The organism is Streptomyces sp. NRRL WC-3618 (assembly GCF_001280005.1).
GTDB lineage: Bacteria > Actinomycetota > Actinomycetes > Streptomycetales > Streptomycetaceae > Streptomyces.
In genome coordinates, this window is the sequence record NZ_LGDW01000437.1 from 1 (window position 1) to 55,441 (window position 55,441).

The window sequence follows — 55,441 nt, forward strand, 5'->3', positions numbered from 1 at the left end:
ACCGGGTGGTGCTTGCGGCTACGCGCCGGGGGCTGGCGGAGCTGCTGGGGAGGCGACGGGGGGAGCGGGCGGGGGTGTAGTTTTTCGCCCCCGCCGCCCCTACCCGTCCCTACCCGTCCCGTCCTTCTGGGGCTCCGCCCCAGACCCCGCTCCTCAAACTCCCCCAGAGGGGGGACCCCCAAGGGGCTGGAAGGCCCGGGCCCTACGCGCCCAAATGCCGCTCCACGAACTCCATTTCCAGACGTACCTGCTTGATGCGCTCGTCCACGACCAGTGACCCGTGTCCCGCGTCGTAGCGGTACACCTCGTGGACCGCGCCCCGCTTCTCCAGGCGCTTCACGTAGTTGTCGATCTGCCGGATCGGGCACCGTGGGTCGTTCACGCCCGCCGAGATGTACACCGGCGCCTTCACCGCGTCGACGTACGTCAGCGGTGACGACGCCTCGAACCGTTCCGGAACCTCCTCCGGTGTGCCGCCCAGCAGCGTCCGGTCCATCGCCTTCAGCGCTTCCATCTCGTCGTGGTACGCCGTGACGTAGTCCGCGACGGGCACCGCCGCGAGACCCAGCGCCCACGCGTCGGGCTGGACGCCGAGGCCGAGAAGCGTGAGGTAGCCGCCCCAGGAGCCGCCGGTCAGGATCAGCCGGTCGGGGTCCGCGAGGCCCGAGGCCACCGCCCATTCCCGTACCGCCGCGATGTCCTCCAGCTCGATCAGACCGACCCGGTGCTTGAGGGCGTCCGTCCACTCACGCCCGTACCCGGTGGACCCCCGGTAGTTGACCCGTACCACCGCGTACCCGTGGTCGACCCACGCCGCCGGTCCCGCCGCGAACGAGTCGCTGTCGTGCCAGGTGGGACCGCCGTGGATGTCGAACACCGTGGGCAAGGGCCCCGCCGTCCCCGCCGGCTTCTGCACCAGGGCGTGGATACGGCCCCCCGGTCCTGCCACCCACACGTCCTCCACCGGCACCGAACCCGGCGACTTCAGTCCGGGCGGGTCCAGGACCACCGCTCCCGTCGTCGAACGCACCGACGACGGCTGCGCGGCCGACGACCACAGGTACTCCACGCTGCCGTCGGGCCGGGCCGTCGCCCCCGAGACGCAACCGGCGGGCGTCGGCACCTTCACCAGTTGCCGCGACCCCAGGTCGTAGCGGAACAGTTCGCTGCGCGCCTCGAAGCCGTGCGCGACGAGCAGTCCCGAACCGTCCGGATACCACTCGGCGCTCACGTCACCCGGCAGGTCGAGGGCGAGGTCCGTCTCCTCCCCGCTCGCCACGTCCCACACCAGCGGCTCCCAGCGGCCCCGGCGCTGATGCCCGACGAGCAGCCGGGTGTCCCCCTCGACGGGCGCGAAGCCCAGCACCTCCAGGCCCAGTTCCTCCGCGCCCCCCTTGGTGTCGTCGAGCTCGGCGACCGTCGTACCGTCCGGGCGCAGCACGCGCAGCGCCGAGTGCATCGCGTCGCCGTGCTCCGTGTGCTCGATCGCGATCAGCGAGCCGTCGTGCGAGAGGTCGCCGACGCCCGCCGACTCGCGGTGCCGGTAGATCACCGTCGGGGGCGTGCCCGCCACCGCCAGGTGGATCGTCGTACCGTCCTCGTCGGTCGAGCGGCCCACCACCGCCGTACGGCCGTCCCGGCCCAGCGCCAGCCCCGCCGGGTACGAGGCCTCCAGACCGGGGGTCGCGAACTCGTCCTCGGCGCCCGCCGCTCCTCCCCCGAACGGCTGCCTGCGCCATACGCCGAACTCGTCGCCGTCCTTGTCGTCGAACCACCAGATCCACTCGCCGTCGGGTGACAGCACGCCGTCCGTCGTGCCGTTCGGCCGGTCGGTCACCTGGCGCTGCTCGCCCGTGGCCCGGTCCCAGGCGTACAGCTCGTACGTCCCCGTCGCGTTGGACACGAACAGGGACCGGTCCGGCGCGTCCTCCGCCCAGTCGGGCAGCGACACCCGCGGCGCCCGGAACCGCTTCTCCCAGTCCGGCAATGCGGTGTCCGGCGTAGTGGTGGTCGGCGTGGACCCGTTGCTCTCAGTCATGACCCCATACTGCCCGCCCGCCACGACATTCCGCCGCCGAGGTCCCCAGCCTGTGGAAAACCTCGCGGACGATCAGACATATCCACAGGCCGACCCGATTGTCAGTGCCCGGGTGCAGACTCTGCCCCATGACCGACACCACCGAACTGCGCGAGACAGTCGAGAGGTTCTGGGCGACCGCCGAGGCCCGGGACTGGGACGCGTTCGCCGACACCCTGGCCGACGACGTCGTCTACACCCTGCCCCAGACGCGGGAGCGGATCAACGGCAAGGAGCGGTTCGTCCGGTTCAACCGGGAGTATCCGGGCGACTGGCACCTGCGGACGGAGCGCGTGGTCGCCGAGCCGGGGCAGGTCGTCACCTGGCTGCGCTTCACGGTGGGGCAGGAGGAGACGCACGCCCTGACCTTCTTCACCGGGGACGAGAAGGGGAACATAGCCACCATCACCGACTTCTGGCCCGAGCCCTACGAGCCCCCGGCGAGCCGGGACCACCTGACGGCGCTGACGGAACGGTGCTGACGGAACAGTACTGACCTCGGGCCCGGTCCGAGTCGGCCCACCCCGCGGGCCCGGCACCGAACCCCGGCCCGTACCGTGGACGGCGTGTACCGGTTTCTGCTGACGCCCCGTTGGTGGGGGATCAACGTCTTCGTGCTGCTCGCCATCCCCTTCTGCGTGTTCATGGGGTCGTGGCAGCTGAGCCGGTTCGAGGACCGGGTGCAGGACCACCGGACCGCCACCGAGGAGGTCTCCGCCGAGAAGCAGGAGGCCGCCAGGCCGCTCGCCCAGCTGCTGCCCGTCGACAAGAAGACGTCCGGGGACCGCGTCACCGTCAGCGGACGGTACGGCAAGCAGCTGCTCGTCCCCGGCCGGCAACTGGACGACCGGAGCGGCTTCTACGTACTGACCCTGCTGCGCACCGACGAGGGCAAGGCGCTGCCCGTCGTACGCGGCTGGCTGCCCGGTACCGCCGACGCCGCGAAGGCCCCCGCCGCGCCCGCCGGAGAGGTCACCGTCACCGGTGCGCTCCAGGCGTCCGAGACGCCGGGGTCCAACGGGGTGAGCGCGGCCGGTGGCCTCCCGGCCGGGCAGACCGGTGCGATCAGCGCGGCCTCGCTGGTGAACCTCGTGCCGTACGACCTGTACGACGCCTGGGTGACCCTCGACAAGGGGGACTCGGGGATGCGGGCCGTACCGGCGACCGCGCCCGCCGACACCGGGCTCGACCTGAAGGCGTTCCAGAACCTCGGCTACACCGGTGAGTGGTTCGTCTTCGCGGGGTTCGTCGTCTTCATGTGGTTCCGGCTGGTGCGCCGCGAGGCGGAGTTCGCACGGGACGCGGAACTGGGGCTCACGCCTGCCGAAACGCCCTCCGAACCGCCCTCCGGAACGCACTCCGCCGAATCGGCGCGGGAAGGCGCCACCGCCTGACCCGGGCCGTGACGGCATCGGCGGAACCACGTCCGCCGCGCCCGCCACGCCCGCCGCGTCCTCATTCTCCAGGGCCCGGCGGATCGTGCGGTGCTGATTCATCCGCATCCACGTCCAGCGCGACGCCGCCCAGTTTGTCCGGGTTGGTGACGATGTAGACGCCGGACACCTGGTCGCTTTCCGGGGTGAGGTCCATGACCATCACCGCGTAGGGGGAGTCGCCCGCGAACACCACGGCCGAGGGGTCTCCGTTGACGTGCCGGTAGCGGACGTCGAAGCCCTCCGGGCGCCGGGACGCGTAGCCGGCCAGCAGGCGGGCGGCCTTCTCCCTGCCCTGGACCGGCCGCAGGCCCGCCCCTTGGCGCTTGCCTCCGCCGTCGATCCACACGGTCACGTCCGGTGCGAGGATCTCCATGAGGGCGCCGACATCGCCGCCGAGCGCGGCGGCGACGAACCGTTCGGTCGCCTCCCGCTGGACCCGGGGGTGGGTCTGATAGCGGGGACGGCGGGCATGGACGTGCTGACGGGCTCGGTGCGCGAGCTGGCGTACGGCCGAAGGGCTGCGGTCGAGGACGTCCGCGATCTCGGAGTGGACGTAGCCGAACACCTCGTGGAGCACGAACACGGCTCGTTCCAGCGGGGTGAGAGTCTCCAGGACCACCAGCATCGCCATCGACACCGATTCCGTGCGCAGCGCCCGGTCTGCCCCATCGACCCCGTCGGCGACGACCGTCGCGCCCTCGACACCGGTCACCAGGGGCTCGGGCAGCCACGGCCCGACGTAGGCCTCGCGCCGTCGGCGGATACTGGCCTGCCGGGCGAGCGCGTGGTTCACCGCGATCCGCACCAGGTAGGCGCGCGGGTTGGCGACCTCCTTCAGCGGCGACCGGCGGGCTCTGCCCGTCCACGACAGCCAGGTCTCCTGGAGGACGTCCTCGGTGTCGGCGACACTGCCGAGCATGTTGTAGACGATGGAGAACAACAGCTCGCGGTGGCCGATGAACACCTGCGTGACGGCGTCGCCGGCCAGGTTGTCGGCCGTACTCTCCCCCGCTGTCTCCTTCGCTCCCTCTGCCGGGCTGTCTGCCGGGCTCTCTGACATGTCCTGCCTCCTGTGTCGTGGCTCCCCTGTGAGATGCACGGCACTGGTCGGAGTGTGACATCCCGGGATCCCTGGGCCCCGGCATCCCGGGATGTCACACCCTGCGGTGCCCGACTCTCTTTGACAGCGACAGGGGCTCGAACCACGGGCCGGGGCTGCTCCGGCGCTCGCCGTGGTGGGCCGTGGGAGTTGTACGAGAGGTGAAAGCCCGTGAACATCGTCATTTTCGGGGCCAACGGCCCTACCGGACGGCAAGCCACCGCGCAGGCCATGGCCGAGGGACACACCGTCACCGCCGTGACCCGTCGGCCCGATGCCTTCCCGGTCGGCGGCCCTCTGCTGCGCGTCGTCGACGGGGACGTACACGATGCCGGTGCGGTCGAGGGCGCCGTGGCGGGCCAGGACGCGGTGATCTCGACCCTGGGAGTTCCCTTCGGCCGAACCCCCGTCACCGTCTACAGCGTGGGGATCTCCCACATCACCCAGGCCATGGCCCGGCACGACGTCACCCGCCTCGCCTGCGTGACCTCCACCTCCATCAGCGGGCAGGAGTCGCCGGACGACGGATTCCTCTTCCGTAAGGTGCTGGAGCCCGCCATCGTGCGCTTCGTGGGACGCACCGTGTACGAGGACATGCGGCGCTCGGAGGAGATGGTGCGGGGCAGTGACTGCGACTGGACGATCGTCCGCCCCGCCGGCCTCTTCGACGCTGCTGCCGTCAGCGACTACCAGCTGGCCGCGGGACCGCGGCTGCCCGGTCGGTTCACCTCCCGCGCGGACCTGGCCGACGCGCTGCTGCGCCAGGTGGTCGACGGCCGTCATCCGCGCGCCGTGGTCGAGGTGCGCACCACGGAGGGGGCTCCGACCATCCTCGACGTCATCCGGAAGGAGGCGTTCGGCGGCAAGAAGGCCAAGGCGCAGTAGGGGAACAAGCAGTGCCGGTGCTGTGTCGGCTATGCCGTCTCCGCTATGACTCCGGTCCTGTACACCACGCCCGCGCACGCGTTCGGGACCGTGGCCGTCACCGTGGGCGAGCCGGTGGCCGGTGTGTAGGACACCGCCACCTTGCCGTCGGCCGGGGTGCCGTCCTCCGTGTGCAGCTGCGTCGAGGTGCCGCTGTCGCCGCCGGTCGAGGTGGTCGCGGCCGCGTCGGGGGTCTCGCTCGGTGTGGGACTCGGCGACTCGGTGGGGCCGCCCGTGGTGCCGCCGTCGGTGGTCGCGCCGGTCGTGGGGCAGGTCTCCGAGGGCACCCAGGCGAACCGCACCGTGTAGGCGGCGCCGGGCCGCAGCACCAGTCCGCTGACCGCGAGGGACGGGTCGGGCAGGCCGCCGGCCGCGTCACCCGACGTGTGGTCGGCGGTGGTCACCTCCGCCGAGTCGGCGGCGCCCAGCGCCTGCGTCGCCACGGTGCCGACATCGCTGACCGTGCACGGGGTGGTGGAGACGTTGACGACGCGGAACGTGCCGTAGACCGCTCCGGTGGCGTCGGGCTCGCCGACGGAGCCGGTGGCCGAGCCCAGCTGGACCGGGTCGCAGGAGGCCGGGGGCAGGGGGGTGCTCATCGGATCGGCGGCCCCGGTCGCGCTGCCTCCGGTGCCGCCCTTGGGCGGGGTCTGCGCACTGCCGGGGGGGCTGCTCACCGGCGGGATCGAGACCGTGCCGGAGGTGCCCCCCGAGGTGCTCTCGCCGCCGTCCGGGTCCGCGCCCGTGCCCTTGTCCTCCTTGGTGTGCGAGCCGTGGCCCGCGGTGAGGGAGGGGTCGGCGGCGGCGCCGGTGACGTTCGAGACGTGCAGCAGGGCCGGGACGGCCGTGCCGATGAAGAGCGCGGCGGCGGCCATACCGATGGCGGCGTGACGCTTGCGGGCCCGGCGGGCGGGCACGGCGCGTCGAAGATGCTCCAGCACGGCGTCGGTCGGCTGGATCTGGCCCACCGCCTGGTGCAGCATCGTCCGCAGTGCCAGCTCGTCCGAGTCGAGCCCGTCCAGGCTCTGGCCGTCGGGGCCGTGGTTCACAGTTCCGTTCCCAGCGTGCGATTGCTTGTGCTCTTGCTCGTGGCGGCGGCCTGGTCCGTGGGCTCCGGTCGGCCAACTCCCGTTGGCTCGGGACCCGTTGGATGAAACCTTACCGGCCGGGAATTCCGCGGACCGGAAACCGCCGGTCCCCGAGCCGGCACCTCGGGGCCACTCGTACCCCTGACCCTGACCCTGACCCTGACCTTGCCCCTGACCTTGCCCCTGGTCCTGACCTTGCCCCTGGTCCTGGTCCTGACCTTGCCCCTGATACTGGCCTGATCCCTGCTCCTGCGACGGATCCCGTTCCTGACCGTGCCCCTGACCCTGACCCTGGTCGCTCATGCCGGTTCCTCCATGGCGATACGCAGCGCGGCGATCCCCCGCGAGCCGTACGCCTTCACCGAGCCGAGCGATACGCCCAGCGTCTCGGCGACCTGGGCCTCGGTCATGTCGGCGAAGTAGCGCAGGACGAGAACCTCGCGCTGGCGGCGCTGGAGGCCCTTCATCGCCTTGATGAGGGAGTCACGCTCGAGCAGGTCGTACGCCCCCTCCTCCGCGCTCGCCATGTCCGGCATCGGCTTGGACAGGAGCTTCAGGCCGAGGATGCGGCGGCGCAGCGCGGAGCGGGAGAGGTTCACCACCGTCTGGCGGAGATAGGCGAGCGTCTTCTCCGGGTCACGTACGCGCTTGCGCGCCGAGTGGACCCGTATGAAGGCCTCCTGGACGACGTCCTCGCAGGACGCGGTGTCGTCGAGGAGGAGCGCGGCGAGGCCGAGGAGGGAGCGGTAGTGGGCGCGGTACGTCTCGGTCAGGTGATCGACCGTGGTCCCCGCTGCCGCCGCGCTCTCGTCGACGCCTTCACGCTGGTTGGGTATGCGGGCCGGCCGCGCCGCGGGCATCGGCGCGATCACCGGCATGCCGCCGGGCACCCCGGGCATACGGAGTCGGCTCGGTGGACGCAGGGCCGTGCCGCGCGTCGCCGCTCTGAAGTCGAGTACCTCTGCCACGCATGTTGGACACGCCTCCCCCCATCAGGGTTGTACGCATCCGGCATCCTTCTTGCGCCATCCGACACAGCCACCCTCATGCGTCCCGCTCTTCCCCTAAATTCCAAGGTGACCACGCGTCCCCACGCATGGTCACGGTGTCCTCACACCCCGGAAAGGACGACCGCAAAGACGCTCCCCGCCCTCCGCGTGGTTGCGGGGAGCGGGGAGCAAAATTCTCGGGACCAACGGGCCCGGATCCCGGATGCGGACATTTACCGACCGACCGCACCACAGTACTCACGTGGATCCTACAAACGTTTTTTGCCACCACCAGCGTGATTTTAAGACAAGATCACCACATCGCGACCTACCGCGACAGAGGGTGAGCGGGGTGCGGTCAGGCCCGCTCGGCCGCGACAAGCTCAGCGATCTGGACCGTGTTGAGCGCGGCTCCCTTGCGCAGGTTGTCCCCGCACACGAACAGTTCCAGCGCGGTCGGGTCGTCCAGGGCCCGCCGGACCCTGCCGACCCAGGTGGGATCCGTGCCGACGACGTCCACGGGGGTGGGGAACTCGCCCGCCTCCGGGTTGTCGAACAGGACGACTCCGGGGGCGGTCGCGATGATCTCCCGCGCTCCGGCGACGGTGACCTCGCCCTGGAAGCGGGCATGGACGGTCAGCGCGTGCACGGTGACGACGGGCACTCGTACGCAGGTCACGGCCATGGGAAGGGCCGACAGCCCGAGGATCTTGCGGGACTCGTCCCGCAACTGCATCTCGTCCGACGACCAGCCGTCCGCCCTCGCCGACCCGGCCCACGGTACGACGTTCAGCGCGACCGGCTCCGAGAACGGCCCTGTCCCCTCGCCCACGGCCCGCCGTACGTCTCCGGGGCTGGTCCCCAGTTCCGTACCGGCGACCAGGGACAGTTGCCGGCGCAGGGTGTCGACGCCGGCCCGGCCCGCACCGCTCACCGCCTGATAGGTGGAGACCACCAGCTCACGCAGGCCGTACTCGGCGTGCAGCGCGCCCAGGGCGACGATCATGGAGAGGGTCGTGCAGTGCGGGTTGGCGATGATGCCGCGAGGGCGCTGCCGTATCGCGTGCGGATTGACCTCCGGTACGACGAGCGGCACGTCGCGGTCCATCCGGAAGACGCCCGAGTTGTCGATCACGACCGCGCCCTTGGCGGCGGCAATCGGCGCCCACCGCTCGGCGATCTCGTCCGGCACGTCGAACATCGCGACGTCGACGCCGTCGAAGACCTCCTCCGACAACGCCACCACCTCGACCTCCTCACCGCGCACGGTCAGCTTGCGCCCGACCGAACGCGGGGAGGCAACGAGACGGATCTCGCCCCAGATGTCCGCATGCTGGGACAAAATCTGAAGCATGACGGCACCGACGACACCGGTCGCTCCCACGACAGCGAGCGTGGGGCGCACGGCGGATCCGGGCACGGCCACAGATCCGGTCGCGGCCGAACGGCGCCCGGGGGCCAACCCGGTCGCGGCCGACCGAGAAGCGACCGGCCCGGCCCCGACAGCCGCCGAAGAACCGCCCGACCCCATCACGGCGGCCGATCGGGACACGGCCGCCGATCCGGTCGCCGTGGGTCCGGACACGGCCGCCGATCCGGTCGCCGTCACTCCGGGCACGGACACCGATCCGGCCGCCGTCCACCCGGGCACCGCCACCGCCCCAGGCGCCGTAGCTCGAGGCACGGCCATCAGCGGCCGGTGCCTCCGTAGACCACCGCTTCGTCGCTGTCGGAGTCGAGGCCGAAGGCCGAGTGGACGGCGCGGACTGCCTCGGGGACGTCGTCCTGGCGGGTGACGACCGAGATGCGGATCTCGGAGGTCGAGATGAGCTCGATGTTCACGCCCGCGTCGGACAGCGCCTGGAAGAAGGACGCGGTGACGCCCGGGTTGGTCTTCATCCCCGCGCCGACCAGCGAGATCTTGCCGATCTGGTCGTCGTAACGCAGCGATTCGAAGCCGATGCCGACCTTCGACTTCTCCAGGGCGTCGATGGCCTTGCGGCCCTCGGCCTTGGGGAGGGTGAAGGAGATGTCCGTCAGACCGGTCGACGCCGCCGACACGTTCTGCACGATCATGTCGATGTTGATCTCCGCGTCCGCGATCGCGCGGAAGATCACCGCGGCCTCACCCGGCTTGTCCGGGACGCCGACGACCGTGATCTTGGCTTCGGAGACGTCGTGGGCGACTCCGGAGATGATGGCGTGCTCCACCTGCTGGTCCCCTTGCCACTCGGGCTTCTCGTTGCTGACCCAGGTGCCCGGCAGTCCGGAGAAGGACGAGCGGACGTGGATCGGGATGTCGTAACGGCGGGCGTACTCCACACACCGGTGGAGCAGCACCTTGGAGCCGGACGCGGCCAGCTCCAGCATGTCCTCGGAGGAGATCCAGTCGATCTTCCGGGCCTTCTTCACCACGCGCGGGTCGGCGGTGAACACACCGTCGACGTCGGTGTAGATCTCGCACACCTCGGCGTCGAGGGCGGCGGCCAGCGCGACGGCGGTGGTGTCGGACCCGCCGCGCCCCAGCGTGGTGATGTCCTTCTTGTCCTGGCTGACGCCCTGGAACCCGGCGACGATGGCGATGTTGCCCTCGTCCAGCGCGGTCCGGATACGGCCCGGCGTGACATCGATGATCCGGGCTTTGTTGTGGACCGAGTCGGTGATGACGCCTGCCTGACTGCCGGTGAACGACTGGGCCTCGTGGCCCAGGTTCTTGATCGCCATGGCCAGCAGGGCCATGGAGATCCGCTCTCCGGCGGTCAGCAGCATGTCGAACTCACGCCCGGCAGGCATCGGAGACACCTGCTCGGCGAGATCGATCAGCTCGTCCGTCGTGTCGCCCATCGCGGAAACGACGACGACCACTTGGTGGCCGTTCTTCTTCGCTTCCACGATTCGCTTGGCGACACGCTTGATGCCCTCGGCATCGGCTACGGATGAGCCTCCGTACTTCTGCACGACAAGGCCCACGTGCGCTCCTCGCTCAGTCCGTCTGCGGTCGGCTCAGTCTAACGAGCGGCCGAATTCCCCCTTCGGGGTATCGCATGGTGAGATGTCCCGCTCACCGCAGCGATCTTCGGCCGCTCAGCGGGGCTCCTGCCCATCCGCCCGTGGGATACGCGTTGCCGCTGTGATTTTAGTTTCAAGGACTAAGGTTCGCCTGTGCGTGTACTCCTGGTGGAAGACGATGAACCGGTGGCCCAGTCGCTGCGGCGCGGCCTGCTGCGCTACGGCTTCGAGGTGGCCTGGGTGTCCACGGGAGGCGCGGCGCTCAGCCACACCGATCCGTACGACGTCGTCCTCCTCGACCTCGGCCTGCCCGACACCGACGGTCTGGACGTCTGCCGGGCGCTGCGCGAACGCGGCGACGTCCCGATCATCGTCATCAGCGCGCGCAGCGACGAGACGGACCGCGTCGTCGGCCTGGAGCTCGGCGCGGACGACTACGTCTCCAAGCCCTTCGGCGTACGAGAGGTCATCGCGCGCATACGAGCGGTGATGAGGCGTGTCCAGCCGCGCGCCCAGACCGACGCCGGCCCCGACCGCTACGGCAGTCGCCTGACGATCGACCGCAAGGCCGCCCGCGTCCGCCTGGACGGCGACGAGGTCGCCCTCGCCCCCAAGGAGTACGACCTGCTGGCGTTCCTCACCGAGGAGCCGGGCGCGCTGATGTCGCGCGAGCAGATCATGGAGGCGGTCTGGGACGCGAACTGGTTCGGGCCGACGAAGACCCTCGACGTTCATGTGGCGGCGCTGCGGCGGAAGCTGGAGGGCGCGATCGCGATCGAGGCGGTACGGGGGGTCGGCTTCCGGCTGGAGATCGTCAAGGACGCTGAGCCCTCGTGAACCGTCAGCTCATCCGCAGTTACATCCTGCTCGTCGCGGTGGCCATCCTGCTGTTCACGGTGCCGGTGGCCTTCACGCTCACCGACCAACTGCGGGACGACACCCGGCAGTCCGTCCTGCGCGAGGCCAAAACCATGGCGTTGCTGCTGGGCACCGGAGACCGCATCTCGTGCGGGGCCCTGACCGAGGTGGCCAGGGCCTACGGCGCGGCGACACCCGGCGACGTCCAGGTCACCCCCACCAGCAACTGCGCTCCGGACCTGCCGAGGCCCACCGCGGACGCGGCCCTGACCCGGGCCCTGGACGGGAACCGCTCCACGACCGACTGGGGTTCCGACTTCATCTGGGGCAAGAGCCTTACGATCACCGTCCCCGCGCGGGGCGAGTCGGCCGTACGGATCGTGTACTCGACGTCGGACATGACCAACCGGCTGTGGAGCATCTGGGGTTTCCGCGCCGGGCTCGCCGTGCTCGTCCTGGCCGCCGCCGCCGCGATCGGGGCGTACGCCGCCCGCCGGATCACCGCTCCCCTCCGCGAACTCAACGGTATGGCAAGCAAGTTCAGCGACGGCGACCTGACCGCGCGCTCGCGGGTGACGGGCCCGCCCGAGACCCAGACGCTGGCCCGCACCCTCAACCAGGGTGCCGAGCGCCTCGACACCCTGGTCGCCTCACAGCGGATCTTCGTGGCGGACGCCTCGCACCAACTCCGTACCCCGCTCACGGCGTTGCGCCTGTCGCTGGACAACATCGCGGACGGCACCGACGACGAGTTCGTACGGGAGGACGTGGAGCAGGCGACCGCGGAAGTGGTCCGGATGAGCCGCCTGGTCAACGGGCTGCTGGTGCTGGCCCGCGCCGAGGCGAAGGTCACGGCGACGGAACCGCTGTCCCTCGGGGACATCGTGGACGAACGCCTGTCGGTGTGGAGGCCGGCCGCCGACGAGCGCGGAGTCACCATCGCGCTCAAGGGGAGTGGGGGTGTCGACGGCCGGCTGCTTGTGCTGGCCAGCCCCGGTCATCTGGACCAGGTACTGGACAACGTTCTGTCGAACGCCCTGGAGGTCTCACCGGACGGCGGGACGATCACCGTACGGGCGCAACCTCGGGGCGACGTAGTGGAGTTGACGGTGTCGGACGAGGGTCCCGGCATGTCGGACGCCGAGAAGTCCCGCGCCTTCGACCGCTTCTGGCGCGGCCAGGGCCTCACCGGGCGCTCCGGCTCGGGTCTCGGCCTCGCCGTCGTCAAACAGTTGGTGACGGACGACGGCGGCACGGTGACCCTGGCGGACGCGCCCGGGGGCGGGTTGTGCGTGGTGATCAGCTTGCGGGCGGCGGCTCAGAAGAGCGCCGGCTGACCTTCGGTGGTACGGCCGATCAGCCCTCGGGCATCGCCGACGAGTGGTGGCTGACGATCTTCCAGTTGCCGTTCCGCTTCTCGTACTCGTACGAGTAGCGCGCCTCGACGACCTTCTTCTTGCCGGTGGCCTTGTCCGTGAGCGTGAACTGGTACACGCCGGAGTCGAGCGCGGAGTCGCTGTCGAGGATGTCGATGTGCGTCTCGATCTTCTTGCCGACCGGCTTGTTCTGGAGGAAGTGCTCCATGTAGTCGACGATCTCGGCGCGGTCGGAGCGGACCTCGTTGGAGAGGGTGGGCAGCAGGACCGCGTCCGGGGCGTAACGGTCGGCGACAACCTGCGGGTTGCCGGTCTGCAGGGCGGCGTTCCAGCCGTCGAAGAGGGCGGCTATCTGCTTCTCGGAGGGCTTCTCGGGCTGGTCGCCACCCGCCGCACTGATCCCGACCGTCACCGTGGCGGCGGCGGCAAGGGCGGTGGCGGTGACGAGGGCGGCGCGGATGCGGGTCTTGCGGGTCATCGCAACTCCTGTACGGGTGAGGTGGTTTACCCCCTCCGCAGCTCCTGCGGTGGAAGTGACTCCAGCCTCTCTTTCTGCGGGTTAGCGCCCGTGCAAGAGACGTACAGGGCCCGGGAAGGGCCACCCCAATTCACGCAGGGCGACAGCCCGCTCACGCCTCGCGCCCACGGGCTCCACCATCGGTCCGCCGGTCCTGCCCAGGACGCTCACACTCGCCCCAGTACGGTGAGGCCGGTCCCCAACTCCCGCCTCTCAAGAGGAGAAGCCCCCGTATGACCTCCCGGCAGAAGCTGTTCACGCTCGGCACGACGGCGGTGGCCGTCGCACTGACGCTCACCGGATGCGGCGCCGGTCCGACGGACAGTGCCGACGGCGCTGCCGCGAGCCCCGCGGCGAAGGGTGCCGTCACCGAGGCGCAGGCGGCGAAGATCCTCGACACCTACGAGTCGGTCAACAACAAGGCCAACGCCCAGCAGGACTCCGCCCTGTTGGACACCGTGGAGGGCGGGCAGCTGTACGAGCAGAGCAAGGCCGACTACCGAGTGTTCGGGACCAAGTCGAAGAAGGAGCAGGCCGAATACCGCACGCCCTTCCACTACACCGGCCGGAAGTACTGGATCCCGGCCGGCAAGGACTGGTTCGCGGTGACGACCAGGGACAGTGGCTCCAAGAGCGAGGCGCTGCTGGTCTTCGGCAAGCAGTACGGCGACTGGAAGATGATGTCGGCCGTCCACTCGGAGGTACCGCTCCCCGCGATCGCCACCGACGACTCGGGCCTCGCCACCGCCGTCGACCCCGGCACCCGCGTCGGCACGCTCGCCCCGAACCAGATCTCGGCGGCGTACGAGGACCTGTACGCGACCGGCGGCACCAAGGCCGGCGCGGGCATCTCGCACACCACCGAGGCGGCGAAGGACGCGATCGAGACCCACGCCAAGCGCGACAACGGCAAGAACGCGAAGTACGCGACCGTCACGTACGTCGCCACACCCGCCGAGTTCGACACGGTCTACGCCCTGCGCCTCAAGGACGGCGGCGTCCTGGCGGCGCTGCCGACCGCGCACGCCTCCCAGTACGTGCTGAAGGCCGCCTACCGCGAGAACTACAGCATCACCCCGACCGAGGTGGAGTCGGCCTTCAACGGCCGCGAGCGGGACACCGTGGTGAACACCTACCAGGGCATGGCCCTGGCCGTCCTCCCGAAGACGGGGAAGCCGTCGGTGACGGCCCGCGAGTACCGGATCGTGGACTCGCAGTAACGTCCCCCTGGGCACGCGGGGCGGCCCCGCCCCGGCAGGTCGGCCAGGGGGCCGGCTACCTCACCGTCCGCAGCCCCAGCGGCTCCGCGATCTCCTCCACCATCACCTTGCCGGCCTCCTCCGCCAGGGTCTCGTCGCCGAGATCCTGGTCGGTGTCCAGGCCGTCCAGCTCCTGCAAGGGCTGGTTCAGGCGGACGTGGGCGACCAGGGACTGCAGGGCGCGCAGGGTCGCGGACGCCGTCGAGCCCCAGTTGGAGAAGTAGGAGAACTGCCACCACCACAGGGCCTCCGTGGTGCGGCCGGCGCGGTAGTGGGCCATGCCGTGGCGGAGGTCGGCGATGACGTCGGCCAGGTCGTCGGAGATACGCGCCGGGACCGGGGCCTTGCGGGGCTCGTAGGGGTCGAAGACCTCCGAGTAGACGTCCACCGGGTCCAGCATCAGCGCCAGCCGTTCGCGGATGTCGTCCACGTCCGGTTCCGGGCCCATGTCGGGCTCGTAGCGCTCGTCCGGGAGGATGTCCTCGTGGGCGCCGAGGCGGCCGCCGGCCAGCAGGAGCTGGGAGACCTCCAGGAGGAGGAAGGGCACCGCCGAGTCCGGCTCGTCGCCCTTCGCCACCTCGGTGACGGCCACCAGGAAGCTCTCCACCTGGTCGGCGATCTGGACCGCGAAGTCGTCGGGGTCCTGCCTCGTGTTGTACAGCGTGGCGTCAGACATCTAGGAGTCGTCTCCCCTCGAAGGCGCGGCCAAGGGTCACCTCGTCCGCGTATTCCAGGTCGCCGCCCACAGGGAGGCCGCTGGCCAGGCGGGTGACCTTGAGGCCCATGGGCTTGATCAGGCGGGCGAGGTACGTCGCTGTGGCCTCGCCCTCCAGGTTCGGGTCCGTGGCCAGGATCAGTTCCGTGATCGAGCCGTCGGCGAGACGGGCCAGGAGCTCCCTGATCCGCAGGTCGTCCGGGCCCACGCCCTCGATGGGGCTGATCGCGCCGCCCAGGACGTGGTACTTGCCCCGGAACTCACGGGTCCGCTCGATCGCCACGACGTCCTTGGGCTCCTCGACGACGCAGATGACCGTCGTGTCCCGGCGCGGGTCGCGGCAGATGTTGCACAGCTCCTCCTGCGCGACGTTCCCGCAGGTCGCGCAGAAACGGACCTTCGCCTTCACTTCCAGGAGCGCGTGCGCGAGCCGCCGTACGTCCGTGGGCTCCGCCTGAAGGATGTGGAAAGCGATCCGTTGCGCGCTCTTGGGACCGACGCCGGGGAGTCGCCCCAGTTCGTCGATGAGGTCCTGGACCACGCCTTCGTACAACGGACTGCCTTTCCTGGTGCTTCAGCACAACGGTTCACGGTTCCCGGTGCACGGTTCGCCGGTTCTTGGTTCCGTCCGGCCTGCTGTACGTACCGTAGTTGGCCTCTGCCCGCCTGAGGAAGGCGGGACGGGGGGCGCGGCGAGGCGAACGTCAGAACGGCAGGCCCGGGATGCCACTTCCGCCGCCGCCCAGACCCTGGGCCAGCGGGCCCAGCTTCTGCTGCTGAAGCTGCTGCGCGTTCTCGTTCGCCGCCTGTACGGCCGCCACGACCAGGTCGGCGAGCGTCTCGACGGTCTCTTCAACAGATGCAGCCTCCGGGTCGACCGCCTTCGGGTCGATCTTGAGGGCCCGCAGTTCGCCGGCGCCCGTCACGGTCGCCCTGACCAGACCGCCGCCCGCCTGCCCGTCGACCTCGGTCCGCGCCAGCTCCTCCTGCGCGTTCGCCAGGTCCTGCTGCATCTTCTGGGCCTGCTGGAGCAGCTGCTGCATGTTGGGCTGGCCACTACCGGGGATCACGATCAGCTCCTCGTCGTCTGTAGTCGTCGTTGCCTGTAGTCGTCGTTGCCTGTAGTCGTCGTTGCCTGTAGTCGTCCACAGATATCCGCAGTTGTCCGCAGATATCTGTGGTCGTCCGTACCGAAATCCGCGTTCAGCACGAGCCTACGTGGTCAAGTCGGCCGTCGCTCCAGCACTCTTTCGAGTGAGCCGGTCCCCTGGCCTACACCTGACCAAGAGCCCCTTCCGAGCGGAAAAGATCCGAAAGCCCGGTTACCGCCACCCATTGGGCGGTAGGAATGGGGCCGCGCGACAGCTTTACAACAGCACCAGCACGTCACGCGGGCACCCCTACGGTGTCACGCACTGTGACGGATTGTGGTCAGTCTGCTCAGGTGAGGGAGTGCCGGGTGAGCCAGCCGGAGATGCAGCCCGAGGGGCCGTCTCAGAGACCGCCCCACGACGGGCGGAGCGAAGGTCCCACCGGACTGGGCTTCGCCGGGCTGCGGCCCGGAGACCTCACCGGACGGCCCTTCCCGCTCGGAGACTGGGGTGAGCCGGCGCCTCGCCTCGACGAGCTGTACCGGTGGGTGGAGCAGGGGGCCCTGGAGACGTCGGCCTGGTACCTCGCCGACCGGGTCTGGAAGCGCCGGGGCGCCCGGGTGCTGCGTACGGGCGCCGCGCTCGGGGCGGTCGCCGGGGCCGCGCTGCCGCTGTTCGACCTCACCGGGGTGATGGGCGGGGTCGCCCCCTGGGGGTATCTGGCGCTGCTGATCGCCGTGGCGTGCGTGGGCGTCGACCGGTTCTTCGGGGTCACCTCGGGCTGGATAAGGGACGTCGCCACCGCGCAGGCCGTGCAGCGACGGCTTCAGGTACTGCAGTTCGACTGGGCTTCGGAGAGCGTACGAGAGGTACTGGGCCCCACGGAGGGAACGGCGGGCGAGGCCGCCGACCGGTGCCTCGGGGTACTGCGACGCTTCTCGGAGGACGTGACGGAGCTGGTGCGGGCGGAGACGGCGGACTGGATGGTGGAGTTCGGGACGGGCTCCGCGCCGCTGGGCATCCAGTCGGCGGGCATGGGAACGCCCCGCCAGGACGCGACGGTGCACCAGGGCCGCTTCGGGGTCGCCCCGGGGGCCCGCCCGAACATGCCCCGGCAGAGGCCGCCTGAGGCGCGCTGACGTGAGGTGACGTGACGTGACGTGAGGAAACCCGGCGGGGATTACCCGGCGGGGTTTCCTCACGTCAGCGCGGCCCCTTGCACAGCCCCCTCAGCCCCCTCAACCCCCGGAGGAGTCGTCGCACAACCGCTCCCCCTCAGTAGACGTGCACGGGATGTGCCCGTTGTTTCTGATGGCCGTCTGGCCGTGGTTTCTCACGTAGTTGAGGAAGCTGCCGGCGAGTGAGGCGGCGGGCAGGTCGCCGTAGGTGTAGGCGTATTCGACGCCCCGGTACGGGTAGGGGCTCTCGGCGTACTCGATCGCGTTGACGTCGGCGCCGTCGCCGTCGAGCGGCACCCGGGTCACGGTCCGGCGGAGGATCGCCTGACCGAGTTCGCTGTAGCCGATCGCGCCCCGCGTCGCCGCGACCTTCTGCAACACGTCCTCCGTGTTGTCGAGTTCGCAGCGCACCGGCGCGGAATCGTCCTCCTTGAGGTCGCAGCCCAGCGAGGTGCTGGGTACGCCCTCCCACTTCCCGTCGAGAACCCGGTCCTGGAAGACCTGCCGGGTGCCGGAGTCGGCGTCCCTGCTGACCAGCACCACGCGCCAGTGCGGCAGCGCCCGGTCGAGCTCGTCCCAGTATCCGACCGTCCCGGAGTAGACGCGCCGCACCTGCGCCAGGGTCAGGCCCCGCTGGAGGCGGAGCCCCTTGTCGGCGACCAGGGTGAAGACGGACAGGGCGACCGGCTCGGCCCGCAGTGCGGGGCCCGCGCTCTTGTTGCGGCCGTCGGAGAACGCGATCGTCGACGCCCGGCTGCTCCTCGACTCGCCCTCCATGTCGGCCAGTTCACCCACACCGGAGGTACTGCCACGCGCCTCGACCTTGATGTCGGAGCCCTCGCAGTCCTTGTCGTACTCCCGGGCCAGTTCCTTCGCCACGAGTGCGAAGGCGGTCGAGCCGACGACCGTCAGCGTGCCCTTCTCGCAGCCGAGCGGCGCCGGAGTGTCGTCACGGACGATGACGATGCTCGCGAGGGTGACGACGGAGGCCGTGAGGATGACGGCGATCAGCCGGGCCGCCCGGCTGAACACGGGCGGCTTGTCGTCCGGCGTCGCACTGCGGTTGGGGTGCACCTCGCCTTCGCGGATACCGCCGACGAGCCTGATGTCGCACCCCACGTCACCGCCGGACAGCAGCACGAGCAGCTTGAAGTGCTCGCCCCGGTTGAGCGGGACGCGCGGGATGCGCAGGGTGTTGCCGCCGACGTCGTAGCCGAAGCCCGCGTGCGGGGTGAAGTGGCTCATGAGGTGGTCGATGCCGGACGGCTGGGTGACCGACACACCGTGGATGGCGCGATCGGTGAACTCCACGGTGAGACCGTGCAGTTCACGGCTGGTGTAGTCCTCGTGGGCGATGGCCTGCGAGCCGTCGTTCTCGATGCGCAGCAGCACGAGGGTGGCCCGGTGCATGCCGGGCGCCTCGTCGAACAGCCCGAGCCGGACGTTCGCCCGGCCGGTCTGGACGCCGTCGCCTATCGGGTTGTCCATCTGCACGCGGTACCCGACGCGTTTACGGCGCGGTACCCGGCGCTCGTACCAGATCATGACCGCCGAGGCGGCGATACCGACGGCCGCCGTCCCCACGGCAACGATGTTCTCTGCGCTCAGCCACTCCATGTGGGTGCCCCCGCAAGCCCCAGAGCCGGACGGTAACCGGACGACAGCCGGACCGACAGTGCGGTCACTCTACGATCGTCGACACCCCAAGTCCCTTACCGGGAAAGGAAGTTCGCCTGACGTTCAGCTGTCCTTCCCATACGTCAGCTGAGCCTCGCCGCCCGTCGTCGCCCGCCGCAGCTTGCCGTCCCCGAGCAGGGTGAGCGTCGAGGCGGCGCCCGGGGTGCAGGCGGAGGCCGGTTCGCCGGAGGTGACCTGGGTCGGGCCGATCCTCAACTGGGCGCCCTTGGCGGGACGTTCGGTCAGGGAGGCGACGAACTCGCAGTGGTAGACACCCGTGTCCGTGAGCCCGTCGGCGACCAGGGTCAGGATCTGGTCGCCCACCTTGCCCCGGGTGATGGTCAGTTGGCGCGTGTTGTGGCCCGAGGCGTTGTCGATCGAGGCGGTCCAGCTGCCGACGAAGCCGGACGGTACGCGGGCCGGTGGCGGCGAGACCGACCGGCTGGGCGAGGTCGGTGTGGTGCCGCTCGGCGAGGGGGCCGGGGTGTCGTCGCCGTTGTCGTTCAGCAGGGCGTAGATGGACGCGCCCGCGCTGAGGACGACGACCAGCGCGGTGGCGCCGAGGGCCATCGACAGCCGGGACCTCTTGCTCCGCCGCACAGGTTCCGCGTACCGCCCCGAATAGGGCACTCGCGTGCCCGGGGGCGTCGTGCTCCACGCGGGCGGTATGGCGGGCTCTTCGAGCGTCGGGTCCCCCGGCCAGACAGGAATCCGTTGGCTGTCGCCTGGCGTGGCGGCGAAGGGCTGCGCATGGTGCGGGGGATGGCCGTGGGCGGATTGCAGCGGCGGGGCGGTGGGCGGGGCGTGCTGGGTCGGGACGTCATCCGGCGCATCCACGCTGCCCCTCTCCTCCAGCACCGCCGTATGCCCCTTCCCGGGCACCCCCTCGGCCGCCTCCGCCTCGAGTAACTCCACCGCGTGCCGCCCCAGTTGGGCGACCAGTGGGCCCGGCAGCCAGGTGTCGCGCTCGTAGCCCGCCGCGACGGCGTCCGCCGACACCCCCGTACGTTCCAGGATCTGTTGCGGGGTGGGGCGCTGGGCCGGGTCCTTGTGGAGGCAGGCGCGGACGAGCTCGGCCATGCCGTCCGGGACGCCCGTCAGATCGGGTTCCTCCTGGGCTATGCGGAACATCATGGCGTGGGCCCCGCTGCCGCCCCCGGCGAAGGGCAGCTCGCCCGTGGCGGCGTACGCGAGGACGGAACCGAGGCAGAAGACGTCGGCGGCGGCGGTGATCCGGTCGCCCCGCACCTGTTCGGGCGCCATGAATCCGGGTGAGCCGATGAGCGCGCCCGCGCGGGTGAGGCCGCCCTCCGCGACGGTCTCCAGGGCGCGGGCGATCCCGAAGTCGATGACGCGGGGCCCGTCGATGGTGACCAGCACGTTGGACGGCTTGAGGTCCCGGTGGACGATCCCGGCGGCGTGGATGTCCTGGAGGGCGTGCGCGAGCCCGGCGGCAAGGATGCGCACCGAGCGCTCGGGCAGCGGCCCGTGGTCGTGCCCGACGACCTGCCGCAGGCTCGGCCCGGCGACGTACCCGGTGGCCAGCCACGGCACGTCGGCCTCCGTGTCGGCGTCGAGGACGGGCGCCGTCCAGCGCCCCCCGACGCGCCGCGCGGCGGCGACCTCCCGGCGGAACCGGTCCCGGAACTCGTCCTGCTCGGCCAGCTCCCGCCGGACCAGTTTGACGGCGACCGTGCGCCCCCGTTCGGAGCGCGCGACGTACACGTGCCCCATACCGCCCGCACCGAGCCGCGCCACCAGCCGGTACGCCCCTATCCACACCGGATCCCCGTCCCGGAGCTTGTCCATACGCGTGCCGCCTCCCCCGTCTCCCCTCCCCCGCACCCCCCTACTTCCCTCTCGGGACACGCGACAACCTGTCGCGTAAAGCGCCCTCCCGCAGACAGCACGCCGATTTCCAGCCGTCACCCGGGACCTCTACGCTCGCGGCATGACCCCTCAGCCCGATCCGCAGACCGGCGCGGCCGTGAAGGCCGCCGACCGTGCGCACGTGTTCCACTCCTGGTCCGCGCAGGAGCTCATCGACCCGCTCGCCGTCGCCGGTGCCGAGGGGGCGTACTTCTGGGACTACGACGGCAGACGGTATCTGGACTTCACCAGTGGGCTGGTCTTCACGAACATCGGCTACCAGCACCCGAAGGTCGTCGCGGCCATTCAGGAGCAGGCCGGGAAGATGACGACGTTCGCGCCCGCCTTCGCCGTCGAGGCGCGCTCGGAGGCGGCCCGGCTGATCGCTCAGCGCACCCCGGGCGACCTGGACAAGATCTTCTTCACCAACGGTGGCGCCGACGCCGTCGAGCACGCCGTGCGCATGGCCCGGCTGCACACCGGCCGGCCCAAGGTGCTGTCCGCCTACCGCTCCTACCACGGCGGCACCCAGCAGGCCGTGAACCTCACCGGCGACCCCCGCCGCTGGCCCTCCGACAACGGCAGCGCCGGGGTCGTGCACTTCTGGGCGCCCTATCTCTACCGGTCGAAGTTCTACGCGGAGACCGAGGAGCAGGAGTGCGCACGTGCACTCCAGCACCTCGAGGACACCATCACCTTCGAGGGCCCGTCCACGATCGCCGCGATCATCCTGGAGACCATCCCGGGCACCGCCGGCATCATGATCCCGCCGCCCGGCTATCTCGCCGGGGTGCGCGCGCTGTGCGACCAGTACGGGATCGTCTTCGTCCTGGACGAGGTCATGGCCGGGTTCGGGCGGACCGGCGAGTGGTTCGCCGCCGACCTGTTCGACGTCGTGCCCGACCTGATGACCTTCGCCAAGGGCGTCAACTCCGGCTACGTCCCCCTCGGCGGGGTGGCGATCTCCGGCGCCATCGCCGAGACGTTCGCCACTCGCCCCTACCCCGGCGGCCTCACCTACTCCGGGCACCCCCTCGCCTGCGCCGCCGCCGTCGCCACACTGACCGTGATGGCGGAGGAGGACATCGTCGGGCAGGCCGCCCGCACCGGCGAGAACATCCTCGGACCGGGACTCAGGGAGCTGGCCGCGCGTCACCCGAGCGTCGGCGAAGTGCGCGGTACGGGCGTCTTCTGGGCCCTGGACCTCGTACGGAACAAGGAGACCCGGGAGCCGCTGGTGCCGTACAACGCCGCTGGTGAGGCCAACGCGCCCATGGCCGCGTTCGGCGCCGCCGCGAAGGCGAACGGGCTGTGGCCGTTCATCAACATGAACCGCACCCATGTCGTCCCGGCGTGCAACGTCTCCGCGGCCGAGGCCAAGGAGGGACTGGCCGCGCTGGACGCCGCGCTTTCGGTCGCCGACGAGTACACCGAGTAGTCGACCGAGTGGTCCGCAGTAGTCGTCGGGAAGGGCAACGGCGAGTGCACCGGGGAGTCCGCCGAGGAGTCCCCCGGGGAAGAATCTCGCCGGAACCCGAACGCGTAAGGTGACGTGCTCGTAGACATAAGCGAGTAGTCATCCGCACGCGTGAAGGGGGAGGGCCCCGACCATGCCCGCCAGCAGTGGCAACGGAGCCGTGACCCGCAGCACCCTGCGGCAGCAGATCGCGGACGCGCTCCGCGACGAGGTGCTGGCGGGCCGTCTCCAGCCTGGTCAGGAGTTCACGGTCAAGGAGATCGCCGAGCAGTACGGCGTCTCCGCCACCCCCGTCCGCGAGGCCCTGGTCGATCTGTCGGCCCAGGGCCTGCTGGAGGCCGACCAGCACCGCGGCTTCCGGGTGCCCGAGTACTCGCTCGCCGACTTCCGGGGCATGGTCGAGGCCCGTGGACTGGTCACGGACGGTATGTTCCACGGCCTGGCGAAGGGGCTGGCGGCGGCGGGATCCTCGGGTGTCGGGTCCGGCGGCCGGGTGGGCGGCTTCGCCAGTGACAGTCCGGGGCCGCGCGGTTTCTTCGTCCGCGTCGGCGACCCCCGTGCCGCCGCCGCCCTCGCCGGTGTCCGCCGCCGGGGCGAGGAGGCGCGGCGCGCCGCGACCGCCGGTGAGCTGAACATCCTCATCGGCTACGACCTGCGCTTCTGGCGCGAACTGGGCGCCCTGTTCGGCAACCAGTACCTCACCGACTTCCTGCATCGGCTGCGCGTCCAGTCCTGGGTGTGCGCGGTGCAGCACCTGCGGCGCCACGACGACCTGCGCGGCCGTCTGTGGTCCGGGCACACCGAGGTCGTCGACGCGCTGACCCGCCGCGACCTCGCCGAGGCGCACCGGATAGTGGACGAGTACGACGCGCACTCCCTCGCCCTCATCGAGGGCCTGGCCACTGACGTCGGCGCGACCGGCGGGAGCGACAGCCCGGCCCCGGAGCGGGACGACGACATCACCGCGCCCGGAGGCAACGGGGGCACGCACGGATGAGCGCTCCCACCCGTACCACCGGCACCCTCGACCTGACCGTCGTCGTTCCCGCGTACAACGAGGAAGAGCGGCTCGGCCCCACCCTCTCCGCCATCACCGGCCACCTCCGGGAGAACGAGGCCCGGTGGGGCGCCTGGGAGGTGGTGGTCGTCGACGACGGTTCCACCGACGGCACCCGCGACCTCGTCACCGGCCTCGCCGACCCCCGCGTCCAGCTCGTCACCAGCCCCCGCAACCGGGGCAAGGGCCACGCCCTGCGCCTGGGCGTGGCCGCCTCGCGCGGCGCCCGCGTCCTGGTCACGGACGCCGATCTCGCGGCGCCGATCGAGGAGCTGGCGGTCCTGGACGAGGCGCTGACCGAGGGGCACGCGGCGGCCATCGGCTCCCGTTCCGTCCCCGGCGCGACGATCGAGCACCACCAGCACCGGGTGCGGGAGTTCCTCGGCCGGGCCGGCAACTTCCTGATACGCCGGGTCGCGGTCCCCGGCATACGGGACACCCAGTGCGGTTTCAAACTGTTCGACGGCGACCGTGCCCGTACGGCGTTCGCCGCGTCCCGGCTCAACGGCTGGGGCATCGACGTCGAGGTCCTCCAGCACTTCCGCCGCGCGGACTGGCCGGTCGCCGAGATACCGGTCCGCTGGGCCCACCAGTCCGGCTCGAAGGTACGCCCGCTCGACTACGCCCGCGTCCTCGCCGAGCTGGCCACCCTCAAGGCGCGCGCGCTGCGCCCGGCGGACGTCCTCGCCGTCACCCTCTTCCTCCTCATGGCGGTCGCCCTGTACGCGGGCCGCTGGCTCGACCCGGCGCACCGCTACCTCCCCGACTCCCTCCAGGACCAGAACCAGTGGGAGTGGTTCTTCGCGGTCACCGCCGACAGCGTCAGCCACTTCGCGAACCCCCTCTTCACCGACCTCCAGGGCTTCCCCGACGGCGTGAACCTCATGGCCAACACGGTCATGCTCGGCCTCTCCGTCCCCTTCACACCGGTCACGCTCATCGCCGGCCCGGCGGTCTCGCTGGCCCTGGTGATGACCCTGGGCCTCGCGGTGACGGCCGCGGCCTGGTACTGGCTGATCGTGAAGAGGGTCGTACGGCAACGGGGAGCGGCCTTCGCCGGCGCGGCCCTCGCCACCTTCGCGCCCCCGATGGTCAGTCACGCCAACGCGCACCCGAACTTCGTCATCCTGTTCATGATGCCGCTGATCATCGACCGCGCCCTGCGGCTGTGCGAGAGCGAGCGGGTCACCCGTAACGGCGTGATTCTGGGCCTGATGGCGGCGTACCAGATCTTCCTGGGCGAGGAGCCGCTGCTGCTGGCGGCGATGGGAATGGTGTTGTTCGCCCTCGCCCACGCGGCCCTGCGCCCGGACCTGGCGAAGGCCGCCTGGCGCCCGCTGCTGCGCGGCCTGCTGATCGGCGGCGCGGTCTGCCTCCCGATCGTCGCCTTCCCCCTGACCTGGCAGTTCTTCGGTCCGCAGAGCTACAAGAGCGTCCTGCACGGCGACAACGCGGGCAACAGCCCGCTCGCGCTGCTCTCCTTCGCCGAACGGTCCCTCGTCGCGGGCAACAGCGACCGCGCGAACGCGCTCTCCCTCAACCCCACCGAACAGAACGCCTTCTACGGCTGGCCCCTCGTCCTCCTGGCCTTCGCGATCGTCGTACGGATGTGGGAGCGCACGGCGGTGAAGGCGCTCGCCTTCACCGCGGTCGCCGCCGCGTTCCTCTCCCTCGGCCCCGAGTTCCGGATCCCGCTGACCGACACCGTGCTGCCGGGGCCCTGGGCGCTGCTCGCGAAGAAGCCACTGTTCGAGTCGGTGATCGAGGGCCGGGTCGCGATGATCTGCGCCCCCGCACTGGGCATGTTGCTGGCCCTCGCGATCGAACGACTGGCGGCCACCCGCCACCTTCCGACGCAGTACGTCGGCACGCTGGCCGTCCTCCTCGCCGTGCTGCCGATCGTCCCGGCGCCGCTGAAGTCGGCGGAGCGCGCCGAGGTGCCCGCCTTCATCACGGACGGCACCTGGAAGTCGTACGTCCGCAAGGGCGAGTCGCTGGTGCCGGTGCCGTTGCCCGATCCCGGCAACGCGGAGGCGCTGCACTGGCAGACAGCGGCCGGCCTCGGTTTCAAGCTGCCCGGCGGGTACTTCAACGGGCCGTACGGCGCGGAGCGCGTCGGTATCTACGGCGCGTCGCCGCGCTTCACCTCCAACATGCTGCGGGACGTGCGCTACACGGGCGTCGCGCCGACGATCGGCCCCAACTGGCGGGCGCAGGCCAAGAGGGACTTCGCGTACTGGAAGGCGGGCGCGCTGGTGCTGGCCCCGCAGGGCAACGACGGGTTGCTGCGCGAGACGCTGGAAAAGCTGACGGGCGAGCGGGGTAGGTGGACGGGCGGCGTGTGGGTATGGGATCTGCACGACGGGTCACGACCGGTGGCCCGGTGACGTGTGGCCCGGTGACGACCTGGTGATGGCACAGCGATCGCCGTGACCTGTTCCTGTCGGTGTCTGGCCCGCAAGAGGGAAGCCCGACCGGCGTACGACCTACTACGCTGCCCTGACTACGCTGACGTCTGAGATGCGAGGAGTGCTCCTTTGGCCTGTGACCTGTGGCTGGTCCCACTCGTCGACGTGCTGTGCCACACCCCCGACAACCCCTTCGCCGAGGAACTCGCCCTCTACGACAAGGTGCTGGGCGAGGCAGGACTGCCACCGGTGCCGGTGTACTCGTACATGCCGGGGCTGTCCGGCGACGTGGGCCCCATCGCGGGCTTCGACTACGACGCGCTGCACTTCCTGCGCCGCGTGTACCTCCTCCAGGTGTGCGGGCTGCCGGTGACGCCGGTGGGCGAACTGGGCAGCGACTACGAGCAGTTGCTGGAGATGTTCGAGGCGACCGCCCAGCAGTCCCACCTGGTCTGGCACTACGACCACGCGGGCGCGTACGTCCCGGTGGACTTCCCGCACCCGCTCTCCAGCGACGAACTCCTGGCGGGGGGCGGCCCGTTGGGCTCGTCGCAAACCCTCCTGAGGGAGCTGGAGTTCGTGGCCCCCTCGATCGGCATCAACCCGTCGAACCCCCCGCTGGCCCCGGCCCCGCCGCTGACACCCACGTCACTGGAGGAACCGGCGGCACCGGCCCCGTACGACGACAGCCCGTTCGCCCGGGAACGGCACGTGTGGCTGGGACTCAACGCGGCGGCGACGCGGAGTCTTGCGCAGGGGTCGATGATCGTCTTCAGCTGAGCGACGGGTGGCCGGGGCACGCTCGCTCTCGCTACCGCCCGCTCAGCGGATCTGGGAGAGACCCTTCTGCAGGTCGTCCGCGTTCATGATGGGCGTGTACGTGAGCTTGGCGTTGAACTGGGTGAAGAACGGTTCGGCGCTGGGCGGGATCTCGGAGCTGTCCTTCATGTCGAGGATCAGCCAGCAGGTCCGGTACCCGTCCTCGGGACCGAAGTACGCCGCCTCCGGCTTGAGGTGGTCGAGGGTCTCCTTCATCAGCTCCGGCAGCTTGCCGGTGCGTACCGACTCGTTGGCCTTCTCCGTGTCGAACTGCGCCTTGAGCATGACTCGCATCGCATTCACCTTCCCTGACAGACAGGACACACCTGGGACGGTACGGACTCGTGCGATATCAGGATATGCCCGGCATCTCGGCTTGGCGCATCCGCCGAACAAGCACCCGGGGGCCCACGGTCTTTGAGGGCGCGGGCCCCTCCCTACGGGGGATGGCTACCGCTGGCGCGGCAGCCTGAGGGTGCGTACGAGGGGCATGTCCGCGTACAGATCGGGTTCGACGGTCAGTACGCGCCGGCCGTTCGGCCAGTCCACCGTCGGCCGGGACAGATGGACCGCGTGACCGAGACGCCACTCCACCCCGTCACGCAGCAGCGCGCCCACGGTCGACGCGCCCGCGAAGTCCAGCTCGACGATCTCGACGGCGGGCAGGGCGCCGATGTGCTCGGCCAGCCCCTTGCGCATGCCGTCGGCGGCGGCGAGGCAGAGCGCGGGCACGTACACGTGGCGGGTGGGCCCGTGCTCGGTGTTCGACACGAACTGCGAGGCGAGCGAGTTGCCCGACCCGAGCGCCAGCAGCGCCGACTCGTCGAAGACGACACCGGTCGATCCCGACGGACCGGGCGATCCGGGCCTCCCGGCCCTCTTGGCGGCGCTCACAGGCTCTCCACCTCCTGTCCGGCCTCCAGGTCCTGCCACACCTTCTCGACCCGGTCGTGGTCCTCGTCGGTGAGGGTCACGCCGAAGTGCGTCTCGCAGTACGCCTTGGTCTCCTCGTACCGCTTCCGCAGCTCCTCCTGCGTGGGCGTGGCCCCCGCGAGCTCGGCGATCAGGTCGCGCATGGTCATCCCTCGCTCGCGGGCGAGCATCATGAGGCGGTCACGGACTGCGGGGTCGACCTTGACGGTGGTGTCAGTCATGACCAAAGTATACCGTCGGTATACCGTCTCGGGCCGCTCTAGCAATGCGGTCATCCTGTTCCCTTCCGGGTGGTAGGCCTGGCCGCACGGACGTACGACCAGGAGTCTGCGGGCCTACGCGGGCAGCGCCCGCCCCTGCAGCAGCGCGCGGGCCAGCGCACCGCCGCGCCGCGCGGCCTCGCGGTAGCCGGGCGCGAAGCCGCCCCCACGGGCACAAGGAAGTAGACGGCGCGACTCCCGTTCGCCTCCCGCACGACCGGCCCCGGCACCCCGCCGGTCATCCGCGCCTTGTATCGAGCATTTGACACAAGATCCCGACCGGGGCATCTTGTATCCACCACTTGATACAAGACGATCTGGGGGGATCTCCAAAATGCTCGACATGCTCGACACCGTCCCGCTCCGGTCCCGGATCCTCGACCACGCCGAGTACTACGCCCGCTGGTCCGGTCTGGCCATCGGCCTCGTGGTCGCGCAGGGGTTGTCCACGCTGGGGGACGTCGAGTTCGAGCAGCGCGTCGTGTTCTGCATCACCGCCTTCGGCCTGTGCGCCGTGGCCGGTGTCCTGCTCGCCGACGCCCTGACCCTGCGCCCCCAGGAGGCGGTGCGCACCGCGAGTCTCGCCCCGCGCCTGGTCAGGAACCATGTGCCGCCACGCATGGGCCCCCTGATCGCCCTCCAGGGCGTCTCCCTCGTCGCCCTGCTGGCGATCACGGCCGCGACGGCCTCCGTCGACCCCGACCGCATATTCAGCACGGGCAAGGTCCTCCACGTCACCTGCAACGGAATGCGCGCGCCCCTCGGCCCCTGGCCCGGCCTGTACTACAGCCTCCCGATGTTCGGCGCGCTCGCCGTCGCCACCCCCACCTGTGTCTGGGCCCTGCGCCGCATCGCCGACGGCCCGGGCGAGGAACAGCAGCGCCGTGACCGCGCGTGGGCGGTCACCGGGGCCTGGGGCCTGCTGGTGTCGAGCCAGCAGCTGTACGCCGTACTGATGGTCACCGTCTCACTGACGGAGACGGGCTGCGCAGGCGCGCTGGGCGCCCTCACCTTCTGGGTGTTCTACCCCCTGGCCCTGCTGAACCTCTTCACCGTCGGCTGGTCCCTGGTCACCGTGGTCGCCCCCCGCGCGGTCGAGAACGAGACGGCCGAGGACGGGACCGGCAGCGATGAGTGACCCCGCCGTCCGGGTCGACACCACCAGCCAGGTACCGCCGTACGAGCAGATCCGCGCCCAGCTGGCCGCGCTGATCCGCACCGGCCGACTGGTCGCCGGAGAGCGCCTGCCGACCGTGCGCCAGCTCGCCACCGACCTCGGTCTGGCACCGGGCACCGTGGCCCGCGCCTACCGGGCGCTGGAAGCCGCCGAGTTGATCCGTACCCGCCGTGGCGCGGGCACCCGGGTCGCGGCGCTCCCGTCCGAACCGTACGCGCACGATGCGGACCAACTCACCACCCTGGCCCGGGACTTCACCTCCGCCGCCCGAGCACTCGGCGCCGACACCGAGGACATCCTGACCGCCGTCCGGGACGCTCTGGACCCGGGTCCGACGTCCCCGTCGGCCACCGCCGCCGGCCGAACAGGCGGTGACCCCAAGACGGCCGGCGTCGGCGCGAGTCGCCGCACTTCGTAGGGCTGTAGGGCTGTAGCCGGTCGGCAGAGATCCGCCCGTTCAGACGCTCCGCGCGCTGATGTCACCGTGGCTGGTGGTCGCCCGGATGGTGAGCGGGGATTCGGCGCCCTCGGTGTTCTGGAGCCCGTTGTCGATGCGGCCGTACGAGGTGCCCGCGTCCAGGGACGCGGAGACCCCGCGCGCGGCGCCCACCGAGATGTCGCCGGACTCGGTGCGCAGGGTGACCGTGCCGCGTACCGCCTCGGTGATGCGGAGGTCGCCCTTCTGGGTGCGGAGTTCACCGGGGCCACCCATGCGGCCGACCGTGATGTCGCCGGCCTGGAGGGTGAGGCGGGCACCCTCGGTCTCGTCGAGCTTGACCGTGCCCTGGGCGCACTCGTAGGTGACGTCGCCGAGCCGTCCCACGCCCCGGAGTTCCGCGCTGGCCGCCTTCGCCTCGACGCGGGAACCGGCGGGCAGTTGGACGGTCACCTCGACCGACCCGGAGTTGCCGAGGATGCGGTTCTTCGCCGGTGCGGCCTCGATCCGCAGGACGCCGTCGCCGTCGTAGGCGACCGTGATCTGCTCCGCCGCCTTCACGTCGCGGCTCGACGAGGCGCTGGCCGGCCGGACCTCGACGGTGGTGTCCGCGCGGTCGGCGGCGATGAACTGGATGCGTCCCGCAGGGATGTCGAGGCGGGCGAGGATCGGGGCGGTGGTGTCGAACTTCTGCATTGCGATCTCCTTGACCGGGCTTCGCGTTGTCGTTTCGAACAATGGAAAAGCTACGTTGCGTTCCAATATTCAGCAACTAACTCGTTGCACGAGATCAGCATCATCACAGGTTGAAGGCGAGTTTTCATTGCAATGATTTCCGATGTAACGCAACACGGGACACCCTTGCGTTGCAATGCAATGGACGTGAACGCTATGGTCGGGGCGCCCCGCACCCAGTACCAGCACCAGTCCACCAAGGAGACCCCCGATGCCGGGAGGCAGGCTCACCCAGTCCGAACGTCAGCAGATCGCGCTGGGGCTGGCCGACGGCCTGGCCTACGCCGAGATCGCCCGGCGTCTCGACCGCCCGACCTCCACCGTCACGCGCGAGGTGATGCGCAACGGCGGCCCCACCGCCTACCGCGCCGACGTCGCCCACCGCGCCACCGAACGCCGCGCCCACCGGCGCAGGACCACCGCGCCCCGGGGGCCGCAGGCGCCGGCCCCTGCCTACGGACGTGACCCCGAGGCCGTACGCGAGTACGAGGAGGTGTTCACGGCCGTCCTCACCGCGTCGGGCATGCCCACGATGATGTCCCGGGTGATGGCCTGCCTCACCCTCACCGACTCCGGCAGCCTCACCGCGGCCGAGCTCGTCCAGCGCCTCGACATCAGCCCGGCGTCCGTGTCCAAGGCGATCACGTTCCTGGAGAGCCAGGGCATGGTCCGCCGGGAACCGGGCGAACGCCGCCGCGAGCGTTACGTCGTCGACGACGACATCTGGTACGAGTCGATGATGGCCAGCGCCCGGTCGACCGCCCAGATCGTCGGCATCGCGCGACAGGGCGTCGGCGTCCTCGGCTCCGGCACCCCGGCCGCCGCCCGCCTGGAGAACATCGCCCGCTTCCTCGACTTCGTCTCCGAGAGCATCGCCCGCGCCGCGGAACAGGCCCGCGAAATCCTGCACACGAAACCCGCGCCGCCGGACAGAGACAACGACGCGACCAGGTGACGCCCGACAGGTCCTGGGAATGCGTCACCTTCCGGCAGACCGCGCCCCTCCCCCGGGGACGCGTCCGCATAATGACACAGGCCACTGACGGTGAAGCCGGCCCCTCAGGCCGGGAACACCGCCGTCCCGCCCTGCGTCAGCTTCCAGTTGGTGACCGCGAAGTCGGCGGGGTTCAGGGTGCCCTTCGTCGTCACGTAGTCGATCATCAGCTGGCGGATCTCGTTCGTCGAGCTGTACGCGATGGCCGCGCCGGCGATGTGCGGGTAGCCGCTGCCGCCGTTGGCGCGGTAGTTGTTCACCGCGACCACGAAGACCTGGTCGGCGGCGACCGGCGCGCCCTTGTAGGAGAGGTTCTTGATCCGGGACCCCTCCGGCGCGGCGATGTCGATCTCGTAGTCGACGCCGGCGGCCGTGTCGTACATGTAGTCCCAGAAGTTGTTGGCGTTCGTCACCGTCGCGGTGTCGACGGCGGTGCCCACCGGGACCTGGTGGTAGTACCGCGCCGCGAACTCCAGGTAGTCCTTGAGCTGGGCGCCCGTCAGCTTCTTGCCGTACAGGGTGTTGTCGTAGATGTAGAGCCCGGCGACGTCACGGATGGTGACATCCCCCTTGGGAATGTCCGCGCTGCGGCTGAAGGGCGCGGCGACGGAGATCAGCGGGAGGGCGGCGTCCGCCGTGGAGAGGCCGGTGGCGACGGCGGCCATCTGGACCTGGTGGATGAAGTCCATGACGGGGACGTCCTTCCAGCACGCCTCCGCCGCCGACAGGTCCGCCGTACACGTGCCGACAGCCGTGTTGACGTACTTCACGACGAGATCGTGGTCGGCCTTGAGCAGCTTGGTGATCTGCTCGTCCTCGGGGACCGCGTTGCTGTTGAGGGTCTTCGACTTGGTGCTGGTCACCTTCCACTGGCCGCGCTCGAGTTCGAGCTCGAAGTCGAAGACGGTCAGGCGCATGCCGTAGCAGTACGGCTCGGAGAGGACCACGTCCTTGCCGGTCTCCTTGTTCGTCACCGTGTAGGACGACACCTCGGTGTGCGTGTGCCCGACGAGGATCGCGTCGATCCCGGGCACCTGCTCCGCCACCAGGTTCGACGCGTTCTCGACGTACGGCAGCTCGTTCCCGTACGACGAACTGCCGTCCAGGCCCGAGTGATCCGTGAGGAAGACGACGTCACAGCCGAGGGCGCGCATGCGCGGGACGTACTTCTTCGCCTGCTCGACAAGCCCCGTGAACGACATCTTCCCGGCGACGTTGTCCTTGTCCCACAGGGCGATTCCGGGGTTCGTGAGGCCGAGGATGCCGACCTTGATGTCCGGCGCGCCGGGGACCCGGATGCGCTTGACGGTGTACGGCTGAAAGGCGGGCCGGAGCGTCTTCGCGTCGAGCGCGTTCGCGGCGAGGAGCGGGAAACGGCACTGGCTCTCGAACTTGCGGAGGGTGTCGATGCCGTAGTTGAACTCGTGGTTGCCGAGGGCGGCGGCGTCGTACTGCATGGCGTTCATGGCGACGGCCATGGGGTGCTCAGGGGCCCGCTTGCCCTTGGTGCCTGCTCCCGTGATCGGGTCCACGCGCGCGTAGTAGTACGCCAGTGACGTGCCCTGGATGATGTCGCCGGCGTCGACGAGCAGGACGCGGTCCGCGCCCTTCTCCGCGCGCTGCTGCTTGATGAGCGTGGCCACGCGGGCGACGCCGACCGAGTTGCCGGCCTTGTCCTTGTAGGGGGCGTCCGTGTAGTAGTCCCAGTCGAAGACGTGGCTGTGCAGGTCGGTGGTGCCCAGGATGGAGAAGGACCAGGTGCGGGGCGGCTTGCAGTGGCGTTCGGCGGCCTGCGCGGGCGCGGCCCCGACGGTCCCGGCAGCGGCCACGGCGGCACCGGCGACCGCCGACGTGTGCATGAACTGACGGCGGTCCATGGGTGAAACGGGCATGGGGGAACTCCTGAGCAGTCGGGGGCTACACGCGTAGATCGTGCTGGCACGCCGACCTTTCGAGAACCAAGAACAGGCCATGACACGCCATGTCCGGGTCAATTCAAGGGAGACGGGAGGACCCATGCGGTCCCGTTCATCTCGCGGAAACCTTCTGGCTGTGAGGGCCTGGGAGATCCAGAGGAACGGCCGACACACCGTGCGCGCTTGACTACGCTGTGTGGCAGCTGGCCAGTCTCAGGGGAAGGGCGCATCATGACGTTGATGACAGAGCGACCGATCACGATAAGCGGCACGGAGCCCCCCAGCTTCGAGGGCTTGCTCGACGCCCTCGACCAGCTCGACCTGCCGGACGGCTACAAGGCCGAGATCATCAAGGGGAACATCGTCGTGTCGCCGTGGTCGAAGGCGTACTACGCCGACGTAATGGATCTGGTCTGCGACCAGTTGCGCCCTTATTTGCCCGAAGAACACCGCATCAGCTGGGGACCCTTGTTGTATGTGTTCCCGGGCGCCGAACGCGCCTACGGCCCCGACATCCACGCCGCCCACCGGCGTACTCGTCGGACCACCAGCAACCGTCTGGACGGGGAAGGTCTCTCCTTCGTCGCCGAGCTGACCTCCCCCTCCACCAGGATCGACGACCTGACCGACAAGGTGCGGGTCTACGCGAAGGCAGGCGTCCCCGTCTACCTGGTCCTCGACATGCAGCAGGAAGAGGCCAGCCTGTTCCTGGAGCCGTACGAGCACGGCTACAAGTCCCGTCTGACCAAGCCGTTCGGGGAGAAGCTCTACATCCCCGACCCCTTCGGCTGCGAACTCGACACCGCCGGTTTCCAGGCCCCTCCGGACGAGAGCTGATCCCGGAACGCAAGGTGGGGCACCCCGTCGGACGGGGTGCCCCACCTCTGTTTTCGGCTGTCCGCGTCAGATGAACGAGTTGATCTCGATCGTCTCCGTGCGCCCCGGGCCGACGCCGATCGCCGAGATCGGTGCGCCGGACATCTCCTCCAGGGCCTTCACGTACGCCTGGGCGTTCTTCGGGAGGTCCGAGAACGACTTGGCCTTCGTGATGTCCTCGGACCAGCCGGGGAGGGTCTCGTAGATCGGCTTCGCGTGGTGGAAGTCGGTCTGGGAGTACGGGAGTTCCTCGACGCGCTTGCCGTCGATCTCGTACGCCACGCAGACCGGGATCTCCTCCCAGCCGGTGAGGACGTCGAGCTTGGTGAGGAAGAAGTCGGTCAGGCCGTTCACTCGGGTCGCGTACCGTGCGATGACCGCGTCGAACCAGCCGCAGCGCCGGTCGCGGCCGGTGGTGACGCCCCGTTCGCCGCCGATACGGCGCAGCGCGGCGCCGTCCTCGTCGAAGAGCTCGGTCGGGAAGGGGCCGGCGCCGACACGGGTCGTGTACGCCTTCAGGATGCCGATGACCCGGCTGATCTTCGTCGGGCCGACACCCGCACCCGTGCAGGCGCCGCCCGCGGTCGGGTTGGACGACGTGACGAAGGGGTACGTGCCGTGGTCGATGTCCAGGAGCGTGCCCTGGCCGCCCTCGAAGAGGACCACCTTGTTGTCGTCGAGCGCCTTGTTGAGCACCAGGACGGTGTCGGCGACGTACGGCTTGAGCCGGTCCGCGTAGGTGAGGAGTTCCTCGACGATCTGCTCGGCCTCGATCGCCCGGCGGTTGAAGACCTTGGTCAGGAGCTGGTTCTTGCCGTCCAGCGCCGCCTCGACCTTCTGCGTCAGGATCGACTCGTCGTACAGGTCCTGGACGCGGATACCGACCCGGTTGATCTTGTCGGCGTACGTCGGGCCGATACCGCGCCCCGTCGTACCGATCTTCCGCTTCCCGAGGAAGCGTTCCGTCACCTTGTCGACGGTGACGTTGTACGGGGTGATGATGTGAGCGTTACCGCTGATCAGGAGCTTGGACGTGTCGACGCCTCGCTCGTTCAGCCCGTTCAGCTCGGAGAACAGGACCGACGGGTCGACGACGACGCCGTTGCCGATGACGGGTGTGCATTCAGGTGTGAGGATTCCGGAAGGGAGGAGGTGCAGGGCGTACTTCTGATCGCCCACGACTACCGTGTGGCCGGCGTTGTTGCCGCCCTGGTAGCGCACCACATAGTCCACAGACCCGCCAAGCAGGTCCGTGGCCTTCCCCTTACCTTCGTCACCCCACTGAGCACCGAGCAGCACAAGTGCGGGCACGCGCGTACACCCCTTCCGGGCGGGGCATGTCCAAGGCCAGGGGCGTACGCGTCTGAGCTCACGGCTCATGCCTCGTACACCGGCGACCCTCGTCGGCCGCAACCCGTCGGACCCGGATGCCCCGGAATAGACCAAGCCCCTGGCGCAATAGCGCAAGGGGCTCTTGCACAAAGATGCTACCCGAGGAAGCGAGGCATGACCGAGGTGGCGACTTCCGACCAGCTTTTCGTGGTCATCGACCCGGTCGCCCGGCGGACGGACGGCGAGTCTGTACGAATCGCGAAAGACGTGCTCAGCGCGGGTGCGAGGACAAAAGTGTGCCTTCCGGAAGGGCCCGAGGAATTCGCTCGGGCACTCGCCAGAAGGGGCTCCCGCAGGCCGGTCGTCATCGGCGACGACCGGGCCCTTCTGCGTACGGTGGCCCTGCTGCACCGGCAGCGGGAACTGGCCGGATGCGCACTGTCCGTCGTCCCGGTGGGGGCGACCGCTGTCCTGTCCCTCGCCCGTTCGCTGGGGGTGCCCATGGGCACGGTGGCGGCGGCGCGGGCCGTCCTCGAGGGCGCCGAACGCCGCCTGGACCTTCTCGTCGACGACAGCGACGGCGTGGTGGTCGGCGCGGTCCGGATCCCGGCGGTACGGGGGTGGGCCGACTTCGGCGCCGACGGCTCCGGTGAGGCGGGGACGGACACCGGGGGTCCGGGTCGTCCCTGGCTCAGGACCTGCCAGTCCCTTGTACGGACCCTGGCGGCACGGCCGGTCCGAGGGGCGCGGGGAGCCCGGGTGGCCCCACCGACGGGCAGCCCCGGGCCCTCGCGGCTGCGCATCGAGGTGGACGGGGTGACTCTCGTGGACCTCGACCAGCCGGTGGAGGCGGTGACCCTGACGGCGGGGGTGCCGGGGGGCGCCCGGGTGGAGGTGCGCCCGGTGTCGGTCGGGGCGGAGGCGACGCCGCTGGACGCGGTGGGGGTACGGGTGACGGTGTCGGGGACGGATTTCCGGTACCGGGCGGACACGGGGGCGGTGAGTGGGCCTGTGCGGCGGCGGACCTGGGTGGTGCGCGAGGGTGCGTGGGGGCTGACGTTGCCGGGGTGAGCCCCCGCTGCCCCTGGGGGCTGCCGCCCCCAGACCCCCGCTTCGGCCCTGAAGGGGCCTCGTCCTCAAACGCCGGACGGGCTGAAGATGCGTGGGCGGCGCTGGAAATGTTCGGCCTGTACGGCCTCGTCCTCAAACGCCGGACGGGCTGGAGGTGCCGGCCGGCGCTGCTATTTCAGCCCCTCCGGCGTTTGAGGAGCGGGGGTTCGGGGGCAGCGCCCCCGAGGACGGGACGGGAAGGGGCGGCGGGGGCGAATCCGACTCGTCCTTCAGCCCCACCCCCGTCAGCCCCAGCTCAGCCGCCCTCCCCATCAGCCCCGCCAGTTTCGCCGCCGCCGTCTCGTACCGCAGACCCAACGGGGGCCGGATGTTGGACAGGCAGTTGCGGTCCGCGTCCGTGGTCGTACCGGGGCGCGGGGCGTACGTCAGATACGCCCCCAGCGAGTCCGCCGCCGACATACCGGGCCGTTCGCCGATCAGGACGACCACCATCGCGGCACCCATGGCGTGGGCCACGTCATCGCCGAGGGCAACCCGCGCCTGCTCGGCCAGGATCACCGGCGCCACCCGCCACCCCGGGGGCAGCAGTGTCGTCGTCGCCCGCACCACCGGCGCCGCGTGCTCGTGCACGGCCCGGCTGGACAGCCCGTCGGCCACGACGAACACCAGATCCCAGTCGCCGCCGGGCAGGTGCGCGCGGTCGACGGCGTCGAGGCGGCGCCCCAGGTCGGGGCGCTGAAGGTAGGTGAGCCGGTCGCCGGCGGCGCTGCGTACCCGTACCGTCGGGATGCCCGGCAGCGCGGCGGCGACCAGTTCCGGGGCGAACGGCGAGTGCACCGCGTCCCGCGCGGCGGCATGCGCGGCCTGCAACTCCAGGCGGTGGCGGGTCGGGAGGGCCGAGCCCGCGCGGCCCAGACCGATCCGGGCCTGGGTGTGCCGCCGCAGCGCCGCCCACATGGTCAAGTCATCAGACACCGTCAGGTCATCCGACACCGTCAAATCATCCGACACCGTCAAATCATCGGACACAGTCAAATCGTCGGATACAGAGGCCAGTTGACGATCCGTCATGCCGCCAGTTCCTTTCCGATCGCCGTCAGCGGATGTGCCGTACCGGAGACGTCCCGGATCGATCCCCGCTCGTCCAGCAGGCCGATACCGTCCAGCCAGGCCTCGAACTCCGGTGCCGGGCGCAGCCCGAGGACCTCGCGGAGGTACAACGCGTCGTGGTACGAGGCGGATTGGTAGTTGAGCATGATGTCGTCGCCGCCCGGCGTGCAGATCACGAAGGACGCGCCCGCGACCCCGAGCATGGTGAGCATCGTCGCCACGTCGTCGTCATCGGCGTCCGCGTGGTTCGTGTAGCAGATGTCCAGGCCCATGGGCAGGCCGAGCAGCTTGCCGCAGAAGTGGTCCTCCAGGGCGGCGCGGAGGATCTGGCGGCCGTCGTAGAGGTACTCGGGGCCGATGAAGCCGACCACCGTGTTCACGAGCAGGGGGTCGTAGCGCCGGGCCACCGCGTAGGCCCGCGCCTCCACCGTCTGCTGGTCGACCCCGTGATGCGCGTCGGCGGACAGCGCGCTGCCCTGCCCGGTCTCGAAGTACAGCGCGTTCTGCCCGACCGTCCCCCGGTTCAGCTCCCCCGCCGCCGCGTACGCCTCGTCCAGCAGCCCCAGGGTCACTCCGAAGGAGGCGTTCGCGGCCTGCGTACCCGCGATGGACTGGAAGACCAGGTCGACCGGTGCCCCGCGTTCCATCAGGTCCACGCTCGTCGTGACATGGCAGAGCACGCAGGACTGCGTGGGGATCCGGTACCGCTGGATGACCCCGTCCAGCAGTTCCAGCAGGTCACGTACGGCCTTGGGGCTGTCCGTCGCCGGGTTGATGCCGATGACCGCGTCGCCCGAGCCCAGCAGCAGACCGTCCAGCAGCGCCGCCGCGACGCCCGCCGGGTCGTCGGTCGGGTGGTTGGGCTGGAGGCGGGTGGCCAGCCGCCCCGGGAGCCCGATCGTCGACCGGAAGGCGGTCACGACCCGCACCTTCCGCGCCACGGCGACCAGATCGGCGTTCCCCATCAGCTTGGACACCGCGGCCACCATCTCGGGCGTGAGCCCGGCCGACACGGCGGCCAGGGTCTCGGCATCCGCCGCCTCCGACAACAGCCACTCCCGGAAGCCGCCCACCGTCAGCGCGGCCACCGGCGCGAAGGCGACCGGGTCGTGGGTGTCCACGATCAGCCGCGTCACGTCGTCGTCCTCGTACGGGATCACCGGCTCGGCGAGGAACCGGGTCAGCGGCACCTCCGCCAGCGCCCAGCGGGCCGCGACCCGCTGCTGGGCGGAGTCCGCGGCGAGGCCGGCGAGCCGGTCGCCGGAGCGCTCGGGGCTCGCGGCGGCGAGCAGGCGCGCGAGGGAGTCGAAGCGGTAGCGGTGGCCGCCGAGGGTCGAGGAGTACGTGCTCATGGCGACGACCGTACGAGGCACGTGTTGCCGTCAGATTTCTAAAGGTCTGGTTGACAAACATTTAACGCCCCGACACCCTTGACCGACTCATTCGGGCGACAGAGTTCCACCCCACCGGCAGCACAACCAGGAAGGGGCCACCCGATGGCAGTGGACGAGGGCGTAGCCTCGGCGGACAGTACGGACAGTGTGGGCAGCACCGACGCGGAGACGGTTCACCGGCTGAAGCCGAACGCGATCGGGTTGCTCGGCGTCGTCTTCATGGCTGTCGCCACCGCCGCGCCGATCACCGCGATGACGGGCAACGTGCCCTTCATGGTGTCGTCGGGCAACGGCATCGGCGCTCCGGCGAGCTATCTCGTCGCAATGGTCGTCCTGGCAATCTTTGCCGTCGGGTTCACCTCGATGGCGAAGCACATCACGTCCACCGGCGCCTTCTACGGCTTCATCTCCTACGGCCTCGGCCGCACGGTCGGCCTCGCCTCCGGGCTGCTCGCCACCTTCGCGTACGTCGTCTTCGAGCCCGCCCTGATCGGCATCTTCTCGACGTTCGCGACCACGACCGTGAAGGACCAGACGGGCGTCCACGTGCCCTGGTGGGTGTTCGCGATCGTCATGCTCGCGATCAACGCCACGGGTACCTGGTTCGGGGTGTCGGTGGCCGAGAAGCTGCTGGTCGTCCTGCTCGGCACCGAGGTGACGATCCTCGCCGCGATGGCGATCTCGGTCGCCCTGCACGGCGGCGGCCCGAACGGCTTCACCTTCGGCCCGGTCAACCCGGTCAACGCCTTCCAGGGCACCAGCGCCGGCCTCGGCCTCTTCTTCGCCTTCTGGTCATGGGTCGGCTTCGAGTCGACGGCGATGTACGGCGAGGAGTCCCGCGACCCGAAGAAGATCATCCCCAAGGCGACGATGATCAGCGTCCTGGGCGTCGGCGTCTTCTACGTCTTCGTGTCCTGGATGGCCATCACGGGCAACGGCGAGAAGGAAGCCGTCGCGGCGGCCTCGTCCGCGAACCCCCTCGCCCTGTTCTTCAACCCCACCGAGCACTACGTCGGCCACTGGGCCGTCGTCGTCATGCAGTGGCTGATGATCACCGGCTCGCTGGCCTGCGGCATGGCCTTCCACAACTGCGCCGCCCGCTACATGTACGCCCTGGGCCGCGAGGGCGTACTCCCCTCCCTCAAGCGCACCATCGGCCGCACCCACGCCTCCCACGGCTCCCCGCACATCGCCGGCCTGGTCCAGACGATCATCAGCGCCGTCCTGCTGCTCGCCTTCTGGGCCGCGCACAAGGACCCGTACACGGGTACGTACGTCCTGCTGGCCATCCTCGGCACGATGGCGATCCTCGTCGTCCAGGCCGTCTGCTCCTTCGCGGTCCTGGCCTACTTCCGCAAGAACCACCCGGAGAGCCGCCACTGGTTCAGGACGTTCACGGCCCCGCTCATCGGCGGCGTGGCGATGCTCGCGGTGGTGGTGCTCCTGGTGTCCAACATGGGCGTGGCGGCGGGCCCGGAGTCGGACTCACTGGTCCTCAGGTCGACCCCGTGGCTGGTCGCGCTGATCGCGGCGGCGGGCATCGGCTACGCCACCTACCTGAAGCACCGGGCCCCCGAACGGTACGCGCTGCTGGGGCGGACGGTGCTGGAGGAGACGAAGGAGCGGTAGCGACAGCTCGTCATCGAGTTCTCAGGCCCCGGGCGCGAAGCGATCGGGGCCTGAGACGAATAGCTTGATCTACAGCGAGAACCCCCGTGCCACGTGAAGAAACCCACCCGGCGCGCACGGCCCGCGCAGGGGCGGCGTTGACGGTGAGAGTGCCCGCGGCGGCCGGCGCGACAACGGCCGGTGTCGTCGTCAGGGGACGTCACGCGAGACGTGTTCGGGGGCTCATGGTGCCACCGTGATGGTGGAGTTGCCGCTGCTCCGGTATCCCTCGGTCGCGAGGATCATGTAGTGGCTGAAGCTGCCGAGGGGCATTCCCGCTCGCGCCCAGGCGTCGAAGTGGTTGCCGGTGGTGATGGTGCCGCCCGTCCGCTTCGATCGCCGCACACTCCAGTACTGGTTGAAGGTCTTGTTGCCTTCGACGGACGGGGCGTTGTAGCGCGTGGTCTGGTAGATGTCGTATGTGCCGCCGTCGCTGGTGACCGTGCCCTTGTACGTTCCCGTGGGCCGGTAGGTGCCCCAATTGTCGACGATGTAGTACTCGACGAGCGGGTCGGACGTCCACCCGTAGAGAGCCAGGTAGGCGTTGCCGGACGGGTTGAAGGTCCCCGAGTAGGTCACGCTCCTGCGTCCACCGTTGCTCCAGCCCTTGCCGGCGACGAAGTTCCCGGTGTTGCTCCATGAGGTCCTGTAGTTGCCGCCGGAGCCCAGGTTCATGGAGACCGTGCCCGGTGTGTCGGTCCAGAACGAGTGGTAGTAGCCGTTGTCGGTGCCGGTCTGGTTCGTGGTGACGGCCGTACCGGCTTGCGCGGTGCCGGTCCCGGCCGGCTGGGTCGCGGCCGATTTCACCAGCTTCCACTGCTGGTTGGCGCCGCCCGTGCCGGAGTACTGGATGACGGCCCCGCCGTCGGCCTTGGAGCCTCTGCGGACGTCCAGGAGCTGGCCGCTCCTGCGGGAGGTGAGGGTGACGGCCGTGGAACCGCTCACATCCTTGATCCGCCACTCCTGGGCGGTGGACGAACTGTCGTTCTGCTGCTCGGCGGCGGCCCCCTTGGCGGTCGAACCGCCCGCTATGCCGAGCACCTTGCTGCTGTTGCGGTTCACCAGCTCGTAGTAGCCGTCCCGGGTGGGCTTCAGCTTCCACTGCTGGTTGGGGGTGTGCTGGTCGGTCCACTGCTGGATGCGGGTGCCGGCGGCGGTGGAGTAGCCGTTGACATCCAACACCTTGCCGCTGTTCACCGACACCAGCCGGTAGTAGGCGTTGGCGTCGACCGTCGCGGCCTGCGAGTCCTCCTGCGAGAACAGGAGATACGGCACGACGAGCGCGGGCGCGCCGAGCAGTAGACCGGTCGCTGTCCAGCGACGGCGGTGCCGCCCGCGGCGTCCGCCGTTCGTGGGGTTCTTCATGGGGAGGTGCTCTCCTTGCATGCCGTTCACACCAGAGGAAAGGTGGATGCAGCTACCGGAATCGCCGGATCCGACTCCTTGTGGTAACAGGCCCCGCAAAGGGTTGCCTTGAGCCGGAAACTTTTTCCAGGTCACCTCGTGGTGCGGCAGGCGTTGATCAGCGGCCGGGTGACCCTGGTGCCCTTGGTGTCCACGGCCTTGGCCCGGAAGGACACCGAGCCGGGCGTCCTGGGCTGGTCCAGCGTCACCGGTGGCATGTCGGTCGGAGAGGGTCGCTCCCCCGGCGGATCGCTTGTCTCCTGTTGTTGATGTCTGAGGCAGGGGGCTCCAACGGGCAGCGCGCACCAGGAGTGTTCCGGTCCTTCGGTTTCCCTCCGGGGCCGGGATCACTTCCGCGGTCACGTCTCTACGTACTTCAGGCCGAGCAGACCAAGGCAGCCAAGAGCCCACACCACCAAGGGAGTTCGTGACCGGGACCGTCGGGAGTACGGGACCGCCGGGAGTACGGGACCGCCGGGAACGGTGCCCCGCGTCAGGAACCCTGGCCGAAGATCCTCGCCCGCTCCTCGTGCCACCGTTCCATCAGCTTGGTCAGCTCGCCCTCCATGAACTCGAAGAAGGCGAGCGTCTCGGCGATGCGCCGGCCGCCGGGGCTCTCCGCGCCGAGGCTGTCGACGCCCACCCGCAGGGTCTGCCCCCAGCGCTTGAGGACGGCGTCGCGGTTGGTCAGCGCCTCGTACCACTGGTCGCTGTGCACCCGGTACCGCTCGCGCCGCGAACCGGGTTCGCGCTCCCGCGACACCATGTGCACCTGGGACAGATAGCGCACGGCGCCGGACACGGCGGCCGGGCTGACCTGGAGCTGTTCGCCGAGTTCGGCGGAGGTGAGGGCGCCGGCGTCGGAGGCCAGGAGCGCGGCGAAGACGCGGGCGGCCATGCGCTGCATGCCGGCCTCGACGAGCTGGGCGGCGAAGCTCTCGACGAACCGGGACACCGCCTCGGGATCCCGTCCCGCCACGCCCTCTGCGGCGGCCACCGCCTCACGCGGTTCCGTCCGCTCCGTCCGTTCCCTCATGGGCCGAGTGTAACTGCCATTCATACACTTCCTTAACTTCACAAATTTCTGAAGTAAGCGTACGTTCGGAAACATGACGAAGGCCAGCCCCGCAGTCGAGGTGTCCGCGCTGCACAAGTCGTTCGGGAAGACACACGCCCTCGACGGTCTCGACCTGACCGTGGAGACCGGCGAGGTGCACGGCTTCCTCGGCCCCAACGGCGCCGGGAAGTCCACGGCGATCCGCGTCCTCCTCGGCCTGCTGCGCGCCGACTCCGGCACCGCCCGCATCCTGGGCCGGGACCCGTGGGCCGACGCGGTCGAGGCGCACCGCCGGATCGCGTACGTCCCCGGCGACGTCACCCTGTGGCGCAACCTCTCCGGCGGCGAGGTCATCGACCTGTACGGCCGACTGCGCGGCGGCGGGCTCGACAAGGGGCGCCGGGCCGACCTGATCGACCGGTTCGAGCTGGACCCGACCAAGAAGGGCCGCACGTACTCGAAGGGCAACCGCCAGAAGGTGGCGCTGGTGGCGGCGTTCGCGTCGGACGTGGACCTGCTGATCCTCGACGAGCCGACGTCAGGGCTCGACCCGTTGATGGAGGAGGTCTTTCAGCGCTGCGTGGCGGAGGAACGGGACAGGGGCCGCACCGTCCTCCTCTCCTCCCACATCCTCAGCGAGGTCGAGGAGTTGTGCGACCGGGTCAGCATCATCCGCGCCGGCCGAACCGTCGAGAGCGGCTCCCTCGCCGATCTGCGCCACCTCACCCGGACCAGCATCACGGCGGAACTGGCGGGCGCACCCAACGGGTTGGCGCGGCTGCCGGGCGTCCACGATCTCGACGTCAGCGGCAACCGCGTCCAACTCCAGGTCGACACCGACAAGTTGGACGCGGTACTGCGCTCGCTCACCGCGTCGGGCGTACGGTCGCTGAGGTCGACACCACCGACGCTGGAGGAGTTGTTCCTGCGCCACTACCAGGACGAGACGCCCTCCTCGCCGGCCGGGACGGTGGCCCGATGAGCGCCACGGCGACCCCTGCCGCCTTCGCGGCCCGTTCGGGCGGTGCGCGCCAACTGGCGGGCACCTGGGCGTTGTTGAGGTTCGACCTGCGGCGCGACCGGGTGCTGGTCCCGGTGTGGGTGACGGTGACGGCCCTCCTGGTCCTCTCCCTCCCGGGCTCCCTGGAGAGCGTGTACTCCACTCCCGCCGAACGCGCGGACCTCGCCCGCCAGTTGCTCACCAACAGCTCGCTGAGGGCCACGTACGGCCCGGTGTTCAGCGACTCGATCGGCGGTCTGACCGCCTGGCGCATCGGCGGCTACGCGGCGATCCTCGCCGCCGTCATGAGCCTGCTCGTCGTCGTACGGCACACCCGCGACGAGGAGGAGAGCGGACGCCAGGAACTGATCTCGTCGGCGATGGTCGGCCGCCGGGCACCGCTGACGGCGGCCCTGCTCACCGCCCTGGTCGCCAACGCCGCGCTGGCGCTGCTGATCACGGGCGGCCTGGCGGGCCGGGGCGCGTCGGGGGCGCTGGCGCTGGGCCTGGGCGTCGCGGGCGTGGGCACGGCGTTCGCCACCCTGACGGCGATCGTCGCCCAGTTCACGGAGAGCGCGCGACTCGCCAAGGGCCTCACGGGCGGCCTGCTCGGCGCCGCGTTCGTGCTGCGCGCGGCGGGCGACTCGGCGACGGACGACGGTTCGTCCGCGCTGACCTGGATCTCGCCGATCGGCTGGCTGGAGAACCTACGGCCGTTCGCCGACGAACGGTGGTGGGTGCTCGGGCTGTTCGTGGCCGCGACAGCGCTACAGGGCTGGCTGGCCTATGAGTTGGCGGGCCGCCGCGACGTCGGCATGAGCTTCGTCCCGACCCGTCCCGGCCCGGCGACCGGCCGCCTGGGCACGGCGGGCGCGCTGGCCTGGCGACTGCAACGGGGCGCCGTCCTCGGCTGGAGCGTCGGGTTCTTCGCGGCCGGGGTCGCCTTCGGCGGGCTCACCAAGGGCGCGGCCGACCTGGTCGGCGACAACGCGAAAACCCGGCAGATCATCGAGCGGATGGGTGGCCAGTCGAGCATCGAGGACGCGTTCCTCGCCACGATGGTCGGCATGTTCGGCATGGTGGCGGCGCTGTACGTCGTCTCGTCGGTACTGCGGCTGCACGCCGAGGAAACCTCCCAACGGGCCGAGCCGATCCTCGCGAACGCGGTGGGCCGGCTGCGCTGGGCCGGGGGCCACCTGGCAATCGCCTTCGGCGGCGCGGTGCTGATCCTGCTGCTGAGCGGCCTGGGCCTGGCACTCGGGTACGGGCAGGAGCTGGGCCCGGTGATCGGGGCGAGTCTGGTGCAGGTCCCGGCGGTGTGGGTGCTGGGCGGACTGGCGGTGCTCCTGTACGGGCTGTCGCCCCGACTGGCCGTCGGGGCCTGGGGAGTTGCCGGGTTCACGCTGCTGGTGGGGTGGATCGGCCCGGCGCTGGACGTGCCGCAGGCGGTGCTGTATCTGTCGCCGTTCTGGCATCTGCCGAAGGTGCCGGGTGGGGAGATGAGCTGGACGCCGGTGCTGGTGCTCACGGGGGTGGCGGTGGGGTTGGTTTCGGCGGGGCTGGTGGGACTCCGGCGGCGTGACGTGACGGCGTAAACGCGGACCCCGCCCGATGGCGGCGGCTGACGCGGCAAGCGGCCCCCTCTCCGTCTGACCGTCCCCTACTTGCCCCGCCTTGCTCCCCTGTGCCGTTGCGCGCCACTGGGGCGAGGAACGCGCGGTCGTGATCCGCCCGTACGCGGCGCTGCGGAAGACCGCCCGGCAAGCGGCGAAAGCCGAGGCGGGACGGGGTCCGGCCTTCATCGGCGGCGGCGGGGCGGTCCGGTTCGGGGAGGCGACGGGGCGCGGGCGTTCGGTCCTCGGCAAGAGGTCGGGTGCGAGGCCCGATGGAGTGAGGCTCCGGCGGTTCGTCCGTGTACGGCCAGGCATGCGGCGATTGAATGCGACTCGCCCAGTAGTGCGCGGCGCCCTGGCGGCGCCGCCTACCAGAGTGGAGTCGACCGTGGCACCCATCCCGAACGGCGTCTATGCCATCACCAAGCGCGGTGAGCAGCTGATCACGCTCATGGAGCCGAAGGACCTCGCGCTACTGCTCCCGCCCACCGGGAACCCCGGCGAGCAGGAGTGGGAGGTGGAGGGGCGTAGCGACGGCACCATCGTCATCAGGAACCTCCGGCATGGCACTTTCCTGACGTACGACAACGACCCGAACGTCAACGAGATGATCATGGGGAGCACCGAGCCCCGCCCGTGGGCGCTCTACCAGGCGGCGGAGCCGCAGACCTTCCACATCGTCGTGCCCGGTGGCCCCATCGACGGGTACGAGCTGGCGCTGGACATGAGCCTGCTGCGGATCTTCCCGCCGCGGCTCGCTCTGCGGCCGCTGGAGGTTGCCGACCAGCGGCAGGCATGGAGGTTCGAGAGCCACGAGTAGGCGGCCGGGGCCAAGAGCCCTGAACGCACGGGCCGGCGGTGGCATGCCCGTCCGGGCGTGCCCGGGCCGTTGTCATTCTTACGTCTGACCGCCGCCCTCGGGGCGGGCGCGGGCCTGGCGGTGTGGGCCGTGCGGGCCCCGGGCCGGGTCCGGCGCTTCGAGCAGGGCGCCGACTGGAGCGTCCTCCACGCCGAGCTGCCGTTGCTGAGCCTCGCCGGCACCGCAGGCGGCCTGGGCGTCTGGGCGGTCCTGCGGGGCCTCGGATCCCGGCTCAGGTCCCGACGCTCACCCGCAGCCCCTCCAGCCCCCTGATCACGAAGTTCGGCTTCCGGGCAGGCTCCGCCGCCAACGCCAGTGTCGGCGCACCCTCCAGCAGCGCACCCATCGACGCCGCCAGCTCGATCCGCGCCAGCGGAGCGCCGATGCAGTAGTGGATGCCCGCGCTGAAGGAGATGTGCGGGTTCTCCGTGCGGGTCAGGTCCAGTGAGCCGGGGGCGGTGAACACCTCCGGGTCGTGGTTGGCGGAGCCGAAGAGCAGGGCCACCTCGCTGCCCCTCGGGATCACCGTCCCGTCGATCTCGATGTCGTCCAGTACCCAGCGTTCGAAGAGCTGGAGCGGGGTGTCGTACCGCATCAGCTCCTCCACGGCGGACGGGATCAGGGAGTGGTCCGCGCGCAGGGCCGACAGCTGGGCCGGGTTGCGGAACAGCGCCCACCAGCCGTTCACCGTCGCGTTGACCGTCGCCTCGTGGCCCGCGTTGAGCAGCAGCACGCACGTCGAGATCATTTCCTGTTCCGTCAGGCGGTCGCCCTCGTCGTGCGCGGCGATCAGGCCCGAGATCAGGTCCTCGCCGGGCTCCTTGCGGCGGGCCGCGATCAGGCCGGTCAGGTACTCGGTGAACTCCTCCGACGCCCGTACCGCCTTCGCCGCGGTCTCCTCGGACGGGCTCAGCTCGTACATGCCGCAGATGTCCGCCGACCAGGGGCGCAGCGGGGCGCGGTCGCCCTCGGGGATGCCCAGCATCTCCGCGATCACCGCGACCGGCAGCGGCTCCGCCACGTCGGTCAGCAGATCGCCGCCGCCCGCCTTCACCAGGTCGGCCACGAGCTTCGCCGCCAGCTGCTCCACGTACGGCTTGAGGCCCTCCACCGTGCGCGGCGTGAACGCCTTCGACACCAGGCGGCGGATGCGGGTGTGGTCCGGCGGTTCCAGGTCCAGCATGCCGTGGTCGTTGAGGGTGTGGAACGGCTCGTGTTCCGGCGGGGGCGCGGTGCGGCCGAAGTCCTCGTGGGTGAAACGGTGCTGGTAGGTGCGGCCGAGGCGGCGGTCGCGCAGCAGCGTCGAGACGTCCGCGTGGTGCGGGACCAGCCACTGGTTCGTGGGTTCGTAGTACACGACCCTGCCCCGGGCCCGCAGTTCGGCGTACGCGGGGTACGGGTCCGCGACGAACGCCGGGTCCCAGGGGTCGAAAGCGAGGTCGGAAGGAGCTGCCATGCGTGGACGCTAGCCCGAGTCACCCCCATCTGACCAGGGACGTCCCACCGTACGGCGCCACCGGCCGCCGCAGGGCGGAGTTCGGGTCGCCGTCGGCGAACCTTCTCCCGTCCTTCTCCCGGGAACCCTTGACCCGTCCGGTGATCTCCGGCTTAGGGTGGCCGCCCCCGAACAGGAGTACCCCACCCATGACCAGCCTGTACGTGCGGGAGATCACGCGCGAGGAGCATCTGGCCCATCTGCGCCGGTCTCCCGACGCGAGCCATCTCCAGATCCCCGAGTGGGGCGGCGTGAAGCCCGACTGGCTGCCCGAGAGCATCGGCTGGTTCGAGGGCGAGCCGTCGGGCGAGGCGGCGGGGGCTCCTGACGACGCCATGGTCGCCGCCGCGCTCGTCCTGTACCGGCCGATGCCCGGGACGCGGCGCTACCTCGCGTACCTGCCCGACGGACCCGCGATCGACTGGCGGACCCCGCGCCTGGAACGCTGGCTGGACCCGCTCGTCGCCCACCTGGAGCGGATCGGGGCGTTCGCGGTGCGGATGGGGCCGCCCCTGGTCGTACGCCACTGGGACGCGGCGACCGTGACGGCGGGCATCGCCGACCCCGACGTGCGGCATCTGCGTGATCTGCCCGCCGCCGGCATCGACGGACACGCGCTCGACGCGGCGGAGCGGCTGCGGCGGCTCGGGTGGCGGCCCTGCGACGAGGACGACGGCAGCGGTTTCGGCCTCGGCCAGCCGCGCTACGGATGCCACATACCGCTCGCGGGCCGCACGGAGGACGACCTTCGTGGCGCCCTCGCCCCGTACTTTGAACAGTCCCTGCGTACGGCCGAGTCGGCGGACGTCCTGGTCTCGTGGGTGTCGGACGCCGACCTGCCCGAGTTCCACCGCCTGTACACCGCGACCGCCGCCCACGACGGCTTCAAGGCCCGCCCGTTGGACTACTTCCGGCGCATGTGGCAGGCCCTGAACGACTCGGACGAGGACCGGCTGCGCCTGTACGTCGCCGAGTACGAGGGTGAGGTGCTCTCCGGCGCCCTCATGATCAACGTCGGCTCCCGGGCCTGGCACTCGTACCCCGCGTCCGGCCGCCGGGGGCGCGGACTGCGGCCCAGCAGCGCCCTGTTGTGGCGCATGCTGTGCGACGCGCGGGCGTCGGGCGCCGAGACGTACGACCTGCGTTCCATCACCCCCACCCTCACCGAGGACCGGCTGCTCGGCCGGCTCCGCTTCAAGACGGGGGCCGGCGGCCGGGCGGTGGAGTACCTCGGCGAGTGGGAACTACCGGTGGGCAGCCAGGGCAAGTTGCTGCACCGGGCACTGGGGGTCTACCTCGGCCGCAGATGACCCCCCGCCCCGCACCCCGGTTCCCCTCATCCCGGCGTCACCAGCCGCGCCTCGTACGCGAACACCGCCGCCTGCGTACGGTCCCGCAGCCCCAGTTTCACCAGGATGCGGCTGACATGCGTCTTGATCGTGGACTCGGCGACCACCAGCCGCCCCGCGATCTCCACGTTCGACAGGCCCTGCGCGATGAGCACCAGCACCTCGGTCTCCCGGTCGGTCAGATCGCCGTACGCCGCCTGCGCGCCCGGCATCAGACGCGGCGCCTCGGAGAGCTTCGAGAACTCGGTGATCAGGCGCCGGGTGACCGAGGGGGCGAGCAGGGCCTCGCCGGCCGCCACCACCTTGACCGCGTCCGCCAGTTGGCGTGCCGACGCGTCCTTCAGCAGGAAGCCCGACGCGCCCGCCCGCAGCGCCTGGTACACGTACTCGTCGAGGTCGAACGTCGTCAGCACCAGTACCTTCGCCGCGCTGTCCGCCGCGACGATCTCCCGGGTCGCCTCGATACCGTTGAGTTCGGGCATCCGGATGTCCATCAGGACGACGTCCGGGGCGAGTTCGCGTACCCGGTCCACCGCCTCCCGGCCGTTCACCGCCTCGCCGACGACCTCGATGTCCGGCATCGCGTTCAGCAGCACGGAGAAGCCCTCGCGGACCATCATCTGGTCGTCCGCGATCAGTACGCGGATCGTACGGGCGCTCATGCCCCCTCTCCGCCCTCGTCCGCGATGCTCGCCGCCGGCAGGAAGACCGTGACCTCGTAGCCGCCGTCGGCCGTCGGGGCCGTCGTCATCTCGCCGTTCAGCATGGAGACGCGCTCGCGCATCCCCGTCAGACCCTGGCCCGCGCCCTGCGTCGGCGTCTGCTTCACGAACGACACCTCCGCCGCCGGGCCGTTGACTATCCGCAGGCCCAACCCGCCCAGCACGTACCCGATTTCGACCCGCGCGCTCGCACCCGGCGCGTGCCTCAGCGTGTTGCTCAGCGCCTCCTGCACGATCCGGTACGCCGACAGCTCGACGCCCTGCGGGAGTTCACGCACCGCGCCCGTCACCACCTTGTCGACGGCGAGGCCCGTCTCCCGCACGTTCGCGAGCAGCGCGTCGAGGTCGGCGAGGGTGGGCTGCGGGGCGTCGGGAGCCTCGTAGTCCTCCGCCCGTACGACGCCCAGGACCCGGCGGAGTTCGGTGAGCGCGGCCACCGCGTTCTCGCGGATCGTCGCGAAGGCCTTCGCCAGTTCCTCGGGCGGGTCCTCCACCCGGTAGGGCGCCGCCTCCGCCTGGATGGCGACGACCATCATGTGGTGCGCGACGACGTCGTGCAGCTCGCGCGCGATGGTGGAGCGCTCCTCCAGCAGGGTGCGCTTGGACCGCTCGCGCGCGGTCACCGTCTGCTGCGCGGTGACCTCCTGCTCAGCGGCCCGGCGCACCAGCAGCACGGTCACCACGAGCAGCGCCAGCGCGGAGACGAAGAGGAAGGGCACGGCGTTGCTGTTGAGGTAGCGGTTGCCGAAGAGGCCCTCGGCGACCATGCAGTACGCCGCCGTCAGCGCCCACATCCAGGCGGCCGTACGCGGCCGGGTCCGGACCGCCACGACCGTCAGCACCACCAGATGGGTGACGGTGCTCGAAGGCAGCAACGGCCAGTCACCGTTTCCGGACTGGCCGATCACGGCGACGATCGGGAGCGAGGTCAGGGAGAACCAGAAGGCCCCGACCGGCCGGACCAGCGTCAGCAGGATCGGCCCCGCCGAGAAGACGCTCATCACCAGCGCCTCGAACAGACTCCCCCCCGTCTGGGCGAAGGAGATGAGCACGGCCAGCATCCCGGCCGCGCACACCAGGGCGTGCCGCGTCCAGACCGCGTACGGGCGCAGCCTCCCGGGCAGGGCCCGGGCGATCTGGCCGGGCTTGTCCCGCGGAGGCAGCGGGCGGTAGGCGAAGGGGTCGTCCAGCAGGTCCGCGCGCAGCCCCGCCAGCGCGTCCATGGCCAGCCGGAACTCGGGGCTGTTCGACAGACCGTCGCCCGCCGGCCTCGGCCCGGGCTTCGTCTGCGTGTGGGTCGTCTCAGTCACACCCATCACGGTAGGCGGCACACGGGCGTCGGTCGTCAGCAGTGAGAGGGGTTCTTCGCCGTCCGTCTCAGGTACTACGGCGCCCGCCGGGGACCGCTACGAGGCCCTCACCACGCCAGTTGGGCGATCTCCTCCGCGACCACCGCGCACGCGTCCGCCACCGGGTCGATCAGCGGGAAGTGACCGACGTCCGCCAGCAGCGTCAGCCCGACCACCTCACCGGCCTTCGCCGCCGCGTCCGCGTACGACTCGGCGACGATCTCCGGTACGTCGGTGTCGGCGCGCCCCTGTACGAGGGTGGTCGCGATCCCGGTCGGGAGCAGCAGCGCCGGGTCGGCGTAGGGCTGACGTTCCGCGAAGTGCCCTTCGCCGCCCAGGAGTTGACGGGCGGCGTCGGAGCAGACGGCCAGCTTCTCGGCGACCGCGAAGTCCGCGATCGGGGCGAGGGCGACCACTCCGCGCAGGGGGGCGGGGCGGGGCAGGAACCAGGGCGCGTCGGCGGGGAGCAGGTGCCGGGCGGCGACCCACAGGGCCAGGTGACCGCCCGCCGAGTGCCCGGTGACGACGGTGCGGCGCGGGTCGGCCTGCGGAAGGCGGGCCGCCGCGAGGGCGGGCAGGGCGTCGAGCGCCGCCGCGAGGTCGTCGAAGGTGTCGGGCCAGCGCCCGGCGACAGCGGGGTCGTCGTCGCCCCGCCGGTACTCCACGTTGGCCACGGCGAACCCGCGCCGGGCCAGGAACGCGGCGAACGGTGTGATGTGCCGGCGGTCGTACGGCGCCCGCCAGGCACCCCCGTGGATCACGACGACCAGCGGCGCGCTGCTGTCGTCGGGCAGCGACCGGGGGCCCTGCGGGGCGTAGAAGTCGATCACCTGGTCGGGGTGGTCGCCGTACGCGGCGGTGGCGTCCGGGTCGACGGGCGCGTGCGAGAAGGCCGACTTCTCCTCCGCCGCGCGCGCGGCCGCGGCACTGGCCCCCGCGGCGCCGTGCTCACGTGCTACGGCATCGTCCGGCATTGCTCCAACCTCTCAGCGACGTAAAGGAATTGGCGGACCTGGAGAGAATTCGGCCGTCGCCGGGACGCTATCAGGCCCCGTGACGTGCGCCGACACGCGGAAGGGCCGGCGTGACGTACACGCCGGCCCCCACCGAACCGCATCCACACCGGCTCAGCCGGCCACGACCTCACCCAGCACCCGAGCCGCCCGCTCCACGTCCGCGAAGCCGACGTACAGCGGAGTGAACCCGAACCGCAGCACGTCCGGCCGCCGGAAGTCGCCGACGACGCCCCGCTCGATGAGCCGCGCCATCACCGCGCCCGCGTCGGAGCACCGCAGCGCGATCTGGCTCCCGCGCTCGGCGTGCGCGTCCGGCGTCACCGACTCGACGCGGCCCTCCGGGACGTACTCGTCGACGCACTCCAGGAAGAAGTCGGTCAGGGCAAGGGACTTGGCCCGTACGGCGTCGATGCCGACGCCCTCCCAGACGTCGAGGGCCGACTCCAGGGCGAGCATGGACAGGATGTCCGGCGTACCGACCCGCCCGCGCGTCGCACCCGGGGCGGGGGCGTACTCGGGCCGCATGCCGAAGGGGTCGGCGTGCGAGGTCCAGCCGGGGAGCGGGGAGTCGAACCGCTCCTGGTGCGCCTGGTTCACGTACAGGTAGGCGGGCGAACCGGGCCCCCCGTTCAGGTACTTGTAGGTGCACCCGACGGCGAGGTCCACCCCGTGCTCGTCCAGCCCGACCGGCAGGGCGCCCGCGCTGTGGCACAGGTCCCAGACGGCCAGGGCGCCGGACGCGTGGATGGCGGCGGTGAGGGCGGGCAGGTCGTGCAGCCGGCCGGTGCGGTAGTCGACGTGGTTGAGCAGGACAGCGGCGGTACGCTCACTCAACTCCCCGGCTATGGCGCCCGGTTCGAGCGGACGCAGGGTGCAGCCGGTCATCCGGGCGGCGGACTCGGCGATGTAGCCGTCGGTGGGAAAGGTGGTGGCGTCGACGAGAATCTCGTCCCGGCCGCTGCCCTCCCCACCCCCCGCCAGCCTTACAGCTCCCACAAGTGCCTTGAAAACATTGACACTTGTCGAGTCGCCGACGACGATCTGCCCGGCCGCCGCACCCACCAGCGGGGCGATACGGTCACCGATCCGCTCGGGCGCGGTCCACCACCCGCTCTCGTCCCAGGACCGGATGCGCAGCTCGCCCCACTCCCGGCGTACGACGTCGTCGAGCCGGCCGGGGACGGACGCGGGCAGCGCGCCGAGCGAGTTGCCGTCCAGGTAGGTGACGCCGTAGTCGAGCACGAACTTCTCGCGCACCTTGGCGAGTTCGTCGCGCGAGTCCAGCCTCGCGGCGACCTCCGGCTTCGAGGGCAGCAACTCAGACATAGGACCTCGCCGTCCACAGCTCGGGGAACACGTTCTTCTGCGCCCGCTTCTCCAGCCAGGCCACCCCGGCGGAGCCGCCGGTACCCGCCTTGGCGCCCATCGCGCGCCGGGTGGCCACGAGATGGTCGTTGCGCCAACGCCACACCAGCTCGGCGACGTTCGTCAACGCCTCGCCGAGACGCGCGAGTTCGTCCTCGGGGTCACCGGAGTAGAGCGCGGTCCAGGCGGCCTCGACCTCGGCCGAGGGCTCGTACCGCTGGGACACGTCCCGGGACAGGACGGCGTCCGGAACGGCGTATCCGCGCCGGGCGAGCAGCCTCAACACCTCGTCGTACAGGCTCGGTTCGTGCAGCGCCTTCTCCAACTCGGCGTGCACGCGCGGGGCCGCGCGGTGCGGTACGAGCATCGACGCGGACTTCTCGCCGAGCAGGAACTCCATCCGCCGGTACATCGCGGACTGGAACCCGGAGCCCTCGCCGAGGGCGGCGCGGTACGAGTTGAACTGGGCGGGGGTGAGCTGGGCGAGGGGGCGCCACGAGGCGTTGAGCGCCTCCAGCTCACGCACGGAACGCTTGAGCGCGGCGACGGCGGTGGGTACGTCCTCGCCGCGCAGCGCCTTCGAGGCGGTCTCCCACTCGTGCACGATGACGGTGAACCACAGCTCCATGACCTGGGTCGTCACCAGGAAGACCATCTCTCCGGGGTCGTCGGAGAGGGTGTGCTGGAGGTGGGTGAGGACGTCGGCCTGGACGTAGTCCTCGTACGGCGTGGTACCGGCGAAGTCGAGATGCGGGGTCTCGGGCTCCGAAGCCTCGGGGGGCTGAGCCTGGAGGGACATCGCTGTCTCCTGTTGTACTCCGGGTAGCGGTCCGCCCCTGCCGAATTCCGACACGGGGGCCCCGGTCCCCGGGGCATCTAACACAATCGTGCCCCGACCGCGCAAGGCCCGCCTGTTCACGTCAAAGGCGGGCCTCGCAGTACAGACAGGGGAATACGGGGAACTACGGGGGGACTACTGGCCGAGCGTCTGGGCCGCGGTCGGGGAGGAGTCCTTCAGGAACTGGGTGCAGCGCTCGTACTCCTCCTGCTCACCGATCGAACCGGCGGCGCGGGCGAGTGCGTGCAGGGCCCGCAGGAAGCCACGGTTCGGCTCGTGCTCCCAGGGCACCGGCCCGTGGCCCTTCCAGCCGGCGCGGCGCAGGGAGTCGAGGCCGCGGTGGTAGCCGGTGCGGGCGTAGGCGTACGACTCGACGACGCTGCCGCGTTCGAACGCGTCGTCGGCGAGCTGGGCCCAGGCGAGGGAGGAGGTGGGGTGTTTCGCGGCGACGTCGGCGGGGGCGGCGGCGTTGGCGGGGGGGTCGCGGGGGCCGGGGGAGGCGGGGGGGGGGGGGGGGGGGGGGCCCCCGAGCGGGGTTTTGGGAAGGGT

At 70.6% G+C, this 55,441-nt stretch carries 50 protein-coding genes and 2 pseudogenes; 22 read left to right on the forward strand and 30 right to left on the reverse strand.

The window, feature by feature from the left end; all coding sequences use genetic code 11:
• Window positions 1-202: 202 nt before the first annotated feature.
• A complete protein-coding gene (locus tag ADL01_RS28315) occupies window positions 203-2,038 on the reverse strand; it encodes a prolyl oligopeptidase family serine peptidase (protein WP_053744831.1) in 1,836 nt (611 codons plus the stop codon).
• A 128-nt stretch (window positions 2,039-2,166) separates the two neighbouring features.
• Here ADL01_RS28315 and ADL01_RS28320 point away from each other — a divergent pair, with 128 nt between their 5' ends.
• Window positions 2,167-2,559, forward strand: coding sequence for a nuclear transport factor 2 family protein (locus tag ADL01_RS28320; protein WP_053744832.1), 393 nt, complete (start codon window positions 2,167-2,169; stop codon window positions 2,557-2,559).
• Window positions 2,560-2,643: 84 nt separating this feature from the next.
• Complete coding sequence (locus ADL01_RS28325; protein ID WP_199834953.1) at window positions 2,644-3,471, forward strand: SURF1 family protein; 828 nt, start codon at window positions 2,644-2,646, stop codon at window positions 3,469-3,471.
• 61 nt (window positions 3,472-3,532) lie between these two features.
• Here ADL01_RS28325 and sigJ read toward each other — a convergent pair whose 3' ends face one another.
• Complete coding sequence (sigJ, locus tag ADL01_RS28330; protein WP_078960799.1) at window positions 3,533-4,573, reverse strand: RNA polymerase sigma factor SigJ; 1,041 nt, start codon at window positions 4,571-4,573, stop codon at window positions 3,533-3,535.
• Between the two features lie 210 nt (window positions 4,574-4,783).
• Here sigJ and ADL01_RS28335 point away from each other — a divergent pair, with 210 nt between their 5' ends.
• Window positions 4,784-5,497 carry an NAD(P)-dependent oxidoreductase gene (locus ADL01_RS28335; RefSeq protein WP_053744834.1) on the forward strand — a complete coding sequence of 238 codons (714 nt, stop codon included), beginning with the start codon at window positions 4,784-4,786 and terminating at the stop codon, window positions 5,495-5,497.
• A 29-nt stretch (window positions 5,498-5,526) separates the two neighbouring features.
• Here the strand turns inward: ADL01_RS28335 and ADL01_RS28340 are convergent, their stop codons facing one another.
• The 4 genes from ADL01_RS28340 to ADL01_RS28355 form a co-directional block, all read right to left on the reverse strand.
• Window positions 5,527-6,585, reverse strand: a complete 1,059-nt coding sequence (locus ADL01_RS28340; protein WP_053744835.1) for a hypothetical protein — start codon at window positions 6,583-6,585, stop codon at window positions 5,527-5,529.
• A gap of 338 nt (window positions 6,586-6,923) precedes the next feature.
• Window positions 6,924-7,592, reverse strand: a complete 669-nt coding sequence (locus ADL01_RS28345; protein WP_199834954.1) for a SigE family RNA polymerase sigma factor — start codon at window positions 7,590-7,592, stop codon at window positions 6,924-6,926.
• Window positions 7,593-7,971: 379 nt separating this feature from the next.
• Window positions 7,972-8,997, reverse strand: coding sequence for an aspartate-semialdehyde dehydrogenase (locus ADL01_RS28350; RefSeq protein WP_420719744.1), 1,026 nt, complete (start codon window positions 8,995-8,997; stop codon window positions 7,972-7,974).
• Between the two features lie 305 nt (window positions 8,998-9,302).
• A complete protein-coding gene (locus ADL01_RS28355; RefSeq protein ID WP_053744836.1) occupies window positions 9,303-10,583 on the reverse strand; it encodes an aspartate kinase in 1,281 nt (426 codons plus the stop codon).
• A gap of 192 nt (window positions 10,584-10,775) precedes the next feature.
• Here ADL01_RS28355 and ADL01_RS28360 point away from each other — a divergent pair, with 192 nt between their 5' ends.
• Both ADL01_RS28360 and ADL01_RS28365 read left to right on the forward strand, forming a co-directional pair.
• Window positions 10,776-11,459 (forward strand): response regulator transcription factor, encoded by a 684-nt coding sequence (locus tag ADL01_RS28360; RefSeq protein WP_053744837.1) that lies wholly within the window; start codon window positions 10,776-10,778, stop codon window positions 11,457-11,459.
• A complete protein-coding gene (locus ADL01_RS28365) occupies window positions 11,456-12,817 on the forward strand; it encodes a sensor histidine kinase (protein ID WP_053744838.1) in 1,362 nt (453 codons plus the stop codon). Before ADL01_RS28360 ends, ADL01_RS28365 begins: the two co-directional genes overlap by 4 nt.
• A gap of 19 nt (window positions 12,818-12,836) precedes the next feature.
• Here the strand turns inward: ADL01_RS28365 and ADL01_RS28370 are convergent, their stop codons facing one another.
• Entirely contained in the window at window positions 12,837-13,334 is a 498-nt protein-coding gene (locus tag ADL01_RS28370; protein WP_053744839.1) for an SgcJ/EcaC family oxidoreductase, read from the reverse strand.
• A 272-nt stretch (window positions 13,335-13,606) separates the two neighbouring features.
• Between ADL01_RS28370 and ADL01_RS28375 the strand changes: the two genes are divergently transcribed.
• Window positions 13,607-14,593, forward strand: a complete 987-nt coding sequence (locus ADL01_RS28375) for a hypothetical protein (RefSeq protein ID WP_053744840.1) — start codon at window positions 13,607-13,609, stop codon at window positions 14,591-14,593.
• A gap of 55 nt (window positions 14,594-14,648) precedes the next feature.
• On the opposite strand, the gene ADL01_RS28380 is transcribed toward ADL01_RS28375, so the two are convergent.
• The 3 genes from ADL01_RS28380 to ADL01_RS28390 form a co-directional block, all read right to left on the reverse strand.
• Window positions 14,649-15,308, reverse strand: coding sequence for a DUF5063 domain-containing protein (locus tag ADL01_RS28380; RefSeq protein ID WP_053744841.1), 660 nt, complete (start codon window positions 15,306-15,308; stop codon window positions 14,649-14,651).
• Entirely contained in the window at window positions 15,301-15,900 is a 600-nt protein-coding gene (recR, locus tag ADL01_RS28385) for a recombination mediator RecR (protein ID WP_053744842.1), read from the reverse strand. Before recR ends, ADL01_RS28380 begins: the two co-directional genes overlap by 8 nt.
• 151 nt (window positions 15,901-16,051) lie before the next feature.
• Window positions 16,052-16,417, reverse strand: a complete 366-nt coding sequence (locus ADL01_RS28390; protein WP_078960801.1) for a YbaB/EbfC family nucleoid-associated protein — start codon at window positions 16,415-16,417, stop codon at window positions 16,052-16,054.
• A gap of 389 nt (window positions 16,418-16,806) precedes the next feature.
• Here ADL01_RS28390 and ADL01_RS28395 point away from each other — a divergent pair, with 389 nt between their 5' ends.
• Window positions 16,807-17,577, forward strand: a complete 771-nt coding sequence (locus ADL01_RS28395) for an SLATT domain-containing protein (RefSeq protein WP_053744844.1) — start codon at window positions 16,807-16,809, stop codon at window positions 17,575-17,577.
• A gap of 99 nt (window positions 17,578-17,676) precedes the next feature.
• Here the strand turns inward: ADL01_RS28395 and ADL01_RS28400 are convergent, their stop codons facing one another.
• Both ADL01_RS28400 and ADL01_RS28405 read right to left on the reverse strand, forming a co-directional pair.
• On the reverse strand, window positions 17,677-19,233 hold the full coding sequence (locus tag ADL01_RS28400) for a PstS family phosphate ABC transporter substrate-binding protein (protein WP_053744845.1): 1,557 nt from the start codon (window positions 19,231-19,233) through the stop codon (window positions 17,677-17,679).
• A gap of 123 nt (window positions 19,234-19,356) precedes the next feature.
• Window positions 19,357-21,102 (reverse strand): serine/threonine-protein kinase, encoded by a 1,746-nt coding sequence (locus tag ADL01_RS28405; protein WP_053744846.1) that lies wholly within the window; start codon window positions 21,100-21,102, stop codon window positions 19,357-19,359.
• A gap of 142 nt (window positions 21,103-21,244) precedes the next feature.
• Between ADL01_RS28405 and ADL01_RS28410 the strand changes: the two genes are divergently transcribed.
• The 4 genes from ADL01_RS28410 (at window position 21,245) to ADL01_RS28425 (ending at window position 26,884) form a co-directional block, all read left to right on the forward strand.
• The gene (locus ADL01_RS28410; protein WP_053744847.1) at window positions 21,245-22,600 is read left to right on the forward strand and encodes an aspartate aminotransferase family protein; all 1,356 of its coding nucleotides are present in this window, start codon (window positions 21,245-21,247) and stop codon (window positions 22,598-22,600) included.
• 172 nt (window positions 22,601-22,772) lie between these two features.
• Window positions 22,773-23,636 (forward strand): GntR family transcriptional regulator, encoded by an 864-nt coding sequence (locus tag ADL01_RS28415; protein ID WP_053744848.1) that lies wholly within the window; start codon window positions 22,773-22,775, stop codon window positions 23,634-23,636.
• Window positions 23,633-26,083, forward strand: coding sequence for a dolichyl-phosphate beta-glucosyltransferase (locus ADL01_RS28420; protein ID WP_053744849.1), 2,451 nt, complete (start codon window positions 23,633-23,635; stop codon window positions 26,081-26,083). The genes ADL01_RS28415 and ADL01_RS28420 overlap by 4 nt, the downstream gene beginning before the upstream one ends.
• A 150-nt stretch (window positions 26,084-26,233) precedes the next feature.
• Entirely contained in the window at window positions 26,234-26,884 is a 651-nt protein-coding gene (locus ADL01_RS28425) for a hypothetical protein (protein WP_053744850.1), read from the forward strand.
• A gap of 42 nt (window positions 26,885-26,926) precedes the next feature.
• On the opposite strand, the gene ADL01_RS28430 is transcribed toward ADL01_RS28425, so the two are convergent.
• The 3 genes from ADL01_RS28430 to ADL01_RS28440 form a co-directional block, all read right to left on the reverse strand.
• Window positions 26,927-27,217, reverse strand: coding sequence for a hypothetical protein (locus ADL01_RS28430; RefSeq protein ID WP_053744851.1), 291 nt, complete (start codon window positions 27,215-27,217; stop codon window positions 26,927-26,929).
• 156 nt (window positions 27,218-27,373) lie between these two features.
• A complete protein-coding gene (locus tag ADL01_RS28435) occupies window positions 27,374-27,817 on the reverse strand; it encodes a hypothetical protein (protein WP_053744852.1) in 444 nt (147 codons plus the stop codon).
• Entirely contained in the window at window positions 27,814-28,077 is a 264-nt protein-coding gene (locus ADL01_RS28440; protein ID WP_234354823.1) for a hypothetical protein, read from the reverse strand. Before ADL01_RS28440 ends, ADL01_RS28435 begins: the two co-directional genes overlap by 4 nt.
• A gap of 382 nt (window positions 28,078-28,459) precedes the next feature.
• Between ADL01_RS28440 and ADL01_RS28445 the strand changes: the two genes are divergently transcribed.
• Both ADL01_RS28445 and ADL01_RS28450 read left to right on the forward strand, forming a co-directional pair.
• Complete coding sequence (locus ADL01_RS28445; protein ID WP_107091011.1) at window positions 28,460-29,254, forward strand: hypothetical protein; 795 nt, start codon at window positions 28,460-28,462, stop codon at window positions 29,252-29,254.
• Window positions 29,247-29,624 (forward strand): annotated as a pseudogene (locus tag ADL01_RS28450) (GntR family transcriptional regulator); the annotation flags it as partial. The gene ADL01_RS28445 and the pseudogene ADL01_RS28450, both read left to right, overlap by 8 nt.
• Before the next feature lie 126 nt (window positions 29,625-29,750).
• Here ADL01_RS28450 and ADL01_RS28455 read toward each other — a convergent pair.
• Entirely contained in the window at window positions 29,751-30,425 is a 675-nt protein-coding gene (locus tag ADL01_RS28455; RefSeq protein ID WP_053744856.1) for a DUF4097 family beta strand repeat-containing protein, read from the reverse strand.
• Window positions 30,426-30,675: 250 nt separating this feature from the next.
• Between ADL01_RS28455 and ADL01_RS28460 the strand changes: the two genes are divergently transcribed.
• On the forward strand, window positions 30,676-31,419 hold the full coding sequence (locus ADL01_RS28460; protein ID WP_053744857.1) for a GbsR/MarR family transcriptional regulator: 744 nt from the start codon (window positions 30,676-30,678) through the stop codon (window positions 31,417-31,419).
• Between the two features lie 104 nt (window positions 31,420-31,523).
• Here ADL01_RS28460 and ADL01_RS28465 read toward each other — a convergent pair whose 3' ends face one another.
• Window positions 31,524-33,350 (reverse strand): bifunctional metallophosphatase/5'-nucleotidase, encoded by a 1,827-nt coding sequence (locus tag ADL01_RS28465; protein ID WP_053744858.1) that lies wholly within the window; start codon window positions 33,348-33,350, stop codon window positions 31,524-31,526.
• Between the two features lie 255 nt (window positions 33,351-33,605).
• On the opposite strand from ADL01_RS28465, the gene ADL01_RS28470 reads away from it, so the two are divergent.
• Complete coding sequence (locus tag ADL01_RS28470) at window positions 33,606-34,211, forward strand: Uma2 family endonuclease (RefSeq protein WP_053744859.1); 606 nt, start codon at window positions 33,606-33,608, stop codon at window positions 34,209-34,211.
• Between the two features lie 66 nt (window positions 34,212-34,277).
• On the opposite strand, the gene ADL01_RS28475 is transcribed toward ADL01_RS28470, so the two are convergent.
• On the reverse strand, window positions 34,278-35,561 hold the full coding sequence (locus tag ADL01_RS28475) for an adenylosuccinate synthase (RefSeq protein ID WP_053744860.1): 1,284 nt from the start codon (window positions 35,559-35,561) through the stop codon (window positions 34,278-34,280).
• Window positions 35,562-35,756: 195 nt separating this feature from the next.
• Between ADL01_RS28475 and ADL01_RS28480 the strand changes: the two genes are divergently transcribed.
• The gene (locus ADL01_RS28480; RefSeq protein WP_053744861.1) at window positions 35,757-36,653 is read left to right on the forward strand and encodes a diacylglycerol kinase; all 897 of its coding nucleotides are present in this window, start codon (window positions 35,757-35,759) and stop codon (window positions 36,651-36,653) included.
• Window positions 36,654-36,785: 132 nt separating this feature from the next.
• Here ADL01_RS28480 and eutC read toward each other — a convergent pair whose 3' ends face one another.
• Together eutC and ADL01_RS28490 are read right to left on the reverse strand one after the other, a co-directional pair.
• Window positions 36,786-37,610 (reverse strand): ethanolamine ammonia-lyase subunit EutC, encoded by an 825-nt coding sequence (eutC, locus tag ADL01_RS28485; RefSeq protein WP_107091010.1) that lies wholly within the window; start codon window positions 37,608-37,610, stop codon window positions 36,786-36,788.
• 110 nt (window positions 37,611-37,720) lie between these two features.
• Window positions 37,721-39,115: an ethanolamine ammonia-lyase subunit EutB gene (locus ADL01_RS28490; protein ID WP_053744862.1), complete on the reverse strand. Its 1,395-nt coding sequence runs from the start codon at window positions 39,113-39,115 to the stop codon at window positions 37,721-37,723.
• 144 nt (window positions 39,116-39,259) lie between these two features.
• On the opposite strand from ADL01_RS28490, the gene ADL01_RS28495 reads away from it, so the two are divergent.
• A complete protein-coding gene (locus ADL01_RS28495; protein ID WP_053744863.1) occupies window positions 39,260-40,786 on the forward strand; it encodes an APC family permease in 1,527 nt (508 codons plus the stop codon).
• 222 nt (window positions 40,787-41,008) lie between these two features.
• On the opposite strand, the gene ADL01_RS47905 is transcribed toward ADL01_RS28495, so the two are convergent.
• The 3 genes and pseudogenes from ADL01_RS47905 to ADL01_RS28505 form a co-directional block, all read right to left on the reverse strand.
• Window positions 41,009-41,635, reverse strand: a complete 627-nt coding sequence (locus ADL01_RS47905; protein WP_234354825.1) for a glycoside hydrolase family 11 protein — start codon at window positions 41,633-41,635, stop codon at window positions 41,009-41,011.
• Window positions 41,636-41,680: 45 nt separating this feature from the next.
• A pseudogene (locus tag ADL01_RS47910) lies at window positions 41,681-42,211 on the reverse strand (RICIN domain-containing protein); the annotation flags it as partial.
• Window positions 42,212-42,722: 511 nt separating this feature from the next.
• Window positions 42,723-43,265, reverse strand: a complete 543-nt coding sequence (locus ADL01_RS28505) for a GbsR/MarR family transcriptional regulator (RefSeq protein ID WP_053744864.1) — start codon at window positions 43,263-43,265, stop codon at window positions 42,723-42,725.
• A 73-nt stretch (window positions 43,266-43,338) separates the two neighbouring features.
• On the opposite strand from ADL01_RS28505, the gene ADL01_RS28510 reads away from it, so the two are divergent.
• The 4 genes from ADL01_RS28510 to ADL01_RS28525 all read left to right on the forward strand — a co-directional run bounded on the left by ADL01_RS28510 (window position 43,339) and on the right by ADL01_RS28525 (window position 47,031).
• Window positions 43,339-44,268, forward strand: a complete 930-nt coding sequence (locus ADL01_RS28510) for an ABC transporter ATP-binding protein (protein WP_053744865.1) — start codon at window positions 43,339-43,341, stop codon at window positions 44,266-44,268.
• Window positions 44,265-45,881, forward strand: coding sequence for an ABC transporter permease (locus tag ADL01_RS28515; RefSeq protein ID WP_053744866.1), 1,617 nt, complete (start codon window positions 44,265-44,267; stop codon window positions 45,879-45,881). Before ADL01_RS28510 ends, ADL01_RS28515 begins: the two co-directional genes overlap by 4 nt.
• 406 nt (window positions 45,882-46,287) lie before the next feature.
• Window positions 46,288-46,719, forward strand: a complete 432-nt coding sequence (locus tag ADL01_RS28520; RefSeq protein ID WP_053744867.1) for a hypothetical protein — start codon at window positions 46,288-46,290, stop codon at window positions 46,717-46,719.
• 69 nt (window positions 46,720-46,788) lie between these two features.
• Window positions 46,789-47,031, forward strand: coding sequence for a hypothetical protein (locus ADL01_RS28525; RefSeq protein WP_078960807.1), 243 nt, complete (start codon window positions 46,789-46,791; stop codon window positions 47,029-47,031).
• Here ADL01_RS28525 and ADL01_RS28530 read toward each other — a convergent pair.
• Complete coding sequence (locus ADL01_RS28530) at window positions 46,991-48,214, reverse strand: cytochrome P450 (RefSeq protein ID WP_053744869.1); 1,224 nt, start codon at window positions 48,212-48,214, stop codon at window positions 46,991-46,993. The two genes, ADL01_RS28525 and ADL01_RS28530, sit on opposite strands and share 41 nt — an antisense overlap.
• Window positions 48,215-48,402: 188 nt before the next feature.
• Here ADL01_RS28530 and ADL01_RS28540 point away from each other — a divergent pair, with 188 nt between their 5' ends.
• Window positions 48,403-49,563: a lipid II:glycine glycyltransferase FemX gene (locus ADL01_RS28540; protein ID WP_053744871.1), complete on the forward strand. Its 1,161-nt coding sequence runs from the start codon at window positions 48,403-48,405 to the stop codon at window positions 49,561-49,563.
• Window positions 49,564-49,589: 26 nt separating this feature from the next.
• On the opposite strand, the gene ADL01_RS28545 is transcribed toward ADL01_RS28540, so the two are convergent.
• The 6 genes from ADL01_RS28545 to ADL01_RS28570 all read right to left on the reverse strand — a co-directional run.
• Window positions 49,590-50,264, reverse strand: a complete 675-nt coding sequence (locus ADL01_RS28545) for a response regulator (protein WP_053744872.1) — start codon at window positions 50,262-50,264, stop codon at window positions 49,590-49,592.
• Window positions 50,261-51,640 (reverse strand): sensor histidine kinase, encoded by a 1,380-nt coding sequence (locus ADL01_RS28550; RefSeq protein WP_053744873.1) that lies wholly within the window; start codon window positions 51,638-51,640, stop codon window positions 50,261-50,263. The genes ADL01_RS28545 and ADL01_RS28550 overlap by 4 nt, the downstream gene beginning before the upstream one ends.
• 101 nt (window positions 51,641-51,741) lie before the next feature.
• Window positions 51,742-52,647 (reverse strand): alpha/beta hydrolase family protein, encoded by a 906-nt coding sequence (locus ADL01_RS28555; protein WP_053744874.1) that lies wholly within the window; start codon window positions 52,645-52,647, stop codon window positions 51,742-51,744.
• Between the two features lie 153 nt (window positions 52,648-52,800).
• Window positions 52,801-54,015 carry a kynureninase gene (gene kynU, locus ADL01_RS28560; RefSeq protein WP_053744875.1) on the reverse strand — a complete coding sequence of 405 codons (1,215 nt, stop codon included), beginning with the start codon at window positions 54,013-54,015 and terminating at the stop codon, window positions 52,801-52,803.
• Window positions 54,008-54,853 (reverse strand): tryptophan 2,3-dioxygenase family protein, encoded by an 846-nt coding sequence (locus tag ADL01_RS28565; RefSeq protein WP_053744876.1) that lies wholly within the window; start codon window positions 54,851-54,853, stop codon window positions 54,008-54,010. Before ADL01_RS28565 ends, kynU begins: the two co-directional genes overlap by 8 nt.
• 174 nt (window positions 54,854-55,027) lie before the next feature.
• Window positions 55,028-55,441 (reverse strand): DUF3151 domain-containing protein (locus tag ADL01_RS28570; protein WP_053744877.1); only part of this gene is annotated, 414 nt, incomplete at its 5' end.

What these genes read in the sequence shown, in the direction of transcription:
- ADL01_RS28315 (WP_053744831.1), bottom strand. Translation starts at nt 2,038, where the DNA reads ATGACTGAGAGCAACGGGTCCACGCCGACCACCACTACGCCGGACACC.
- ADL01_RS28320 (WP_053744832.1), top strand. Translation starts at nt 2,167, where the DNA reads ATGACCGACACCACCGAACTGCGCGAGACAGTCGAGAGGTTCTGGGCG.
- sigJ (WP_078960799.1), bottom strand. Translation starts at nt 4,573, where the DNA reads ATGTCAGAGAGCCCGGCAGACAGCCCGGCAGAGGGAGCGAAGGAGACA.
- ADL01_RS28370 (WP_053744839.1), bottom strand. Translation starts at nt 13,334, where the DNA reads ATGACCCGCAAGACCCGCATCCGCGCCGCCCTCGTCACCGCCACCGCC.
- ADL01_RS28375 (WP_053744840.1), top strand. Translation starts at nt 13,607, where the DNA reads ATGACCTCCCGGCAGAAGCTGTTCACGCTCGGCACGACGGCGGTGGCC.
- ADL01_RS28380 (WP_053744841.1), bottom strand. Translation starts at nt 15,308, where the DNA reads ATGTCTGACGCCACGCTGTACAACACGAGGCAGGACCCCGACGACTTC.
- ADL01_RS28400 (WP_053744845.1), bottom strand. Translation starts at nt 19,233, where the DNA reads ATGGAGTGGCTGAGCGCAGAGAACATCGTTGCCGTGGGGACGGCGGCC.
- ADL01_RS28405 (WP_053744846.1), bottom strand. Translation starts at nt 21,102, where the DNA reads ATGGACAAGCTCCGGGACGGGGATCCGGTGTGGATAGGGGCGTACCGG.
- ADL01_RS28410 (WP_053744847.1), top strand. Translation starts at nt 21,245, where the DNA reads ATGACCCCTCAGCCCGATCCGCAGACCGGCGCGGCCGTGAAGGCCGCC.
- ADL01_RS28415 (WP_053744848.1), top strand. Translation starts at nt 22,773, where the DNA reads ATGCCCGCCAGCAGTGGCAACGGAGCCGTGACCCGCAGCACCCTGCGG.
- ADL01_RS28420 (WP_053744849.1), top strand. Translation starts at nt 23,633, where the DNA reads ATGAGCGCTCCCACCCGTACCACCGGCACCCTCGACCTGACCGTCGTC.
- ADL01_RS28430 (WP_053744851.1), bottom strand. Translation starts at nt 27,217, where the DNA reads ATGCGAGTCATGCTCAAGGCGCAGTTCGACACGGAGAAGGCCAACGAG.
- ADL01_RS28440 (WP_234354823.1), bottom strand. Translation starts at nt 28,077, where the DNA reads ATGACTGACACCACCGTCAAGGTCGACCCCGCAGTCCGTGACCGCCTC.
- ADL01_RS28445 (WP_107091011.1), top strand. Translation starts at nt 28,460, where the DNA reads ATGCTCGACACCGTCCCGCTCCGGTCCCGGATCCTCGACCACGCCGAG.
- ADL01_RS28455 (WP_053744856.1), bottom strand. Translation starts at nt 30,425, where the DNA reads ATGCAGAAGTTCGACACCACCGCCCCGATCCTCGCCCGCCTCGACATC.
- ADL01_RS28460 (WP_053744857.1), top strand. Translation starts at nt 30,676, where the DNA reads ATGCCGGGAGGCAGGCTCACCCAGTCCGAACGTCAGCAGATCGCGCTG.
- ADL01_RS28465 (WP_053744858.1), bottom strand. Translation starts at nt 33,350, where the DNA reads ATGCCCGTTTCACCCATGGACCGCCGTCAGTTCATGCACACGTCGGCG.
- ADL01_RS28470 (WP_053744859.1), top strand. Translation starts at nt 33,606, where the DNA reads ATGACGTTGATGACAGAGCGACCGATCACGATAAGCGGCACGGAGCCC.
- ADL01_RS28480 (WP_053744861.1), top strand. Translation starts at nt 35,757, where the DNA reads ATGACCGAGGTGGCGACTTCCGACCAGCTTTTCGTGGTCATCGACCCG.
- eutC (WP_107091010.1), bottom strand. Translation starts at nt 37,610, where the DNA reads ATGTGGGCGGCGCTGCGGCGGCACACCCAGGCCCGGATCGGTCTGGGC.
- ADL01_RS28490 (WP_053744862.1), bottom strand. Translation starts at nt 39,115, where the DNA reads ATGAGCACGTACTCCTCGACCCTCGGCGGCCACCGCTACCGCTTCGAC.
- ADL01_RS28495 (WP_053744863.1), top strand. Translation starts at nt 39,260, where the DNA reads ATGGCAGTGGACGAGGGCGTAGCCTCGGCGGACAGTACGGACAGTGTG.
- ADL01_RS28505 (WP_053744864.1), bottom strand. Translation starts at nt 43,265, where the DNA reads ATGAGGGAACGGACGGAGCGGACGGAACCGCGTGAGGCGGTGGCCGCC.
- ADL01_RS28510 (WP_053744865.1), top strand. Translation starts at nt 43,339, where the DNA reads ATGACGAAGGCCAGCCCCGCAGTCGAGGTGTCCGCGCTGCACAAGTCG.
- ADL01_RS28515 (WP_053744866.1), top strand. Translation starts at nt 44,265, where the DNA reads ATGAGCGCCACGGCGACCCCTGCCGCCTTCGCGGCCCGTTCGGGCGGT.
- ADL01_RS28530 (WP_053744869.1), bottom strand. Translation starts at nt 48,214, where the DNA reads ATGGCAGCTCCTTCCGACCTCGCTTTCGACCCCTGGGACCCGGCGTTC.
- ADL01_RS28540 (WP_053744871.1), top strand. Translation starts at nt 48,403, where the DNA reads ATGACCAGCCTGTACGTGCGGGAGATCACGCGCGAGGAGCATCTGGCC.
- ADL01_RS28545 (WP_053744872.1), bottom strand. Translation starts at nt 50,264, where the DNA reads ATGAGCGCCCGTACGATCCGCGTACTGATCGCGGACGACCAGATGATG.
- ADL01_RS28550 (WP_053744873.1), bottom strand. Translation starts at nt 51,640, where the DNA reads ATGGGTGTGACTGAGACGACCCACACGCAGACGAAGCCCGGGCCGAGG.
- ADL01_RS28555 (WP_053744874.1), bottom strand. Translation starts at nt 52,647, where the DNA reads ATGCCGGACGATGCCGTAGCACGTGAGCACGGCGCCGCGGGGGCCAGT.
- kynU (WP_053744875.1), bottom strand. Translation starts at nt 54,015, where the DNA reads ATGTCTGAGTTGCTGCCCTCGAAGCCGGAGGTCGCCGCGAGGCTGGAC.
- ADL01_RS28565 (WP_053744876.1), bottom strand. Translation starts at nt 54,853, where the DNA reads ATGTCCCTCCAGGCTCAGCCCCCCGAGGCTTCGGAGCCCGAGACCCCG.